Origin of the sequence: Arcobacter caeni (assembly GCF_003063245.1) — a bacterium.
Classification (GTDB): domain Bacteria; phylum Campylobacterota; class Campylobacteria; order Campylobacterales; family Arcobacteraceae; genus Aliarcobacter; species Aliarcobacter caeni.
The window spans coordinates 115,344-173,014 of record NZ_MUXE01000001.1 but is presented as its reverse complement, the minus strand read 5'-3'; the positions used below and the strand labels follow the sequence as shown (position 1 = coordinate 173,014).

Here is a 57,671-nt window from a genome sequence, read left to right as displayed (position 1 = left end):
GAATTGGAACGGTAAGTGGTATTAAAGATGAAAATGATAATTGGAATATTAAGGGGCATAAAAATAGAATATTAGAAGTAACTAAAGATGAATTACATTTATTTTCAAAACTTTTTGAAGAAAATGGAAATTATGAAGAATCAAGTTTACCATCTATTCACACAATAGAATTGGTTAAAGTTCTAAAAAAATTTACTGATTATAATATAAAGTTAAAAGATACATTATTTTATCCTACACCATCAACATTTTGGAATGAAGTTAATGCTCAAAATGACAACTTAATTGTAAGAAATACAGTATTTGTTAATACACCTTTAAATCTAATTTTTTCTGGACCACATTTTTATGTAGCTAATCCATTTTACCAAACACCCAAAAGAATTTGTGATACTCATAAAGCATATTCTATTATAGATTTAACTTGTATTTCTGATTTTTATTTACCAAGAACAAATTATACTTTAGTAGATAATACATTTATTGAAAAAGCTCCTATTGTAAATTTTGGAAATGAAAGAAAAAAAATTACTGATTTTTACAGATATATGCATAGAAGAAGATTGTCTCAATCAGGAGAAAGAACCACTATAGCTTCAATTATTCCTCCTGAATCTTCACATGTAAATACATCAGTTAGTATTACTTTTGAAAATATAAAGCATGTAATATCTCTCTTCTGTTCAATGAATTCATTAGTTATGGATTTTGTAGTAAAGAATTTAGGAAAAGGTGACTTATGGGCAGATGCAATTGAGAATTTTCCTTTAATAAATTTGAATAATAAATTGATTGGTAGGGCATTATCATTATCTTGTTTAACGATTTATTATGCTGAACTTTGGGAAGAACAATTTTGCGAAGAGTTTAAAAACGATAGTTGGAGCAAACCAAACGAGCCACGATTAAACCAAAATTTCTTTAAAAATTTAACTCCAAATTGGCAAAGAGATGTAGCCCTACGAACTGATTATGAAAGAAGACAAGCTTTAGTAGAGATAGATGTTTTAGTGGCTCAGGAACTTGGATTAACACTTGAAGAGTTAAAAACTATCTATCGTATTCAATTTCCAGTACTTAAACAAAATGAAAATGAAACATTTTATGATATAAATGGTCGTATAGTATTTACAGTTTCTAAAGGTCTAACAGGAGTTGGACTACCACGAAAAGCTGTTAAATCTGACACTCCATACAAAATAATCATAAATGGTGAAGTAGTAGAAGAAAAACCACTTGGTTGGGAAGATATTATTGATATGGAAGAAGGAGAAATCCACCGAACTATCATAGACGACACAACACCAGATGGACCAATGGAAAGAACTATAATCTATAAAGCCCCATTTGAAAAATGCAATAGAGAAAAAGACTATGAAATCGCTTGGGAGTATTTTAAAGGAAATAATAATGTTAACTAAAGAAAAAGCTCAGCAATATTTAAAAGATTCTTTACAAAATCAAAGTGTAGATTTTAAAGAAGATCAGTTTAAAGCAATTGATAGTGTTGTAAATCAAAGAAAAAAAGTTCTTGTTGTTCAGAAAACAGGATGGGGTAAAAGTATTGTTTATTTTATTGCTACAAAATACTTAAGAGAAGAGGGTTATGGATTAACAATTATAATATCTCCTCTTTTAGCGCTTATGCGAAATCAGATAGATTCTGCTAAAAAACTTGGACTTAATGTAGTAACTATTAATTCTTCAAATACTTATGATTGGAATATCATTAAATATCAAATTTTACAAAATAAGGTTGATGCTCTTTTGGTGTCTCCTGAAAGATTAGCTAACGAAAGCTTTATGCATGATGTAATAGAACCTATTGCAAGCAAAATAGGACTTTTTGTAATAGATGAAGCGCACTGTATTAGTGATTGGGGACATGACTTTAGACCTGATTATAAAAGAATTACAAGTATATTAAGACAAATACCTTCAAATACTCCTATCCTTGCAACAACAGCAACAGCGAATGATAGAGTAATCACAGATATTGAGAATCAAATAAATGGTCTTATAACGATTAGGGGGAATCTTAGAAGAGAAAGTTTATCACTTCATACTATTAGATTACCTGAACCTTCTCATAGATTAGCATGGTTAATTGAACATATCCCAACTTTTAACGGTTCTGGAATAGTGTATGTTTTAACACAAAGAGATGCAAGAGTTGTATCACAATGGCTAAATCAAAATGGTATAAATTCAAGTGCATATTACAGTGGAGTTGAAGATGATTCTTTTGCAAATGGCGATGAATATAGGGTATTTCTAGAAAATCAGCTTTTAGAAAATAAAATAAAAGTTTTAGTTGCAACTTCTGCCCTTGGTATGGGATTTGATAAAAGTGATTTAGGGTTTGTAGTCCATTATCAAGCACCTGGCTCTATTATTAGTTATTATCAACAAGTTGGTCGAGCAGGTCGTGGTATAGATGAAGCTTATGGGGTTTTGCTCAGTGGTCACGAAGATGATAATATACATGATTTCTTTAGAGGCTCATCTTTCCCTAAAGAAGAAAATATTAATATAGTTTTAAACCAACTGGAAAAAAGTAATGGATTATCAATAATTGAATTACAAAAAGAATTAAATATAACTCAAGGTGAAGTTGAAAAAACATTAAAATATCTTAATGTAGAATCGCCAGCCCCAGTTGTTAAAATTGGGAATAAATGGAATAGAACACCAAATAAGTATGTTTATAATAAAGAAAAAGTTCAAGCTATCTTGAATATAAGATTATCTGAGTGGGAAGAAATGCAAAAATATTTAGATACAAATGAGTGTCTTATGATGTTTTTACAAAAAGCTTTAAACGACCCATATCCTCAAGCTTGTGGTAAATGTGGAAATTGTGTTATGGCCTTAAGCGGGGAATTTTCTCATGAAAATGGTTTAAAAGCAGCAGATTTTCTTAAAAAAAGCGATATTGTATTTAGCCCTAAAAAACAAGTAAAGCCAGATGCTTTGTTAATATATGGAATTAGAGGTAATATAAAAGAAGAATTAAGGGCAGACGAAGGACGAATACTTTCACGATGGGAAGATTCAGGTTGGGGCAGAGTTGTAGCTAATAATAAACATTATGGTGAATTTTCCGATCAACTGGTTGATGCTTTTGTAGAAATGATTAAAAATTGGAATCCTATTCCTTCTCCTGCGTGGGTAACTTGTGTTCCTTCATTAAATCATATAACATTAGTGCCTAATTTTGCAAATAAAGTAGCTAAAAAACTTAATTTACCTTTTATTGAAGCTGTTAAAAAAATAAGACATAATCAGCCTCAAAAAATGATGAATAATTCATATCATCAAGCGAAGAATCTTGATGGAGTATTTGATATAATAGATAAAATACCTAGTGGGGCAGTATTATTGATTGATGATGTAATTGATTCTGGATGGACGGTTACAGTAATATCTGCATTATTAAAACGAAAGGGTTCTGGAAATATTTTTCCAGCCTCATTATCAACTACAGGAAAAATGTAATGAATGAAATAAGTTTAAATTCACAAGCAATTATTTTATTAACTGCCTATTTTAATAAAGATGATAAACCTCTTACAATAACTGAATATTCAAAATTTGCATCTTGGTTATTAGAAAATAATATGAAACCTTCATATCTTTTAGAATTTGATGTTCTTGATATTTTAAATAATTGGAATGACATAAAAATAACTAAAGAAAGATTAATCTCATTACTTAATAGAGGTAATGCAATGGCGATTAATCTTCATAAATGGCAAAATAGTGGTATATGGGTTATAACTAGAGCAGATTCTGAATATCCTAAAAAATTAAAAAGTAGATTAGGACATAAAGCTCCACCTATTCTTTATGGATCTGGAAATAAAAAGATATTAAATACACTAGGTGTAGCAATAATTGGTTCAAGAGATGCTTCTTCAAATGATTTAGAGTTCTCTTTTAAATTAGGAGAAAAATTGGCTTATAGTGGATACAGTGTTGTATCTGGTGGAGCTAGAGGAATTGATGAATCCTCAATGCTTGGTTCAATTAATGCTCAAGGGACAACTATAGGTGTTGTTGCTGATAGTTTAATGCAAAAAGTTTTATCAAAAAAATATAGAGATGCAATAATGTCTGATAATTTAGTTCTTATTAGTCCTTATTATCCTGAAGCTAGATTTAATGCTGGTAATGCAATGGGAAGAAATAAATATATATATACATTATCTGAGTCATCTATTGTTGTTCATTCTGGATTAAAAGGTGGAACTTGGGAAGGTGCAAAAGAGAACTTAAAAAACTCATGGGTTAATCTTTTCGTTAAAAAATGTGATGATAAAAATGCTGGAAATCAAAAATTAATTGATATGGGTGGTAATCAACTTATTGAAAATTTATTAACAATTAAATCTTTAGATTTTTTATTTAAGAAAGAAGAACAAGTAATAAATTTAGAAATTGTTAAAAAAGAAGATACACCTCTCGATAAAAGAATCTTAGATTTAATAGAAGATCAGAAACTTACAATCAAAGAAATCTCCGAATTACTTGAAGAAACTCAAAAAGATGTTAAAAAAATATTAGATTCATTATTAGAATTAGGTGATATTGAAAAACATAATAATAAACCTTTGAAATTTAGTAAAGTTGCAAAATTACCAGGACTTTTTGGAGATGAATAAATGACTTGTGAAGAGCTAACAGAACTCAGAGAAAACTACCAATTTGAAGCAAAATCAGCTCAAGGTCAAAATGGTAATGGTGAAATTCCAAAAGACCTTTGGGAAAGTTATAGTGCCATGGCGAATACTGATGGTGGTAAAATTTTACTTGGTGCAAAAGAGCTAAAAGATGGTAGTTTAGAGTTTTTAGGTATCAATGATATTGATAGAGTTCAAAAAGATTTTTGGACTACGATTAATAATCCTCAAAAAGTAAATAAAAATATACTAAATGATGCTGATTTACAAGTTATAAATTGTCAAGAAAAAGATTTAATTCTTATAAATATTCCACGAGTATCACGAACTATAAAACCAATATATATTGGTCAAAATCCTCTAACTGGAACATATCTAAGATACCATGATTCTGACATCAAAGCAGATGAAGATATAGTAAAACATTTTTTAGCAGATGCAGTAAATGAATCAAATGATACTTCTATAATAGAAGGATTTACTATGGAAGATATAGATATGGATAGCTTAAAAGCATATAGAAATATTTATAAATCAACAAAACTAAATCATCCATGGATAGAACTTGATGATAAAGAGTTTTTAATCCAACTTGGTGGATATAAAAAAGATAGAAAAGATAATATAGAGGGTTTAACACTTGCAGGACTTTTGATGTTTGGTAAATTTAGATCTATACTTGATGGAGTTCCTAATTATTTAGTGGATTATCAAGAACAAACAGAAAATCCTGAAGATAGATGGGTAGATAGAATTACAACAGATGGAACTTGGAGTGGTAATCTTTTTGAGTTTAGTCAAAAGGTTTATAGAAAACTAACATCTGAATTAAAAGTGCCATTTAAACTAAAAGATTCATTTCAAAGAATTGATGAGTCAAATATCCATGAAGCAATAAGAGAAGCTCTAATAAACACACTTATTCATGCAAATTATAATGGAAGAATTGGAATTCAAGTTGTAAAACATCCAAAAGGTTTTAGTTTTAGAAATCCAGGATTATTAAGAGTATCAAAAGAGGATGCTTTTAAAGGTGGACATAGTGACTGTAGAAACAAAACTTTACAAAAAATGTTTCAATATATTGGTATGGGAGAACAAGCAGGTTCAGGTTTTCCAAAGATGCTTAGAGCTTGGATGGAGCAACATTGGCAATATCCATATCTTGAAGAAAACACGCAATTAGAAACAACAATGCTTTTTATGCCTACCATCTCACTTTTTCCAAAAGAGATACAAGATTCTCTTGAAGAGTTATTTGATAAAGATTATGTAAATCTTGATAAAAATGAAAGATTAGCTTTAATATTAGCATTCGTAGAAAATGAAATCTCAAATATACGATTATCAGATATTGGGGCTATTCATCCAGCTGATACATCAAAAATACTTAGAAAACTCGTAGATAAACAATTACTTATTTCAGATGGTATTGGCAGAGGAATGAAGTATTATATCAACAAAGATTTTAATGCCACCGTTGGAAAACCGTTGGAAACCGTTGGAAAACCGTTGGAACAAGAAATAGTAATTTTGGATTATTTGAAAGAGAATAATAAAATCACAACTTCAGAAGTTAAGCGACTTCTTAATCTCAAAGATAGTAGATCTGTAGAGATTCTTAGAAAAATGGTTGATAAAAGATTGATTAATAAATTAGGAAGTGGCAAAAATACCTATTATGAGGAAAACAAATGATACCATCAGTATTAGCAAGTCAACTTATTACTGGAGTTAAAGACTTTTTAACTACAACATTTCCTAGTTCAACTCCAGCATTTTTTGATATGATGAAAAATTTTGTTGAAGAAGATAGTAAACTTTTTAAAGGTCCTTATATATCTGTTTCACTTCCTTTTAAAAAAGGTGTTGTTGAAGAAAATTTATTCCCAGATATTTTAGATGATGGATTTAAACCATACTATCATCAAGAGTTAGCTTTTCAAAGATTAGGAAATGATAATCCAAAATCAACATTAGTAGCGACTGGTACTGGTTCGGGTAAAACTGAATCTTTTATGTTTCCTATTTTGAATCATTGTTTTAAAACAAAAGATACTAAAGGTATCAAAGCAATTATTATCTATCCCATGAATGCTCTTGCAACTGACCAAGCAAAAAGATTTGCAAAAACTATATCAAAAACTCCAAATCTAAATGGTGTAAGAGTTGGTTTGTATATTGGTAGTAGTGATGATAATGCCCAAAAAAGTATGAGTGAAGAGTATGTTATTACAGATAAGCAAACACTGTGTGATAACCCTCCAGATATACTTCTTACAAACTATAAAATGCTTGATTTTATGCTTATGCGTCCAAGGGATCAAAAGATTTGGAAATACAATATTGATACTAATGTGTTAAAATTTATAGCAGTTGATGAGATACATACTTTTGATGGAGCTCAAGGGACAGATTTAGCTTCACTTTTAAGAAGAGTTAGAGCCAAACTAAAAGTAAAAAAAGATTCTATTGCTTGTATTGGTACATCGGCTACTTTAGGTGGAGATAGTACTGAGCCAATAAGAGTATATGCAAGTGATATATTTGATGAAAATTTTGATGAAAACTCAATTGTAAAAGAGTATAGAATAAATGCTGAAGAGTTTTTTGCTAATAATCATGATAATATTATTTTTTATCCTATGCCAAATCAAATAGAAGAATTAGATTATTCAAATTATAAAAATATGAATGATTATATTGCAACTCAATTCAAACTTTGGTTTAATGAAGAAGCTTTAAATGTTGAAGATATAGAGTTTAAAGTTGAATTAGGAAAAAAATTAAAAAATCTTTATTGTTTTAAACTTTTATTAAAAGCTCTTGATGGAAAGATAAAATCTCGTAGTGAAATAATAGATTCATTTGTAAGAAGTATGCCTATTAAATCAGGAGATAGATTTTTTGTTCTTATGATAAATTCATTATTGGCTTTAACTTCATGGGCTAAAAATGAAAAGACGGGGAAAGACTATCCACCATTTTTATTTGTAAAAGTACAATTATGGCTTAGAGAATTAGCAAGAATGGTTGCTACATTAGAAAGTGAACCTAAACTTACATATGATCATGATTTAAAATCAAAAGAAGATGTAAAACATTATCCAATATTACATTGTAGGGATTGTCATGCTACTGGATGGGGTGGAGTTAAAAAAAGTGGTGGTACAGGTGAACTTATAAATGATTTAGATTTATTTTATCAAGCATTCTTTGGTAATGACCCAAGAGTCAAATTTATTTTTCCTATTAGTCAGACTCCTCAAAATATTACGGGCAGTATATATTATATCAATCAGAATGGTTTTGAGATTGATGAAGATGAACAAAGTGGAATCAAAGTTTTTGAATCTAATAATATTGATAGTAAAGGTAAATCACATCATCATTGTCCATTTTGTAATGCAAAAAATGCTTTAACAATTTTAGGTTCAAGAGCTGCTAGCTTAACAAGTGTTTTAATTGGTCAAAATTTTTCAAGTTTCTATAATGATGATAAAAAACTTATCGCATTTTCTGATAGTGTTCAAGATGCAGCACAAAGAGCAGGTTTTTTTGGAGCAAGAAGTTATCAATTTACAATAAGAAGTGCAATCCAACAAGCTTTTGATCTAAATGCTAAAGAATCAATATCTCTAAATGACTTTGGAAAAACAGTTAGTAATTATTGGAAAAATAAATTTAATGATGATAAAGTATATATATCTACCTTAATCGCTCCAGATATGGAGTGGTTAAGGGAATATGATAATTTAACTAAAACTGATGAACTTAATAATCCCAAAGATCTAATTGATTTAATAGATAAAAGAATTGACTGGATGATACATAGTGAATATGGATATAAATCTCATATTGGAAGAACGCTTGAAAGAAGTGGTGCTTCTGTTATGTATGTGGATAATTATCAAGCTATTTTAGATTCTCTTTTAGTGAAATTAGAAAATGAAATAGAACTTCTAAGAGGAATAAACAAAAAAGATTTAGAAAAATTTATTTTAGGTTTTTTAATATATCTTAAAAATAATGGTGCGATTAAAAGTATACATTTAGAGCCATATATAACTACTGGTGGAGAAACTTACCAAATTAATCAGCTAAAACCTAGAAGATTATATATGGCAAAATTTAGTCCAAGTTCTAGAAATCCAAATCCTTTAACTGATGGTAATATAAAAGAGTTTGATAAAGTTTCTAATAAGTCAAAAAATACTTGGTGTGATAGATGGGTAGTATCAAATTTTTTAAATAATCTTATCTTAGTACCTGATACAAAAGAGATTTTTAGAATTGTCTTAGGTGAATTAGTTCGAGCAAAAATTCTTTTAGAATCAGAAGTAAAAGGTTCAAATATATGGATATTAAATCCTGATAATTTATATATAACAAGTAATACTGAAGAGTTAGAGTGTAATATTTGCAAACATAAATTAACAGTAAGTAATAAACAATATGATATTTCATTAGGGATGTCGTGTCTTAGAAAAGAGTGTCAAGGTAATTATTCTTCAAAAATATCAACGAACAGTTATTATAAACAACTTTATAAATTTGGAGATTTACAAAGAATAGTACCAAAAGAACATACAGGACTACTAGCAAGAAATGATAGGGAAAAAGTTGAAACAAATTTTATAAAAAGAGCTAAAAATGAACCATGGAAAACAAATCTTTTAAGTGCAACTCCAACTCTTGAAATGGGTATTGATATTGGAGATTTAAGTTCTGTTGTACTTTGTTCTGTTCCACCAAATGGAGCTAATTACTTACAAAGAATAGGTAGAGCAGGTAGAACTGATGGAAATGCGTTTAATGCAACAATTGCAACAGCAAATAGTCATGATTTATATTTTTATAGTGAACCAAATGAGATGATGCAAGGAAGTATAGATGCACCTGGTGTTTATATAGATGCTTCTGCTATTTTACAAAGACAATTTTTAGCATTTTGTATTGATAATTGGGTCAGCTCTGAAAATATAGAACAAAAAGATTTTCCTCATAAGTTACACCTTGTATTAACAAATATAAAAAATGCAAATGTTACAGCGTTTCCATACACATTATTTAAATATATTGAAACAAAGATTGATGCATTACTAGAAGATTTTTTTTGTTTATATGGAACAAAATTACATGGTTCATCTAAAGAAAAATTAATTGCTTTTGCTAAAAGAAATAGTGAAGAAAGTGGTTTAGTTATAATTATTTTAGAAAAACTTGAACAAATCAATCAAGAACAAATTAATATGAAAAATCAGTTGAGTGCATTAAAAAAGAAAATAAAAGAGTTTGAAAATGCAGAAGCAAAAAATCAAGATCACGATGAAAATCTTGCAAAGATAAAAAGTGAATATGAAGGACTTAGAAGAATATTATTAAATCTAAAAAGAAAATTAACTTTTGAATTTTTTGCAGATGAGGGATTACTTCCAAATTATGCTTTCCCTGAAAGTGGTGTAGTATTAAAATCTGTAATCTATCGAAAGAAAGACAGCGTTTCTGATGATAATGGTAAAAAATATGATATTTTCACTTATGAATATGAAAGAGCAGGAAGTAGTGCAATAAGTGAATTTGCTCCAAATAATAGTTTTTATGCAGGTGGAAGAAAAGTTAATATAGATCAAATAGATCCAAATACTATATCAGAAGTAGAAACTTGGAGATTTTGTGATAAATGTTCACATACTCAAAAAGTAGGTTCAGAAGAAATAGCTATTTGTCCAAAATGTGGAAGTGAACAATTCGCAGATGAAGGGCAAAAAAAAGAGATTTTAAGACTTACTCAAGTAATGGCTACTAGTGATGATAAAAGTAGTAGAATCAAGGATGATAGTGATTCTAGAGAGATAAAATTTTATAACAAACAATTATTAATTAATTTTGATAAAAAAAATATTGAAGATGCTTATGCAATAAAAAGTGATGATAGTGCATTTGGATTTGAATTTATAAAAAAAGTAAATTTTAAAGAGATAAATTTTGGAGAAACTACTTTAGTTGGTAATGATATATCAATTGCTGGAAAATCAGTTCCAAGATCTGGATTTGTAATATGTAAGCATTGTGGAAAAGTTCAATTTGGTAAACCAACGGATGATATTTTTAAAGGAGAGAATCACTCTTTTATATGTGAAATTGAAGATAGAAAAGATGCTAAAAACTATTTTGAATCATTGTATTTATTTAGGGAATTTGATTCTGAAGCAATAAGACTTCTTTTACCAATTACAAATCTTGATATTGATGATGAAAAATTACATTCACTTATAGCATCTATTCATATTGGATTAAAGCTTTATTTTAAAGGTTCTGTTGATCATTTAAAAGTTGGAATATATGATGAAGTAGATAATGTAAATGAAAGTTCAAAAAGATATTTAGTTCTTTATGATACAGTTCCTGGAGGAACTGGTTATCTAAAACAACTAATAATTGATAAAAATCCATTGTTTGAAGTGTTAGAACTTGCAAATACTAAAATAACTAGTTGTGATTGTGAAGATGGTTGTTATAAATGTTTATATGCGTATAAAAATAATTTTGATAGACCATTAATTTCTAAGAATAAAGCAAAATATATAATAGAAAATATTTTAAAAGAAAAAAATACTATTGAAAGAATAGAAAGTATAAGTGATATAAGTCAAGATGGACTTAGTGAAAGTATGCTTGAAGAGTTATTTTTAAGTAAAATAAAAAATGTTACTAGCACATTTAAAAAAGATATGGTAAGAGGCAGAAGTGGATATATTGTAGAATTTGATAATAAATATAAATATGATTTACTTCAACAAGTAAGCTTAGATTTAAAAGATAATGTATCAATATATTCAAAAGCTGATTTTGTTTTTTATCCAAAGAATCCTAAATTAAAGCCTATTGTTGTATTTACTGATGGTTTTGCCTATCATGAAAGAAGAGTAGATATAGATACTGCTCAAAGATTAGCAATTGCAAAAAGTGGTAAATTTATTGTTTGGTCTTTAACATGGGAAGATGTAAATAAATTTGATAAATCAAAACCAAATTATCTTTTTGAAAATTATTTGAATCATCAAGAATTAAATTTAACTATCACAGAAAAATATTTTAAAGAGTATAAACGATATTTAAATCAAACTAGTTTTGAATTATTGGTAGAGCTTTTTAAAGAAGAAGATTATTCAAATTTTGAGAAATTTTCATTGGGAATTATTGCTGGATATTTAAAAATTCCTTTAGAATTAAAAAGTTTTATTGATTTTATACCAAGTAGTTTAAAAGATAATTTTGACTCTGTTACAAAATATTTTGGACAAATTATTCAAAAAAATCAAGTTGCTTTATTATCAATAGCCAATTTTGAGGATTTAAAACAAAACAATTTAGAACAAACTATATTTATAATAAATATAAATGACAATCAAGAATTTGAATTTACATCATGGGCCGGAGTATTAAGAATTTATAATTTAATGCAATTTAGTAAAAATAGTTTATTTGTAACTAATAAAGGTCTTGAAAATGAACTATATGATGAGATAAATTTATTCCCAAATATCTCTAAAAATTTAAGTCATGAATGGGAAACTATATATGATGATGTAATTGATAATGAAGTTAAAAAATTTATAAAAGATTTAAGTATTATAAATCAAATGCCAATTCCAAATGTTGGAGAAGAACTAGTTAATAATGAAGGCATTACTGTTGCAGAAGCAGAACTTTTATGGGAAGAGTATTCTATAGCATTAGTTTTAGAAGAAACTGATTTAAATATAGATGGCATAAAAATATTTACACTTACTAAACTAAATGAATTAAAAAATGAATTATTAGAAAGGATTTCATAATGAAAGTTGCAATATCTTCGGATTTTTTTACATCTTTATCAAAATTACCTAAAACACAACTAAATGAAACAATAAAATTAGTTGAGAAATTTAAAAATGATCCTAAATCTCCTGGCTTAAACTATGAAAAATTAAATTTCACATCTAATATGTATTCTATTTTTTTAGAACAAAATTATAGATGTATTGTAATGAATCCTGATGATAGTAATGTATATATTTTACTTTGGGTTGATAATTGTGATGCTGCTTATGATTGGGCTAAAAAACATACTTGTAGTATAAATAGTGAAACAGGTAGTTTGCAAATTATTGAAACTCAAACAGTTATAGAAGAAGCTCTAGTTCAAAAAAATAGTGATGAACTCTTTTTTAATAAATTTACAAATAAAGAATTAAAAAGTTTAGGAGTAAATGAAAAATTATTAGATTATGTAAAACAAATCCGAAATGAAGAAGAATTAGATAATTTTAGAAAATATTTACCTGAAGAAGTTTATGAAGCACTATTTTATCTTTTAGCTGGTGATAATATAGAAGAAGTATATAATTATATTTATCCTCAATTATCTGAAAAAGTAGATACTAATGATTTTAATAAAGCACTTGAAAATGAGAGTTCTAAACGAAGATTTTATATTGTTGAAAATGATGATGAGTTTATGCAAATGCTTAATGCTCCACTTGAAAAATGGAGAGTATTTTTACATGCAAGTCAAAGAAAGTTAGTAGAAAAGAATTATAATGGAGCAGTAAAAGTTTTAGGTGGAGCAGGAACAGGTAAAACTGTTGTTGCAATGCATAGAGCTAAATATTTAGCAAAACAATCAAGTTTTTTTGAGAATAAAAAAGTTTTATTTACAACATTTACAAAAAATCTAGCTTTAGATATTCATGAAAATCTCAAAAAAATTTGTGATGAAAAAACTTTACAAAATATAGAAGTAGTAAATTTAGATTCATGGGTACATACTTTTTTATCAAAACATGGTTACAAAAATCAAATAGTTTATGATGATAAAACTAAAGAGTTATGGGATAAAGCCTTAATACTAAAAAATAGTAATTTAGATTTACCAGATTCATTTTTTAAAGAAGAATGGTCTCGAATAATTCAACCACAAGGCATAGTAACACTAGAAGAATATATAAAAACATCAAGAGCAGGAAGAGGAACTAAACTAAATAGAAATCAAAGAAAACTTATTTGGGAAGTTTTTGATGAATATAGGTATCTTTTAATTAGTAAAAATTACAAAGAAATTTCTGATGCAATAAATGATGTAATTAATATTCTTAATACATCTACGAATAATATAAAATATAGCTCAATTATTGTGGATGAAGCTCAAGATTTTGGGATGAGAGCTTTTAAACTTTTGAGGGCATTAGTTGATGAACATGAAAATGATTTATTTATTGTAGGTGATGCACATCAAAGAATATATGGACATAAAGTAGTGTTAGGACAATGTAGTATCAATGTTAAAGGTAGAAGTAAAAAACTAAAACTTAATTATAGAACTACAGATGAAATAAGAAAATGGGCTGTAGCTTTATTAGCTGGTGAAAAAATAGATGATTTAGATGAGGGTAATGATTCATCTAATGATTATAAATCATTATATAATGGTCCTAAACCAGAAATAAAAAGTTTTCAAGATTTTAATGATGAATTAAAATATATTCATGAATATATAAAAAATATAAAAAAAGTTGATACTGAATCAAAAATTTGTATAGTTCTAAGAACACAAAAATTAGTTGATACTTATTATGATTATTTTTCATCAAAAGATTTACAAACTTTAAAAATTTCAAGAAACAGTAAAGATGATCTATCAGATACAAATGTGAGAATTGCAACTATGCATAGAGTTAAGGGATTAGATTTTGATCATGTAATTATAGCAAGTATTAATAAAGGAATTGTACCTCTTGAAACTAGTGAAATATCAGATGAAGAATTAATAAATAAAGAATATTTACAAAAAGAAAAATCTTTAGTTTTTGTTGCAGCAACTAGAGCTAAGAAAAGTTTACTTGTAACATCTTATGGATTAAAGAGTGAGTTTTTATAAAAAAGAAATTTAAAAATATGATATTAGTTTGATAATGGACGAGTACTTATTCAATTACGATAAAAATTAATGGATAAAATATATATGAAAAAAACGATTTATATTGGTATTACAGGTAATAGAGATATTTCAAATAAACAATCTACATTTATAAAAAAGAATATTGAAGATTTTTTGAAAAAATCTTTGGAAAATAAAAATCTTGAAGAAATCATCATTTTAACACCACTTGCAGATGGGGTGGATAGGATTATTGCTGATGTAGTATTGGATAGTTTTTCTGATATGAAGATATTGGTTCCTTTACCATTTGGTGAAGAGATATATAAAAATACCTTTGGAAAAGGTTTAAAAATAAATAATATATCTCAAGTGGATTCAATAAAAGAGTATGAAAATTTATTAGAAAAAATAAAAAAACATAATAAATGTGATGATGTTTATATTAATCTAAAATTTGATAAAGAAAATTATTTAAATCAAAATATAGAAGAACAAAGAAAAATTAGAAATGAACAATATGCTTTGCTGGGTGAATATTTGATTGAAAAATCAGATATTTTAATTGCTGTTTATGATAAAAATAGAGAGATTAAAAAAGGTAGTACCCTTGAGATAGTTAACAAATTTGATAACAAAAAATTATCTAATCAGAAATTACATAAAATTATAATATAAGAGGAAATAAATTGATAAATTTTTTTATACTAATAGCTGTTTTAGTGCTTACAATAGGAATGATATATCTTTTGAATCTTAAGTTTAATATTCTAAAATATTTGATAAAAAGAAAAATTAGCTTTATTTTTCTTTCTTTATTAGCTGCTTTTTTGATATCTTTATTTGTCCAATTTTATGAAAATATTTATAGACTTGATAATTACTGGATTAATAAAAATGGTTATTTATTAGAAATAATTGAAGATAAAGAGATTATAAGTAAAGATGAAAAAGTTTTACAAAAATACTTGAAAGATTTTAAACCATCTCCTGAAGAAAATGAAAAATGGAACTGTTATAAAAATTTTGTCTCTAAAGATGTAAACTTTGAAATGTTTGATATTGTAATAAATAGTGTAAGAATTTTACAATTCTCAAGTATTGATAATACTTGTTACAAAAATACTTCAAAAGTTTTTATGGATATATCTTATATTTTAGTTATAGTTGGATTATCTTTTGCTATTTTTTCTTTGCTATATAAACGATTAAATTTAATTATAAGGAAAAAAAATCATTCAGTAGTCATTGGATTAAATAACAATAGTAGAGAACTAATAAGTAAACTAATTGCCAAAAAAGAGAATATTAAAATATATGATAATGACAACACTAATAAATATATAAATGAATTAGAAAATAGTGGTGAGATTATTATTACTGGTAAATTAGAATACACAATTGAAAGTAATAATTGTGAAATAATAAATGCTAAAGAGATATATATCATAAATGATAGTGATGTAGAATCTTTGAATAATTTAGCTTTGCTTTTAAGTAAATTTGACAATTATGAAATAAAAATAAAAAATAGAATAAAAATATATGTAAAATCTTTAAATAAATTAGTTTCAATTTCAACTAAATTTAAAAAATACGAAAATATAAGAATTAATAATAGAAAAAAGATATATGTAAAATTTTTAAATAAATTAGCTTTAATTTTGAGTAAATTTAAACATGAAGATCGTAAATCTAAAGATAAAACAAAAATATATATAGAGATAAAAAATAGAGAAAATAAAGCTCTTTTTGATAAAAAAGGTATATATAATTTAATATCAGATTATTATGAAATTTATCCATTTAGTATAAATGAAATAATAGTTCAAGAGATGTTTAAAGATAAAAAACTAATTTCAAATATTAAAAATAAAAATGGTAAATATGTTGAAAATCTAAAAATATTAATAGTTGGATTTAATGATTTAAGTGAAGAAATTTTATTCAATATTTTGAAATTAGGGCATTTTGATCTTAATAAAATTACAGAAGTTACGGTAATTGATGATAAGTATGAACTGTTAAACTGTAAATATAAGACAATTATTGAAAGAGGTAAAAAGCCTTATGAAAATAGTGATGAATCTCTTTGGAATATAGAATTCTTACCTTATAAAAGTTTATATGAAAATAGAGTGTTCAATAGAATAATTTTATGTGATAAAGAACTAAATAATGGTTTAGATATTTTAAACTATATGAACAATAACTATCATATTCAAATAAGAGAAAAAAATACTATTATCCAAGTATTTAATGAACATAAAAATATAAATAATACTATCAATAGAGATGAAAATAATTTTAAAAACTTTTCTACATTTGGTGATATTGAAACAACAGTTACTTTAGATAATATTAACAATAATAATTTATATAAAGTTGCAGAATATACAAATGATTTTAAAGAAACGGATGAATCTAAAAAATGGAAAAAAATTGATAACTTTACAAGAGAGTCTAATATAACTGAAAAACTACATATGAATATTAAACTAGATATATTTAATTTACATATTTGTAATTTTTTAAAAACTCAAAGTCAAAGTGATTTAGATGTTAAGTTACTAGAATCTTATTATAAAAATAATATTAAAATTTTAAAAAAACATCTAAATGAAGCTATTAAACTACCTTATTCTCTTGAAATATTAAGTAAATTATATAGCTGTTTTTTAGAAAAAAATTTTAATAAATATTCAGAATTAAAAAAGTTAGAAAAAGAAATAAAAGATCTTAAATCTGAAATTGAAAAGTTAGATGAAAAGTTAAGAGAAGTTAAGAAATCTGAACTTAAAGAGCTGGAAAAGAAATTAAAAGAACTAGAAATAGATGCAAAAAATAGTTTAAAAGATAAGAATTTTTATAATGAAGTAAACGAAAAATTAGTATTTAATCTTGAAAAAAGTAATAGTGATAATATGGAAGTTATAATGGCTATATCTTTAGCTAATTTTTATTTAAAAGTAAAAGATAATACTAATTATGTAGAATTTATCAATAATTTGGCTCAAATTGAACACACAAGATGGAATGCTTATCATATTTTAAATGGTTGGATTAGAAGAAAAATTACAGACAAAGATATGTTAAAAAAAGAGCATTATGATTTATGTGATTGGGAAACATTAAAAAAAGATGATCCAGGTGTTGTTAAATATGACTATAAAAATATTTATCAAATTCCTTTTGTTGCATATTGTTTGGGAAATAGTGGAAATTAAAGAAGAGAATAAAGATAATTTAAAAAATAGGAAAATGTAATGTCTAAAAATAAAACAATAAAGTTTTTTATAAGCTCAACATTTAAAGATTTTGAGGCTGAAAGAAATATTTTGCAAAAGTTTATTTTTCCAAAGTTAAAAGAATTGTGCAATAAAAATGGCTTTGGATTTCAACCTATTGATTTAAGATGGGGGATACAAGAAGAAGCAGGATTAGATCAGCAAACAATGAATATTTGTTTAAATGAAATAAAAAGAAGTAGCCATGAACCAAAACCTAATTTACTTATTCTTGTAGGACAAAGATATGGATGGATACCTCTTCCATATGAAATAAAGGAAGATGAGTTTAAAATAATTATTAATTCAAGTAAAATATTGGATGAAGACAAGAATTTAATAAATTGCTGGTATGAAGAAGATGAAAACTCAACAGAAAATATATATTATTTAAAAAATAAACACTATTTAACGAGAGAAGAATGGAATAAAATAGAAAAACAAATAAGAATATCTTTTCAAAAAGTTTTTGATAATCCAAAAGATGAAGAGATTTATAGAAAATATAATACTTCAGCTACAGAACAAGAAATGTATTTAGGACTTGATAAATTTCAAAAAGAAGTAGATAATTCTCATACATTCGCTTATTTTAGAAAAATAATAAATTACAATAATGAAGATGTAACTGACTATATAGATAAAGATTTAATTAAATTAAAAAAACTATGGAAAAAACTACGGAGAAATTCAAATATTCCAAAAGAAAATCAAGTCAGACAAAAAAATGTGCAATGGAATGAGATAAAACAATCAAAGAATGTTTCTTATAATGAATTAAATTTAGAAAGATCTACTTCTTATCTTAAAGAGTTCCATGACCAAATATTAGAGAAGTTTACAATATCAATTCAAAAAGAGATAAATAATTTTCAAGAGCAAACCCAACTTCAAATAGAACTAGAACAACAAGAGAATTTCCTAAAAGAAAAATCAGAAATAGTATTAGGAAGAGATAGAGAAGTAGAAAGAATATTAAACTTTATAAAAAATGATAATGAACAATTTTATTTACAATATGGAAAATCTGGTTCAGGTAAAACTTCTGTTATGGCAAAAGCTATTAGTAAAATAAATACAAAAGAATATGAAGTATATTATAGATTTATTGGTACGACTGAAAATTCAACTTATTCACGAATTTTATTTGAAAATATATTTTGGGAAATAGAAGCAAATTTACAAAATAAAAATGATCTTCCTAAACCAAATATAGAAATAGAAGAGAGAAAATTTAAAGAACAATTTAAATTACAACTTGAAAAATTGAACAACAAAAAAGTAGTTATATTTTTAGATGCATTAGATCAATTTGAAGATTATAATGATTTAACTATCTTTCTTGATCAACTTCAATCAAATATAAAAATAGTATTCTCTACTTTATACGATGAAAATAAAAAAGATAATAGTGATTATTCGGAATATTTTAATAGATTATCTTATTTAAAAAACAAGTATGAATTATTACCTTTAGGTACTACTACAAATAAAAAAATTTTAAAAAAATTATTAGAATCTCAAAATAGAAAATTAACTATAAAACAATGGAAAGAAATAAATTCAAATTTGCAAAATATTACACCTTTACATTTGCGATTAATATTTGAAATAGTTAAACATTGGAAATCTAAACAAAATAATTTACATTTAAAAGATACTGAAGAAAAACTTATTATCCAGTTTTTTGAATTTATAGTTAAACAATATCATCATGAAAAAGAACTCTTAGAATTATCATTTGGATATATAGCTGCTTCAAAAGATGGTTTAAGTGAAGAAGAACTTTTAGATTTATTTTCAAATGATAAAAAGTTTTTAGAATTATTTCAAAATCATAGATATCCAAGTCTAAATAAACTCCCAAATGCTATATGGTCAAGATTTTATTATTATGTTCAAAATATATTTACTGAAAAGTTAATAGATGGACAAATGTTAATAAAACCATATCACAGGATTATTGAAGAGGTTATAAAAGAGAATTTTTATAAAAAAAATGCAAAACAATTACATAAAGAACTTTCTGATTATTTTTATTTGAAACAAGATAAAAATAAAAATTGGAATCAAAGATATCATAATCTTCATATGTTAAGTGAATATCCTTATCAACTATTTCATTCAAAACAATTTAAAGAGTTAAAAGAAATATTGTTTGATTTAGAATTTGCAGGTTCTGTTTATGATAACAATAAACAAGATAGTTTTAGAGATATTATATCAAAAGCTACTCAACTTGATAATATTACAGAAGATGAAATATATCCTTGGGAGAGTTTTTATAGAGAGAAAGAACATTTGATTTTGAGAGTTAATGAAGAGTTCTGGAAACCACATCAATCTTTATTTCAATTAGCATATGAAGATGGCGAAAATTCTCCTTTAACTATCATATCAAATGATATTCTATCTAAAGATAAAATTAATTGGATATGGATTAAAAATGAAAATATTTTAAAACTTTTTGAAAGACAGGGATTATCAGCGTATAGTTATTTTGATGATGAAATTAAATTAATAAAAATATTAAATGATAAATATATAGTTGTAATATTTGATGTAAAAGTATGTGTCTTTAATAATAATCTTAAAATAATAAAAGAAGTTAATATATCTAATATTCAGAATATTTTTTTTATTAATGATGGTTTATTTATTTTTATAACTCTTGATAAATTTATAATATTTGATATTTTCAATAATAAACTTATTAAATTAGTATCATATTATCCATCAACTAAAACTATTATTTTATTTAACTATTTTAATTATGAGTTTAAATTTACATATGTTAATAACGAGTTTAAAAATATAATTGAATTTCATGAATTATTTATCAATAATAAAAAAATTCTTCTAGATTTGAATGAATCAGAAGAGAATGAAAAGGGATATATTAAAAAGAAAAGGATATCAGATTATACTAGTATAGAGATTCATTATTTAGATAAAAATTTTAAATTAATAAATAACGAACAAATTCATATTATAGAAGGACTAGAATTAGAAATAGAAGATGTTTTAATTATCAATGATAAATGTTTATTAGCTTATTCAAAAAAAGAAATTGTAATTGTTAATATCAGTTTTGTTACTAAAAAATTAAATGATAATAATGACATTGTTTTTGATAATAAAAATGTAAATAATAATTTTAAATTTTACGAAAAAAACAATAGTTTATTAAATTTGATTGGAGAATTTGAATTTATACTTAATAATGAAAAAAATATATTGATAGTTAAAGATAATTTATTAAATAAAGTATTTATAAAGAAATTTGCTAATGAAATTCTATTTGATATTTTATTAAATAAATATATTGCTATATATGAAAGAAACGTTTACACTAATTATAAGAAATTATATGTTTATGATTTTAAAGGAAAATTGATTTCTGAATCAAAGAATGATGATGAGTATATAGATTTAGATTTTTTCAAATTCTATATTTTAGATTTAAACACAATTGTGATTTATAAAGATAATGAATTCTATAAAATAGTATCCACACTAGATTTCTATTTTTTTAAACATGGTACAAAAAATGTCTATTTTAGTGAAGAAATAAATTTTATTTTTATTGAAGATAATGGATACATATTATTACAAAGTAGTTTATTTGATTATAATGATGAGGATATGCATAATCTTCATGTTTCATTCAAATACAATGAAAAAGAAAATCAACTTATTGGCTACTTAAAAGACAGAGGAAATTTCGTAATTATTGATCTATTAAGAAATAAAATTTCTAAAAATTATACTTTAAATTCTCATATTGAAGATTTGCTAATAATAAATAATTATGTAATTTATAAATCAGATATTTTTATATATTATTATAATTTTAAAACAAATACATTCAAATTAAAAATACCATTATTTTTAGCAGGAAATTATAATTTTGAGATTATTAACTTGAAAAAATATTCTGTAAAAAGGTTTGAATTTTTGACCAATACGATACGGAGTATAAATTATAAACTAGAATTCGGAATTTTTTTTAAAGATTTTATTAAGTAAAAATAAAAGATTATGTGAACAATATTTTTAGAAAACTAAAAATAGGTGTAAAAATATTTACATGTAGCTTGTCCGAATAAATTGCCTATAGTAGGATACTAATAAAATAATTTTCTAAAATATAAAGTGGATCTCTAATAAATTTGAAAAGCTGCCAAACTTGCCAAACTGCTAAATAGCATATTTTGTTGACAAGTCAATGTGCTACCAACAAATAACCAACAAACATAAAAAAAGGCAAGAGATAAAAATCTCTTGCCTTTACTATAGAATAGGGCTTATAGCTTATTCAGCTACTGATACTTCTACAGGTGTACCTTCCCAGATACCGTGTTTTGTACAGTAACCATGAGCCACTAGGTTTAATTTTGAACCAGTTGGAATAATTGTAAATGTTGTAGTATTATGAGCTTTTACATTTCCTAATGTTCCTGGAACATAAGAAGCTTTAGCTAATTGAACATCACCGTTATATAATGTTACAGATTCAATATAATGATCAAAATCATCTGGATGAGTATATTCGTTACCCATTTTAACAGTTACTTCAAATGGCTCACCTTTTTTTGCAGTTGCTGCACAGTGAATAAATGGACTATGTCTATCTATTAAATCTTTTTTTGCTTCTCTTTCAACAGTATCAATATCAACATATTTGTTAATTTTTGGCATTTTGTCTCCTAATTAAATTATTTAAAGGCGCATTATACAATAATTTCTTTAAAATAAAGAGGATAAAATATATCCTCTTTGAAAAGTTATTTGTAATTTTTTAAATATCGTGTAAATTTTGCACATCTTTGATATAATTGCGAATGAATAAAGAAGAATATTTTATAAAACAATTTTCAAATAATAAAATTATTGGTGATGATGGTGCTTTTATTGATGGATTTGTTTACTCAATGGATGCTTTTTTTGAGAATGTACATTTCAAAAAAGAGTGGATGAGTTTAAAACAAATTGCTTATAAATCAATGATAGTTAATATTTCAGATGCAATTGTAATGAATGCAATTCCCGCTTATGCGCTTTTAAGTGTTGCTATTCCCAAATCATATTCAAATAAAGATTTAAAAGAGTTGGCAAAAGGTTTTAAAAAAGCTGCTCGTAAATTTGACATTCAAATTATTGGTGGTGATACAATATCTAATGAAAAATTAGATATTTCAATAACAATTATTTCAAAAACTTCAAATCCAGTCTTGAGATCAGGAGTTAAAAAAAATAATCTTATTTGTCACACAGGAACTTTGGGTTCATCTAAAGAAGATTTGGAAAAACTTTTAAAAAATGAAGTTATTTCAAAAAAATCAAAATTTATAAAACCAAAACTAAATCCATACTTTTTTTATGAAATTGCACCTTTTATAACAGCTTCAATGGATATTTCTGATGGATTATTTTTTGAATTAGAAAAATTATCAAAATCTAGTAAAGTTGGTTTTGAATTTTTTAATGAAATATCTGAAAATATTGGAAGTTCAGGAGAAGAGTATGAAATTCTTTTTTCTTTTGATGAAAAGAATTTAGAAAAAATAAATAAAATAGCTTTAAAACATAAAGTAGATTTAAATATATTTGCAAAAGCAATAAAAGGCAAATATAGAACTACTTGTAAAAATCATCATTTTTAGTCAATCAGTGAAAAGAACAACTCGTTGTTCTCTTTAGGGTTTTGCTACTTTTAATAATTTTTTATAAATTATGTTAAAAAGTAGTTAAAAAATATCGGTTCCTTTAAATTAGGAATCTAATTTAAAGGAAAAATATTGGAACAATTACAAAGATATTTAAATCACTCAAAAATTGATGTGCTTTTTAAACAAAACAAAGATGACTTCGTGGTTACAGAAATCCCACTTTATGAATTTTCAGGTGAGGGTGAACATCTTATTTTAAAAATTAGAAAAAAAGATTTAGCAACTTGGGATGCAATAGAAATATTATCAAAGTTTCTAAATTGTAGTTCAAGAGATTTTGGATATGCAGGACTTAAAGATAAAAATGCAATGACAGTTCAATCAATTTCAGTTCATAGAAAATATGAAGAGCAATTAAAATCTTTTCAACATGAAAACCTAAAAATACTTGAAACTACTTATCATAATAACAAAATAAAAGTAGGCCATTTAAAAGGGAATAAGTTTTTTATAAGACTAAAAAGAGTTGGAGCAATTGAAAAAAGAAAAATTGAAGAAGCTTTAGGGTCAATTGTTACAAATGGAATCCCTAACTATTTTGGTTTTCAAAGATTTGGAATTGATGGAGATAATTACAAAAAAGGTAAAGATATTATTGATGGAAAATTAAAAGAAAAAAGAAGAAATTTAAAACAAATGTACATCAATGCATATCAAAGTTATCTTTTTAATTCATGGCTTTCAAAAAGAATAGAAATATCAAAATTAGTTGATGCTTTTGAACCAAAAGAGATTTATCAAAGATTAAATTTACCTCTTGATGTTGTAAAACAAATGAAAAAACAAAAACATCCTTTTAAACTTATAACTGGAGATTTACTTTCTCATTATCCTTTTGGGAAAATATTTACAATTGAAAATTTAGAAGAAGAATCTTTGAAATTCAATGAAAGAGATAGAGTTCCAACAGGACTTTTAAGTGGAAAAAGAGTTAAAAATTCAGTTGATTTAGCATATGAAATTGAAAAAGAATTTGAACAAAACACAGGAGAAGATGGAGCAAGAAGATTTGCTTGGATTTTTCCTGAAGAGCTTTCTTCTAACTATAAAGAAGATAAGAACTGGATGGAAATACAATTTTATTTACCAAAAGGTTCATATGCAACAGAAGTAATTGCTGAAATAATTCATTAATAATTAAATAAATATAAAATGTATTAAGTAAAACTAAGTTAAACTAATCTTAATATTTAAAATAAAGGAAGTTTTATGTCATACGAAGAATTAATTGCGCAATTATGTGAAGTTATAAAAGAGTCAGAGATGAATGCTCAATTAATTTATGATAATATCGAATCTATTGAAGAAATGATAAGTAATTCAGAACTACCATTATATAAAAAAGATAAAGCTATAAATAAAATTTCTGATATTTTTGGTTTACTACAACATCATGATTTACATAGACAGAAAATCGAAAGAGTTGTAAATTTTGTTTGTGAAAAAAATGACATAGATAAAAGCCAATATAATTTAGCTCCAAGTGCTAAAAACATTGACTCATGTGAGGAAACTCTTTCAGATGATGAATTAGAAGCTTTGATTAAACAAATGCAAGCATAAAAGTCTCTAAAGTTTCTCTAAAAGATAAAAGAAGATTTTCTTCTTTTATCTTTTCTTATTTATTTTAAGATTATTAAGATTTGTAAAAATTTTAAAAGTATCTATTTCTACTTCTTTCGCTTTTTTATTTAAAGTTTCATTTGATTCTTTATTTGAGTTTGAATCTACTAAATCTTGTAAGTTAGTATGGAATTTTTTATTTAACATATCTATATTATTTATTATTTCCATATCTACTTTTTTATCTGAATTTACATAATTTTCGCACCATTGTTTTAAACCTTGATTCTCTTGTATTTTAAATGATTTATAATCACCCAATTTTGCATATGCTGTATCTTTTGTATTTAGTATTTCTACTTTTAATAATGCTGTTTGATATACTAAATCTACATCAGAAACTTTATCTAGAGAATCTTCTAGGAAAGAAGCTTTTGCAGCAGCAGTTACTAAAGAGTTAGACATAGTAGCAATTGTATCTGCCATTTTAGAAATCTGATCTGCAACTTGTGCATTTTTTTGAGTTGCTTGATCTAATAAATTAATAGCATCATTAATTTGAACTATTCCTTTTTCTTGCTCTTTTGATGCGTTTGCTACTTCATTTATAGTTAAGATTGTATTTGAAATATTTTCATTTAATTCTTTATATCCATCAATCATATTATCAGATATATTTTTACCTTCTTTAGCTTTTTTACTAGCTAATTCAACTATGTGTTTAATCTCTTTTGCCGCATCCGCACTTCTATTTGCAAGGTTTCGCACTTCAGCTGCAACTACTGCAAATCCTTTTCCAGCTTCACCAGCTGTTGCTGCTTCTACGGCTGCATTTAGTGAAAGAATATTTGTTTGGAAAGCAATTTGATCAATAACTTCGATAGCTTCATTTATAGAGCTTACTTCTTTGTTAATTTCATCCATTGAATTAGCTGTTTGATTTGCTAAATCTTGTCCATTTTTTGCAGAGGTAGTAACATTTTGTGCTAGTTGTGACATTTTATTTGTTGCTAATGTATTTGTTTGAATAGTTGATGTTATCTCTTCTAAAGCAGCAGCAGTTTCTTCTAAAGATGCAGCTTGTTGATTCGAAGAAGCTGATAGATTATTTGATGCACTTGAAAGAGTTTGTGTATTTTCATTTAATGCATTTCCTGTGTTCATAACCATTGCTAAAATTTCAGAAGTATTATTTCCTACTAATTTAATTCCAGCTGTTAAAGAACCTAAGTTTCCATAAATTCCATCATCATTTATTTTGTAGTCAAATTTTGATTCAGAGTAATATCTTAATGTTTCATTGATTTTGTCTACAGTATTTTTTGTACTTAAAATCATAGAATTTAATCTGTTTTTTAAGTCTTCAACATGAGGATTAGATGCAATTGATTCAACTTTGTAAACAAAAAATCCGTTTGCTGTTTTTTCTAAAACATCACTTGCTTCTTCGATTACTTTCTCATCTTGTTTTAATCCAGCTCTAACTTTATCCATATAAGCATTAAATAAAGTTGCAACTTCTCCTATTTCGTCTTTAGATTCTACTGCTAAAGATATATTTGTGTCATTTGAATGTAATAAGTTTTCAAATCCATCTTTTAATTTTTGAATTGGATTTGTAGCTCTTCTTACGATAACAAGAATTAAACCAATAGTTATAAAGGCTAATATTATAGAGATAATTGAAATTTCTGTAATCAAACCTCTAATTTGTATGTCAGCTTCATCTAATGAAAAAGTTAAATCCATTACTCCAATTACATCACCTTCATTTTGATTACCATGACACATTAAACACTCTTGTGTTGCAATCATAGGTTTTATCATTCTTATGTTATGACCATTTTCATTGTTTGTTTGTAAAAGGAAAGGTTGCTTAGAATCAAAAGCATTAAGAACTTCTTTATTTGTTGTATATGGAATGTTTGATGGATATAATTCCATTAAAGGTTTTCCCTTTGCAACAGTTAAATTTTTAACACCTTTTATATGACTTGCATCTTCTTCTGATTTTGCTATTTGTACAGGGTCTCCTGTGTTCATTGCATTTCTTAGACTTTGAAATATTGCAGCATTTAACATCTCAAGATTATCTTTTGTTTTTTCAATAGAATCTTTTGTCACCTTTGATGTTGTAAAATATACAACTGTTATACTACTTAGCGACATTAAAATAAATAGAGCAAAAATTATCTTATTGCTTATTTTTTTTGTTATTAATTCAAGCATGACACCAGCCTTTTTGTTTAAGTGTATTTATTATATAATGAAATTTATATATTAAATATTAAATTCAACATTTTTGTGAGATAAAGAGCTAAATAATGATAGTCGGACTTGTAGGAAAGATAACAAAAAAAGAACCAACATTATTAAATGTAAATGTAAATGGAATTATTTATGAAATTTTTGTTTCATTAAATTGCAGTTCAAAAATTATTTCTGATGATGTAAAACTAGAAATTACTCATATAATTAGAGAAGATTCTCAATCTTTATATGGTTTTTTAGATGTAAATGAGAAAAAACTTTTTGATACAGTTATTAAAATAAATGGAGTAGGTCCAAAAGTAGCACTTGCAATTTGTTCTACTTTTACACCAACATCATTTGCACAAATTGTAAGTGAAAATGATGTAACTATGTTAAAAAGAGTTCCAGGATTAGGACCTAAGGGTGCAAGTAGAATACTTGTGGAACTTTCAGGATTTATTGTTGATTCTCATGACGGAAGTGATAACTCAGCACTTTCTTCATCATTTGAAGCAGCACTTGCTTTAGAATCTTTAGGATTTAAAAAAGATTTAGTTTCAAAAGTATTAAAAACTTGTGTGAGTGGAAATACAAGTGATTTAGTAAAAGAAGCATTAAAAAAATTACAAAAATAAAAATATATTTATAAAAAAGGAATCGGATGAAGATAGCTATAGTTTTTGGTGGAGTAAGTTTTGAACATGAAATTTCAATAGTAAGTTCAATTGCTATGAAAGATGTATTAAACAATGAATTAATTTATCTATTTCTAGATGCATCAAGAGATTTATATCATATTCCAACTGACATTATTAAATCAAAGTTGTTTAGTACAGGGGAATATAAGAAGTTTGATAAGGTTTTTTTACAAAAAGGTGGTTTTTATAAAAAAGGTGGACTTTTTTCAAAAGACCAAACAATACATTATGATGTAGTTTTAAATCTTTCTCATGGTGGAGATGGTGAAGATGGTGTTTTATCTTCTGTTTTAGAATTTTATAATATTCCTTTTGTGGCTCCAAGAACTGAAGCTTGTGTTGTGAGTTCAAATAAATTTTTAACAAAAGGTTATGCTTCAAGTGTTGGCGTTAATACTTTAGATTATAAATACTTTACAAAAGGTGATAAAGTTGTAGTTGATAGTTTTCCTGCAATTTTAAAACCTGTAAAATTAGGAAGTTCTATTGGGGTTTCAATTGTTAAATCACAAGAAGAGTTAGAATATGCTCTTGATGTTGCTTATGAATTTGATAATGCAGTAATAATTGAACCATTTATAAGTGGAGTAAAAGAGTATAATTTAGCTGGAACAAAAGTAAATGGAGAGTTTAGATTTTCTATTATTGAAGAACCACAAAAAGCTGAATTTTTAGATTTTGATAAAAAATATTTAGATTTTTCAAGAACTTCAAAAGCTCTAGAAGTAGATTTGGGAGAAAAATTAAATGAAGAAATAAAAGAGTCATTTAGAAGACTTTATAATACTTTATTTGAAGGCTCAATTATTAGATGTGATTTTTTTGTTGTAAATGATACAGTTTATTTAAATGAAATAAATTCAATTCCTGGATCAATGGCAAACTATTTATTTCAAGATTTCTCAAGATTATTTAATGAAGTAGCAAGTACACTTCCTTTAAAAAAATATATTCCAATTACTTATGAATATGTAAATAAAATACAAGCTACAAAAGGAAAATAAATTTTGGCAACAAAAAATTTGACTGTTGATAATAAAAATTTTGATATTTCTTATGAAATAGTAAACCCAACAGCTAAAAAAGATATAATTTTTTTGCATGGTTGGGGTTCAAATAAGGATATTATGAAAAATGTATTTTCACCTTATTTGAAAGATTTTAGACATATTTATATTGATTTACCAGGATTTGGAAAAAGTTTAAATAATTATGTTTTAACAACAAAAGAATATGCCAAGATAATAGATGAATTATTAAAACTATTATCATCTTCAAAAGATATAATAGCTGGACACTCTTATGGTGGCAAAGTGGCAACATTATTAAATCCAGCAAATTTAGTTTTATTAAGTAGTGCTGGAATTTTAGAAGAAAAATCTTTTGATGTAAAAGCAAAGATTTTCTTTGCAAAAATCTTTAATGCTTTAGGATTAAAATCTGTTACAAAAGCATTTAGAAGTAAAGATGTAAATACAATGAGTGAAAATATGTACACAACTTTTAAAAATGTTGTAAATGAAGATTTTTCATCTTATTTTACAAATTTTACAAATAATGCTTTGATTTTTTGGGGAGAAAAAGATACCGCAACTTCTTTAAAATCTGGCAAAAAAATGGCATCATTATTAAAAAAATCAACTTTTACATCTTATGATGGTGATCATTTCTTCTTTGCAAAAAATGCAAAAAATATAAGTGAGAGAATTGAAAATGGAATACTTTAATATTATTACGCACATTATTTTAATAATGAGTTTAGGTTGGTATTTAATTACTAATCTTCAATGGTATAACTATAAATTAGAAAGAGTTGTATTTAAACATCATAAATGGCAATGGCATATTACATATTTTTTATCACCAATAATTCTTTTTTATATTATTCCAGAACCTTATTATGCTGTTTATTTTTATATCATATATATAACAAGTTTTCTTTTATGGAATAAAAAGCTTGATAAACCTCTTGTTTTAACTGCAAGAGTAAAAAGATTTTTATCAATATTACTTTTTATAACATTTGCAATGACGGCACTTTGTTTAACAAACCCAAATTGTACAAATATGTTTATTTTTATTCCATTGATTCTGGTTTATGTAATTTCTTCAATTATGGAAAAAATATTTTTTATCTCTTTTAAACATAAAGCAAAACAGAGATACCAAAGTATCTCAGGACTTAGAACAGTCGCAATTACAGCATCATTTGGAAAAACATCAATTAAAAACTATTTGTATCATGTTTTAAAAAAGAAATATAAAACCTACAAAACACCAAGAAGTGTAAATACAATTGCTGGAATTGTACTTGATGTAAATAAAGATATTCCACTTGATACACAAATTTATATTGCAGAAGCAGGTGCTAGAGTAAAAGGTGATATTGAAGAAATAGCAATGTTTTTAGAACCTCAGATTTGTGTTATTGGAAGTGTTGGTGAACAACATATTGAGTATTTTAAAACTTTAGATAATATTATTCATACTAAAATGGAAATTTTAAAATCTCCGAAAATGAGAATGGGATTTGTTCATGAATCAGTTCCAATTAAACCATATTCAACTATTACAAAATATCCAAATAATTTGCATATTACAAAAAGTAATTTAGATGGAATTTGGTTTGATGTTGAAGTTGCTGGAAATATTGAACATTTTCATGCGCCAATTTTAGGAAGTTTTAATGCTATAAATTTGACAGCCGTTATTTTAGTATCTCATTATTTAGGTATGAGTATAAATGAAATAAAAATGGCGTTATGTACTCTTCCTCAAGTTGAACATAGACTTCAAAAAATTGAAGCAGGTGGCAAAATTATAATTGATGACTCATTTAATGGAAATCTAACAGGTATGCTTGAGGCTGTAAATATTTGCTCAACTCATACAGGAAGAAAAGTAATCATTACTCCTGGGCTTGTAGAATCAACTGATGAAGCAAATATTCTTTTAGCAAAAGAGATAAATAAAACTTTTGATTTTGTAATATTAACAGGAAGTTTAAATACGCATTTATTTAGTACAAATATAGATAAAGAAAAAGTATATATTTTAAAAGATAAAACACTAATGGAAGCAACATTAGCAAAAACAACAAGAGCTGGTGATTTGATTTTATTTGCAAATGACGCTCCAAACTTTATATAAATTTTAGGAAAATAAAATGGAACATCTATATGCACCATGGCGATATGATTATATTAGTGAGGAAAAAATTGAAGGTTGTGTTTTTTGTCATATTTCAAAAAATATTGAAGATGCAAAAATGCAAGTTTTATTTTCAGATGAATATTGTTTCGTAGTTATGAATAAATTTCCATATTCTCCTGGACATATGATGGTTGTTCCTTTTTTTCATACTTCAAGTATTGAAGATTTAGAAGATAATATTTGGATGCAAATGAGTATTCGAGTAAGACAAGGTGTAAAATTACTAAAAGAAGTTATGCCTTGTGAGGGTGTTAATATTGGTATGAATCTAGGAAAAGCAGCAGGTGCAGGAATTGAACAACATGTCCATTATCATATGCTGCCACGATGGATTGGAGATACAAATTTTATATCAACTTTAGGTGGAACAAGAGTTTATCCTGCTTCTTTTGATGAAATTTTTAACAAATTAAAAGATAATGCTTCAAAATATTTTATATAATATTTTACAGTATTCAGCAAAAAAAAACTCTCTTAACTTCCAACTTTAATAATAAGTATTTTTAAATTTTAAATAGTAATCCACTTAAAAAAGATAAAAAATATATGCAGTAAATCTAATAGGTGAAATATTCATCAAACAAATCATAATCAAAAAAGATTGCTACTGTCAAAAGAGTATTAATCCAGATTATGAAGATATAAAAGTAAAAAATCCAGTTATAATAAGTTAGGTTACAGGAGTATTTAATAAGTTTAATTTGCTTTGAAATGCAGGTAAATTAGCTAAATAAGTGCTATTTCTATATATTATTACATTTTTTAAGTCGTTCTAGACTAATCTTAATCAAAACTTACCTAGTGGTCAAAATCAAGATATCTATCCTTTAAAAAAGGAAATAAATTTATATATTTTTATCCAAGAAGCCCATAATACTTGACATTCTAATACAAAAAAGTTATAATCCGCGTCCACTAAATGTGGTTAGGGTGCATTTATGCGCATCTAACGAGTTCTTTAAAGGAAAAAAATGGAAAAAATTAGATTAAAGCTTAAGGCTTATGATCATAGAGTTTTAGATAGAAGTGTTGCTTCAATTGTTGAAGCCGTTAAAAGAACTGGTGCTGATTTAAGAGGTCCTATTCCTCTTCCTACAAAAATCAGAAGATATACAGTTATTAAAGGTCCTCACGTAAATAAGGATTCTAGAGAGCAATTTGAAATCAGAATTCATTCAAGAATTATTGATATTATAGCTGCAACTCCAGATACTGTAGATTCGTTAATGAAACTTGACTTAGCTCCTGAAGTTGATGTTGAAGTTAGATCTATGGGTCAAGAATAAGAAGAAAGGGTAATATAGATGGAATTTATAGTTCAAAAAATCGGTATGAGTAGAACAGTTTCTGTTCCAAGTACTCCTGTTACACTTTTAAAAGTTCTTGATACTAAAGTGTGTGAAGTGACTGACGGTGTAGCAATTGTATCGTATAGCAATGGTAAAAAATTTAACAAAGCTATCGAAGGTATACAAAAAAAATATAACTTATCTAAAGAGTTTAACAGATTTGCAACAATGACTGTAGCAAATGCTGAAGCTGGTGATTTAGATGTTTCTGGATTAGCTGAAGCACAACGGTTAAAAACAACTTTTAAAACAAAAGGTAGAGGGTTTACTGGAGCTGTTAAAAGATGGAATTTTGCTGGTGGTAGAGCATCACACGGTCACAGAATGGGTAGAAGAGTTGGTTCAATCGGTAACTGCGAATGGCCAGGTAGAGTTCAGCCAGGTAAAAAAATGCCAGGGCAATACGGAAATACAAATGTATCTGTTAAAAATGATGTTATTTCATTTGACGCTGAAACTGGAATTTTAGTTCTTAAAGGTTCAGTATCTGGTCCAAACGGAGCATTAGGAAAAGTAAAGGTTGCTAAATGAGCAAAGCAATAGTATTAAATGAAAAATTTGAAAGTAATGGTGAAGTAGTTTTACCAGCTAGTTATGAAGAAATAAACAAACATAATTTATATTTGTATGTTAAATCATATTTAGCAGCATTAAGATCAAATACAGCAAGAGCAAAAACAAGAGCAGAAGTAAGCGGTGGTGGTAAAAAACCTAAAGCTCAAAAAGGTTCTGGTGCGGCTAGATGGGGTTCAAAAAGATCACCATTATTCGTTGGTGGGGGGCAAGCATTTGGACCTACTAAAAGAAACTATAACCAAAAAGTTAACAAAAAACAAAAAGCATTAGCATTAAAATATGCTATCAATGCTCAAGCAAATAATAGTACTTTATTTGTTGTTGATTCAATTAAACTTGTATCAGGAAAAACTAAAGAAGCAGTTGCAGTTTTAAGTAAAATAAACAAAAGAGATACATTAATTGTATGTGATTCAATTGATGAAAAAACTTATTTAGCGTTTAGAAACATTAAAAACTGTTATATGGTTGAAAAGCAAGAAGTTAACGCTTATTTAATTGCTGCATACCACTCAGTACTTATTGAAAAATCAGTACTTGATGCATTAACAAAAGAGGCTTAAGATGGCAGATATTACAGATATTAAAGCAATATTATATACAGAAAAAACAATTGAGCTTCAAGAAAATGGTGTAATCGTTGTTCAAACTAGTCCTAGAATGACTAAAAACGGTTTAAAAGAAGTATTTAAAGAGTATTTTGGAGTAACACCTTCAAAAGTGAATTCTTTAAGACAAAATGGTAAAGTAAAAAGATTTAAAGGGAAAATAGGTAAAAGACCTGATTTCAAAAAATTCTATGTAACATTACCAGAGGGCGCAGCAATTGCGAACCTTTCAGCTTAAGGGGATTATAAATGGCAATTAAAAAATTTAGACCAATAACTCCTGCAAGAAGATTTATGTCTGTTATGGATACTTCTGACATTACTTCTAAACCAACAGTTAGATCTTTACTTGTAAGAGTAAAAGCAGCAGCTGGTAGAAATAATAACGGTAGAATTACATCAAGACACAAAGAAGCAGGTGCTAAGAAATTATATAGAATTATAGATTTCAAAAGAGATAAATTCGGTGTTGAAGGTACAATTTCAACTGTTGAATACGATCCATACAGAAACTGTAGAATTTGTTTAGTTACTTATTTAGATGGGGATAAAAGATATATTATTCAACCTTCTGGATTAAAAGTTGGAGATAAAGTACAAGCTGCTGAAGCTGGACTTGACATCTTACCTGGTAATGCAATGAGATTATTAAGTATTCCTGTTGGAACAATGGTTCATAATATTGAAATGAAACCAGGAAAAGGCGGTCAAATCGCTAGATCTGCTGGTGGATATGCTCAAATTATGGGTAGAGAAGACAAGTATGTAATCATGAGATTACCATCTGGTGAAATGAGAAAAATTCTTGGTGTTTGTATAGCTACAATTGGTGTAGTTGGAAACGAAGATTTCTCTAACATGGTTATTGGAAAAGCGGGTAGAAGTAGACACCTTGGTATTAGACCACAAACAAGAGGATCTGCAATGAATCCAATTGATCACCCACACGGTGGTGGTGAAGGTAAAACTAATTCTGGTAGACATCCTGTTACTCCATGGGGTATGCCAACTAAAGGTTATAAAACTAGAAAGAAAAAAGCTAGTGACAAACTAATCATTTCAAAAAGAAAGAAGTAAGGGTTTAAGATGGCAAGATCGATAAAAAAAGGTCCATTCGTAGACGCACACCTGATTAAAAAAGTTATCAAAGCTAATGAAGCTAATGATAAAAAACCAATCAAAACTTGGTCAAGAAGATCTACTGTATTACCAGATATGATTGGATTAACTTTCAATGTGCACAATGGAAGAAACTTCGTTCCAGTTAATGTTACTGAGAACCACGTTGGATATAAATTAGGTGAATTTGCACCAACTAGAACATTTAAGGGCCATAAAGGTTCTGTTCAAAGAAAGGCATAAGAATGGCTAAAGCAATATTAAAATTTATTAGACTTTCTCCAATTAAAGCTAGATTAATTGCAAGAGAAGTTCAAGGAATGAATGCAGAGTATGCAATCGCATCTTTACAATTTACTCCAAATAAAGCTGCTGGAATTATTTCTAAAGTTATTGCATCTGCTGTAGCAAATGCAGGTTTAGATCCAGTTGATGCAGTAGTTGTATCAGCTAGAGTTGATAAAGGTCCAGTTCTTAAGAGATTTACTCCAAGAGCAAGAGGAAGTGCTTCTCCAAAACACAAACCTACTGCACATATTATGATTGAAGTAGCTGCTGCAACTAAAGGAGACAAGTAATGGGTCAAAAAGTTAATCCAATAGGTTTAAGATTAGGTATTAATAGAAATTGGGAATCAAGATGGTTTCCTAAATTCGAAACAATGCCAGCAAATGTTGCAGAAGATGACAAAATCAGAAAGTATGTTAAAAAAGAATTATACTATGCTGGAATTGCTCAAACTATCGTTGAAAGAACTGCAAAAAAAGTTAGAGTTACAGTAGTTGCTGCTAGACCTGGTATTATTATTGGGAAAAAAGGTGCAGATGTTGAAAAACTAAAAGATGCCCTTTCAAAATTAGTTGGTAAAGAAATTGCTGTAAATATTAAAGAAGAGAGAAAACCTCAAACTTCTGCTCAATTATCTGCTGAAAATGTTGCTCAACAATTAGAAAGAAGAGTTGCATTCAGAAGAGCTATGAAAAGAGTTATGCAAAACGCTTTAAAAGGTGGAGCAAAAGGTATTAAAGTATCTGTTTCTGGTAGACTTGGTGGAGCTGAAATGGCTAGAACTGAATGGTATTTAGAAGGAAGAGTTCCTTTACATACTTTAAGAGCTAGAATTGATTATGGTTTTGCTGAAGGTCATACAACTTATGGTTGTATTGGTATCAAAGTTTGGATTTTTAAAGGTGAAGTATTAGCTAAAGGTATTCCAACTGAAAAAGCTGAAGACACTTCTTCTAAACCTAAAAGAAGACCAACTAAGAAAAGAGGTAAATAATTATGTTAATGCCTAAAAGAACGAAATTTAGAAAAATGATGAAAGGCCGAAATAGAGGTATGGCTCATAGAGGAAACTCTTTAGCATACGGAGATATCGGTATCAAAGCTGTAGAGCACGGAAGAATTGACTCAAGACAAATCGAAGCGTCAAGAATTGCGATGACTAGAAAAGTAAAAAGACAAGCGAAAGTTTGGATTATGGTATTCCCTGATAAACCACTTACTGCAAAACCATTAGAAACAAGAATGGGAAAAGGTAAAGGGTCTGTTGATAAATGGGTTATGAACATTAAGCCAGGAAGAATTTGTTTTGAGATGGCCGGTGTATCTGATGAATTAGCTAGAGAAGCTTTAACATTAGCTCAACACAAGCTACCATTTAAAACTAAAATTGTAACAAGAGATAGCGAAAATGAACTATACTGATTTAAAAGACAAAAACTTGAATGAACTTCAAGTATTATTAAAAGAGAAAAAGGTGCTTCTTTTTGAATTAAAAGCTAAGCTAAAAACAATGCAGTTAACAAACACAGCTGAATTAAGAGTTGCTAAAAAAGACATCGCTAAAATTCAAACGGCTATGACTGCTGCAAAAGCTAACTAAGGATCTAAGTATGACACATAAAAGAGAGATTCAAGGTGTAGTGGTAAAAAGATCAGGTGATAAAACTGCTTCTGTACTAGTTACAAGATCAGTTATGCATCCAAAATATCACAAAACTGTAAAAAGATTTAAAAAATATTTAGTTCATGACGAAAGAAATGAATTAAATGTTGGAGATAGTGTTATCGCTGTTGAGTGTAGACCATTGTCAAAAACTAAATCTTTTAGATTAAAGACAATTGTAGCTACAGGAGTTAAATAATGATTCAAAGTTTTACAAGATTAAATGTAGCTGACAATACAGGTGCTAAAGAGATTATGTGTATCAAAGTTTTAGGTGGTTCTAAAAGAAGATATGCAACTGTTGGTGATGTAATTGTGGCTTCTGTTAAAAAAGCTCTTCCAACTGGAAAGATTAAAAAAGGTCAAGTTGTTAAAGCTGTTGTTGTTAGAACTCATAAAGAAGTTCAAAGAGAAAATGGTTCATTAATTAGATTTGATGATAATGCTGCGGTTATTCTTGATGCAAAAAGAGAGCCAGTTGGAACAAGAATCTTTGGACCAGTTGCTAGAGAAGTTAGATATTCAGGTTTCATGAAAATCGTTTCACTTGCACCGGAGGTATTATAATATGGCAATTAAATTAAAAATCAAAAAAGGTGATACTGTAAAAATTATCGCTGGAGATGACAAGGGTAAAACTGGAGAAGTTTTAAGAGTATTACCTTCAAAAAATAAAGTAATCGTAAAAGATTGTAAAGTTGCTAAAAAAACTGTTAAACCTGATCAAGAAAAAAATCCTGATGGTGGATTTATTAACAAAGAAATGCCAATTGACATTTCTAATGTAGCAAAAGTAGAAGGTGAGTAAGATGGCAGCAAGATTATTTGAAAAATATAAATCAGAAATCAAACCAGTATTAGAAACAGAATTTGTAAAAAATAAAACTTTAACTGCAAAATTAGAAAAAGTTGTTATTTCTGTTGGTGCTGGTGAAGCGATGAAAGATTCTAAATTAATCCAAAATATTGAAGATACAATTTCTTTAATAGCTGGTCAAAGAGCTGTTAAAGTTATTGCTAAGAAATCAGTAGCTGGTTTTAAAGTTAGAGAAGGTATGCCAGTTGGTGTAAAAGTTACTTTAAGAGGTGAACAAATGTATCATTTCTTAGATAAATTATGTAACGTTGCATTACCAAGAGTTAAAGACTTTAGAGGTCTTAACAAAAATGGTTTTGATGGTAGAGGAAACTTCAACTTTGGTTTAGATGAGCAATTAATGTTCCCAGAAGTTGTATATGATAACATTATTAAAACACACGGTATGAATATTTCAATTACTACAAGTTCTTCTAATGATGCTGAAGCATTTAGATTACTAGAATTAGTAGGAATTCCATTTACAAAAGGAAGAGCGTAATGGCAAAGAAATCAATGATTGCTAAACAACAAAGAACACCTAAGTTTGCAGTACGTGCATACACAAGATGTTCTGTTTGTGGAAGACCTCATTCTGTATATAAAGATTTTGGTTTATGTAGAATTTGTTTAAGAAAAATGGCTAACGAAGGTTTATTACCTGGTGTTAGAAAAGCTAGTTGGTAGGAGAATTTAAGCTATGATGAATGATATAATCGCAGATGCTTTAACTAGAATTAGAAATGCTGCAATGAGAAAATTAGAAGTTGCAACATTATTACACTCAAATACTGTAGTAGGTGTTTTAAATGTTTTATTACAAAAAGAGTATATTACTGGATTCAAAGTTATCGATGGACAAAACAATAAGAAAACAATTCAAGTTGAATTGAAATATGATGATAATGAGAAATCAGTAATCAACGAAATTAAAAGAGTTTCTAAACCAGGAAGAAGAGTTTATAAAAATGCTTCTGAAATTAAAAACTTCAAAAATGGATACGGTACAATTATCGTTTCTACTAACAAAGGTGTACTTGCTAACGATGAAGCACATGCAGCTAATGTTGGTGGCGAACTACTTTGTACTGTATGGTAGGAGAGTTTAATGTCTAGAATTGGAAAAAAACCTATCGCAATCCCAGCTGGGATTGAAGTAACAGCTAATGGTTCTTTAATTAGTGTTAAAAAAGGAAACAACGTTTCTACTGTTGAAACACATGGAAGAGTTGGTATCGAAATTGCTGATGGACAAATTGTTTTAACTAGAAATGGTGAAACAAAAGAGTCTTCTGCATTTTGGGGAACTTATAGAGCTTTAACTGCTAATGCTATAAATGGTCTTAATATTGGATTTACAAAATCTTTAGAGATTAATGGTGTTGGTTATAGAGCTGCTGTAAAAGGTGAAGTTTTAGAACTACAATTAGGTTATTCTCACCCGATTAACTATGAAATCCCTGCGGGATTAGAAGTTACTGTTGAAAAAAACATAATTAACGTAAAAGGTGCTGACAAACAACAAGTTGGTCAAGCTGCTGCAATTATTAGAGGCTATAGAAAACCAGAACCGTACAAAGGTAAAGGTGTTAAATATACTGATGAGAAAATCATCAGAAAAGCCGGAAAAACTTCTAAGAAGTAAGGTGTAACTATGAGTAGAATAAAAGATTTAGCTAAAAAAAATGCTTTAAGAATCAAAAGAAAAAAAAGAGTTAGAGGTTCAATTTTTGGTACAGCTGAAAAGCCAAGAGTATCAATTTTCAAATCTAACAAATATGTTAGTGCACAAGCTATCAATGATGTTGAAGGTATTACTTTAGCAGCAGTTAGCTCAAAAGCTATGGGTTTAAATGTGAATAAAGAAAATGCAGTAAAAGTAGCAGCACAACTTGCTGAGAACTTAAAAACAGCTGGGATTGAAACAGTAGTTTATGACAGAAATGGTTATCTTTATCATGGTGTTGTAGCAGCATTTGCTGACGCATTAAGAGAAAACGGTATCAAATTATAAGGGTTAATGATGGCAGTAAATAGAGAAGACTTTCAAGAAGCAATCGTTAAAATCGGAAGAGTAACAAAAGTTGTAAAGGGTGGTAGAAGATTCAGATTTACAGCTTTAGTTGTTGTTGGCGATAAAAACGGTACAGTAGGATTTGGAACTGGTAAAGCAAAAGAAGTTCCTGATGCAATTAAAAAAGCATTAGATGACGCTTTCAAAAGCTTAGTTACTGTTTCTATTAAAGGAACTACAATCGCACATGATATTGAACATAAATATAATGCAAGTAAAATATTATTAAAACCAGCATCTGAGGGTACTGGACTAATCGCTGGTGGAGCTGCAAGACCTGTTCTTGAGCTTTCAGGGGTTAAAGATATTATTGCAAAATCTTTAGGTTCTAATAATCCAAACAACCTTGTACAAGCTACTGTTGAAGCATTAGCTAGAATTAAAGGATAGAATAATGGAATTAAATAACTTACAACCTGCAGCTGGTAGTACAAAAAATACTAAAAGATTAGGTAGAGGTCAAGGAAGTGGTACAGGTAAAACTGCAGGAAAAGGTAATAAAGGTCAAAAAGCTAGATCTGGTTACAAAATGAAAAGAGGATTTGAAGGTGGTCAACAACCACTTTACAAAAGACTTCCTAAAGTTGGATTCTTTTCAAGAGTAGCAAAACCTTATTCTATTAATGTAGATAAAGTATCTCAAATCGCAACACTTGATGTAATTACACTTGATTCTATTAAATCTGTGTATAAATTATCAAGATCAGTTGAAAAAGTTAAATTAATTGGATCAACTGCTAAAGATTTAGTAGCTAAGATTAAAGACGAAAATATTACAACTACTGGAAAATAGCCATGAGTAAAGATCTAATAAATAAGATTCTTATTACATTAGGCTTTATTTTCCTTTACAGGTTATTGGCATACGTGCCAGTACCTGGAGTTAATTTAGACGTAGTTAAAGAATTTTTCGACTCAAATGCAAACAATGCATTAGGTCTTGTTAATATGTTTAGTGGTAATGCTGTTTCAAGACTAAGTATTATATCACTAGGAATTATGCCTTACATTACTGCTTCAATTATTATGGAGCTTCTAGCCGCAACTTTCCCAGCACTTGGTAAAATGAAAAAAGAGAGAGATGGGATGCAAAAATATATGCAAATCATCAGATATACTACAATTGTTATAACATTAATTCAATCTATTGGTGTTTCAGTTGGTCTTAATTCATTAACTGGTCATAATGGTCAAGGTGCTATTTCAATCGATATGAATACCTTTATTGCAGTTTCTGCAATTTCAATGTTAACTGGTACTATGCTTTTAATGTGGATTGGTGAACAAATCACACAAAAAGGTATTGGAAATGGTATTTCATTAATTATTTTTGCTGGTATTGTCTCTGCAATTCCTCATGCAATTGGTGGAACTATTGAACTAGTTAATAATGGACAAATGAATTTCTTAGTTGTAATTGCTATTTTAATTATAATAGTTGCTACTGTTGGAGCAATTATCTATGTTGAATTAGGAGAAAGAAGAGTTCCTGTTTCATATTCTAGAAAAGTAATGATGGAAAATCAGAAAAAAAGAGTTATGAATTATATTCCTATTAAAGTGAATTTAAGTGGAGTTATTCCAGCAATTTTTGCAAGTGCTATTTTGATGTTTCCAGCAACTGTGTTACAAGGTTCTCAAAACAAGTATTTGGTAATGGTTGCTGATTATTTAAGTCCACATTCATATACTTTTAATGTATTTATGTTCTTATTTGTAGTTTTCTTTGCATTCTTTTATGCATCAATTACATTTAATGCAAAAGATATTTCTGAAAACTTAAAAAAACAAGGTGGATTTATTCCAGGTGTAAGACCAGGAGCAAGTACGGCTGAATTTTTAAATGAAGTAGCTAGTAGATTAACTTTTTGGGGTGCGATTTACATGGGATTAATTTCAACTTTACCTTGGCTTATTGTAAAAGCTATGGGTGTGCCTTTCTATTTTGGAGGGGTTGCTGTACTAATTGTTGTACAAGTTGCTATTGATACTATGAGAAAAATTGAAGCTCAACAATATATGAATAAATATCAAACTTTAAGTGCGGTTGGATTATAAAAATGGCAATCCCATTAAGAAAACCAAATGAAATAGAAAAACTTCGAACTGCAAATATTGTAGTAGCAAAAACTTTAAACTTTTTAAGTCAAACAGTGAAAGCTGGTATGACTTTAAAAGAAGTTGATACAATGGGTGAAAAGTTCCTACGGAATTTAGGAGCTAGACCTTCATTTAAGGGCTTGTATGGTTTTCCTGCTGCTATTTGTACTTCACTAAATGAAGTAATTATCCATGGAATTCCTACAGATATTATCTTAAAAGAAGGTGATATTTTAGGTCTTGATATTGGTACTGAAATTGATGGTTGGTATGGTGATTCAGCTATTACTATGCCTATTGGAAAAGTTTCAAAAGCTGATGAAGAATTAATTGCTTGTTCAAAAGATGCTTTATATTATGCTATTGACATTATTCAAGAAGGTATGAGATTTAAAGAATTATCTAAAGCTATTGAGGATTTTATTGTATCAAGAGGTTATCAACCACTAGTTAGATTTTGTGGACATGGTATCGGAAGAAAACCACATGAAGAGCCAGAAATTCCTAATTACTTAGAAAATGGAAATGCAAAATCTGGTCCAAAAATCAAAAATGGAATGGTATTTTGTATAGAGCCAATGATTTGTGCTAAAAACAGAAACCCTGTTATTTTAGAAAATGGTTGGGACGTTGTGTCTGCTGATGGGCTAAGAGGTAGTCATTACGAACACACAGTTGCTGTAATAGATGGAAAAGCAGTTATTTTAAGTAATTCGGAAGATTAAGGAGAAAATGTGGCAAAAGATGATGTAATAGTAGTAGATGGAAAAGTAATTGAAGCTTTACCAAATGCTATGTTTAGAGTTGAATTAGATAATGGACATGTAGTTTTATGTCATATCTCAGGAAAAATGAGAATGCACTATATTAAAATTTTACCTAATGACACTGTAAAAGTAGAAATAACACCTTATTCATTAGATAAAGGTAGAATTACTCACAGATATAAATAGTTCTATTTATATCAAAATTAAATAAGGAATTTTTTTCCTTATTTTTTCTTCAAAAAAATTAAAATCCCAAATATAAAAAACTATGAAGCCAAAAACTATAATACTTCGCACACTTTAAAAAAGTTATATTATAAAATTAAGCTCCATAACTTTGCATACTAATTTATTCTATCTTTTGTTAGAACAATCTCTTTTTCTATTAAATTCTTTTGTTCTAGTAACAATTCTAAATGTTTTTTTAATACCTCTTTATTTTTATACGATTCTATAATAAATTCAAAAAGCTTAGGTCTATTTTTTTTCCAATTATGTAATGTTGTTTTATTTACTTCTAAATCGAATTCTAGTTTTCTTAAACTAGGTACAGTCATTTTTTTTTCCAATCCCAAACTTTTTTGTATTTTATAAAATATTGGAACAAAAGTCAAGTATAATTTATATTTTATATAAAATATTGGAACAAATATTTGTTCAAGAAAGATTTATGTACAATTTCATATGACAAAATTAGTAAAAAATCGTGTATTGAATCAGTTAAATTATTTAAAATCATTTGGTTATGAATATCATGAATCTTTGGATTTCTTTTCAAATAATATTAAAAATGCAAAGTTACCTAATAATATCAATGACTTAAGTATTAGTGTTAGTCATTGTTACTTATGTGAGCTATCTAAATGTAGAAAAAATATATTGTTTGGATATGGTAATACTAATTCAGATATTATGTTTATTAGTGATGAGCCAAGTAATAGCGAAGATGAGTTAGGTTCTTTTTATGTTGGGAAAAGTGGAGAGTTGCTTATAAAAATGATTGAAAATGTACTTAATATAACTAAAGAAGATGTTTATTACACTACTTTGGTTAAATGTAAAAGTACAAATGGTTTGAATAATTCTAATATTGAAACTTGTCATGATTATTTACTAAAACAAATTGAGTTGATTAAACCCAAATTGATTGTTGCACTTGGAGAAAAAACTTATTCGTACTTATTAAAAAATGGAGATAATTTTTCTCAAAGTAGAGGGAAAGAGTTGGTTTTTAATGGAATTTCATTAATAGCAACATTTTCACCAACTTTTTTATTAAGGAATCCATCTTCTAAAAAAGATGCATATTATGATATGTTAAAAATAAAAAATTACATGGAGAGTTTAAATTGAAGCAAATAATTGCCATTATGGTACTTGTATTTCTATTTTTTGGTTGTACTCAAAGACAAACAGTAGAATTAAAACTACCAAATAAACAAAAGAATATTGCAAAACCTGCAAAAGCAGCACCTATTAAAGAGGATAAGATTACTGTTGTTCAAGAATTAGAACCAATAGATATAATTGAATCAGATAGTAAAGGTAAGGTTATAAAAGAAGAGCCCGTTGAGTATGAAGTAGCTCCTATAATTGAGGGTGATAAAATAGAAAATCAAAAAATTTCTACACCTAAAGGTTCTTCTGAAAATGAAATAGAAAATAAAATTGAAATTGATACTACTAAGGTTAAAATGAAAGTTGCTTTCCTTTATCCATCAAATTTAGTTTCAAAATATGCTAAATCATCGATAAATACCGTTTCAGGGTATTTATCGCACCAAAATTCAGATTATGAATTAGTTGTAATTGATACAGAAAATGAAAGTTCTAGTAGAATTGATTCAGCATTTCAAGAAGTAAAAAAATCAAATATTAAAAATGTAATTGCTTTATTTACACCAAATGCTATTGGAACTTTAAATAATGTAGTTTCAGGTGATTTAAAAGTTTATTTACCTCTTATTGAGAAAAAAGAAGTCTCTTCTAGTAATAATAGTTTAATTTTTGGCTCTATTTCTTATGATGAACAAGTAAAAAAATTGATAAATTATTCAAGTGGGAATAATGTTATGTTTTATCAGGATTCATATTTAAGCTTAAAATTAAAAAAATCTTACGAATCAGTAGTTTCTGATACAAGATTAAAAAAAGAGATTAGTAAGCATGAAAATAATTTTAAAGGAATAGTAACAGGTTCAGGATTAGCTAACTCAACACTATTTTTAAATACTGATATTGTAAAAAGTTCATTGATTTTATCACAATTAAGATCTTATGATGTTTATCCAAAAGCAATTCTTTCTACGCAGCTTAGTTATGACCCTTTATTAATGACATTAACACAAGATAAAGATAGAGATAAATTAATTGTGGCTAATTCAATTGATGTTGTTGATAAAGAGTTAAGAGATGAGATTGCAACTTCTGGTGGAAATATAGTTTATGAATGGGTTGATTATTCAACCTTAGTTGGAATAAATTATTTATACTATGGAAAAAACTCAAGTTTAGTTCCTACAAAAATAGAAAATAATCAAGCAATATATAATCCTAGATTATTTAGAAGTACAGAATTTGGCTTTTCAGAAATTAAGTAAAAATTAGATAAAATCGCGAATATTTATGTGAATGGAGATTAGAATTTGAGAACTCATTATTGTGCAGATGTAACTGAAGCTAAAATAGGTGATACGGTAACTGTTGCTGGTTGGGTAAACAGTAGACGAGATCACGGTGGAATTATATTTATAGATTTAAGAGATAAAAGTGGATTAGTTCAATTAGTTGCTGATCCAAGTGATAGTAAAGATGCTTTAGCAATTGCAGAAACTGTAAGAGATGAATTTGTTTTAATTGCAACTGGTATTATAAGAGAAAGAGGTGAGGGACTTGAAAATCCTAATCTTAAAACTGGTAAAATCGAAATTGTATTAAAAAATTTAGTTATTGAAAATAGATCTAAACCAATGCCTTTTGATATTAATGATGAAAAAGTTAATGATGAGATTAAATTAAGAAATAGATTTTTAGAATTAAGATCAACAAAATCGTTTAATATTTTTCAATTAAGAAGTAAAGCAGCTATTCAAGTGCGAAATACTTTAGATGAATTAGGTTTTTTAGATGTTGAAACTCCAATTTTAACAAAATCTACACCTGAGGGAGCTAGAGATTATTTAGTGCCATCAAGAGTTCATCCAGGTGAATTTTATGCGCTTCCTCAATCTCCACAGTTATTTAAACAACTTTTAATGGTTGCAGGATTTGATAAATATTTTCAAATTGCAAAATGCTTTAGAGATGAAGATTTAAGAGCTGATAGACAACCTGAATTTACTCAAATAGATGTTGAAATGTCTTTTTGTACTCAAGATGATGTTATTGCAGTTGCTGAAAGACTAATCTATGATGTATTTACAAAATGTGGTAAAACAGTTCCTAAAACATTTAAAAGAATGAAATATTCAGATGCTATGGAAACATACGGTTCTGATAAACCTGATTTAAGAATTGATATGCCACTTGTTGATGTTATTGATATTTTTGCTAACTCTACAAATGAAATTTTCGCTGATATTGCAAAAGACAAAAAGAACAATAGAATCAAAGCTTTAAAATGTAAAAACGGAGATAACATTTTCTCTAAGAGACAAATGAAAGGTTTTGAAGAGTATGTTACAAAGTTTGGAGCTAAAGGTCTTGGATACTTTCAAATGAAAGAAGATGGATTAAAAGGTCCATTAACTAAATTCTTCTCAGAATCTGATTTAGAAGAAATCGTAAAGTTGACTTCTCTAGAAGTTGGTGATGTTGTATTCTTTGGAGCAGGTGCAAAGAAAGTAGTTTGGGATTATATGGGAAGATTTAGATTATTCCTAGCAAATGAAATGAATATTGTTCCAGCTGATGCTTTAGAGTTTTTATGGGTTGTTGATTTCCCAATGTTTGAAGTTGAAGATGGAAGAACAAAAGCACTTCACCATCCATTTACTATGCCTAAATCACTTGAAGACACATCTGATTTAGAAGCTATTGAATCAATTGCATATGATATTGTTTTAAATGGTACAGAGCTTGGTGGTGGAAGTATTAGAATTCATAAAGAAGAGATTCAATCAAAAGTATTTGAACTTATGGGAATAGGAAAAGAGGAAGCAAAAGAGAAATTTGGTTTCTTACTTGATGCACTTCAATATGGAGCTCCATCACATGGTGGATTTGCAATGGGACTTGATAGAATGATTATGTTATTAGCTGGAACTGATTCAATCAGAGATGTAATAGCATTCCCTAAAACTCAAAAAGCTCAATGTTTATTAACTCAAGCACCATCAAGTGTTGATGAAGAGCAATTAAAAGAGTTAGGTATTAGATTAAGAAAAACAGTTTCTGAACTTTAGTAATTGTTTAGTTTAAATTAGAGGAAATAATATATTGTTTAGAGTCATTCTTTTGTTGTTATTTCCTCTTTTTCTTTTTTCAAAAAATCTAGTTGTTACATATTTCCCTTTGGAAACTCATCTTGTGAATAAAATTGCACAAAAAGAGGTGAGAGCAAGGGAAATTACAAGTAGATATTTGGATACTTATAAAGAACTTCCTATTTCTGAACTTTCTAAATTAGCAAATACAAAAATATTTTTCCATTTTGGCCTAGATGTTGAAAAACAATATGCCGAAGCTTTATTAAAATATAATCCTAAATTAATAGTAGTTGATATTTCTTCTAATATAAATAAAATAAAAAACAATCCTTATGTTTGGACTGATCCCCTTAATTTGAGAGCTGTTGCAAAAAATATTTATGATACTTTTGTAGAATATGATAAAAGTAAAGAGAGTTATTATAAAGAAAATTATGAAAAATTTCTTGATGAAATAGATCAAACTTTTTTAACAATTAAACAAAAACTAAATAGTTGTGAAGTTCAAAATATCTATGTTTTTGATGATTATTGGGAATATTTTGCAAAAAGATTTGGAATAGTAACTACTTTTAGAGAAAAAAAGAATTTAAATGTTACAGAAATTTCACAATTAAATGAATATACCAAAGATAAAAATATTACAAAATTATTATTTTCAAAAGATGATAAACAAGATTTTATTACTTCTCTTACAAAAAATTTAAATATTAAGGCCATAGAAGATAATATTTTCAATGATTTTTGGCAATTAAATATCTTAGATTTCACACAGCACCTCACAGAATAAATACATAAAAAAATTATATTTCCTAAAAAATATTGTAAATTATAAAGATGAATTGAGAATATTAAGCTCTTCATTAGATATGTTAGCATTATTGGAAAAACAAAAGAAAACTTTTAAATTTAACTAAATGACTTAGAAATCTCAAAAGTTGCCATAGTAGGGGTTAAAATATATTTAGGCACAATACGAAAAAACTAATATATTTTAAAGAAGAAAAATGAGTAATATTAATAAACCAAACAAATTTTTACCTACAACAAAAGAAGAGATGAATCAAAGAGGTTGGGACGAACTAGATGTTGTTTTAATCACAGGTGATGCATATATAGATTCCCCTTTTATGGGAATTGCAGTTGTTGGACGAATCCTTGAAGATATGGGTCTTCGTGTGGGAATCATAGGTCAGCCAGATGTAAATAGTGATGTTGATGTAAGTAGAATGGGTGAACCAAAACTTTTTTGGGGGGTTAGTGGTGGAAGTATTGATTCTATGGTTTCAAATTACACAGCCACAAAAAGATACAGAAGTACAGATGATTATACACCAGGTGGAAAAAACGATAAACGACCTGATAGGGCAACTTTAGTTTATACAAATCTAATCAGAAGATATTTTAAAAATACTGTTCCTATCGTTCTTGGAGGAATTGAAGCTAGTTTGAGAAGGCTTACTCATTATGATTATTGGAGTGATAAATTACGAAAACCAATATTATTTGATACAAAAGCCGATTATATGGTTTATGGTATGGGTGAACAAGCTATTATTGATTTAGGAAATTATCTTAAAGATGGTAAGGATCCTCGAACTATAAGAGGGCTTTGTTATATTTCAAAAGAACCAGTTGATGAGTATATTCAAATACCTTCACATAAAGAGTGTTTGGATGAAAAAGAAAAATACATAGATTTATTCAAAACTTTTTATGATAATAATGACCCTATTTATTCAAAAGGTCTTTGTCAAGAAGTAGATGGAAGATATTTAATTCAAAATCCACCAAGTAGACATATGGAAGAAAATGAGATGGATAAAATCGCATCTTACCCATATCAAAGAGATGCTCATCCATATAATACAAAAGATGGAAAAGTTAAATGTCTTGAAACAATAAAATTTTCTATTATGACACATCATGGATGTTGGGGTGAATGTAACTTTTGCGCAATTGCCGCTCATCAAGGACGAACTATTAGAACAAGAAGCGAAGAGAATATTCTAAAAGAAGCAAAACATTTTACAACATTAAAAGATTTCAAAGGAATCATTTCAGATGTTGGTGGACCAACTGCAAATATGTACGGTTATGAATGTGTAAAAAAAGAGACTTTAGGAACTTGTATCGAAAACAAAAGATGTGTAGATGCACATAGACTTTGCCGTACTATGAAGGTTGACCATAGCAGAAATATTCAATTACTAAAAGATATAAGAGCAATTCCAGGGATTAAAAAAGCATTCGTAGCCTCAGGAGTTAGATATGATTTAATCACAGCTGATAAAAAACATGGATATGAGTATTTAAAAGAAATGGTGGATCATCATATTTCAGGTCAAATGAAAGTTGCTCCCGAACATACAAATGATGAAGTTTTACATCATATGGGAAAGCCAGGGAAACAAACACTTATTGATTTTAAAGCTATGTATGACAAACTAAATAAAGAATCAGGGAAAAAGCAGTTCTTGACATATTATTTGATTGCAGCACATCCTGGATGTGAAGAAAAACATATGCATGAGTTAAAACAGTTTACAACCCATGAATTAAAAATGAATCCAGAACAAGCGCAGGTTTTCACGCCAACTCCAGGAACTTATTCAGCAGTTATGTATTACACAGAACTTGATCCATTTACAAAAGAGAAAATCTTTGTTGAAAAAGACCAAAGAAGAAAAGAAAAACAAAAAGAGATAGTTGTTGCAAAAAAACAATTTTCTTGTAAAAGTAAAAAAAGCGGCAGTTCAGGAATGCAAGGTTAGATTATTTTTTAATAATCATAAGTTAAAAAAAAGGGTAACTATTAAAAATAGTTGCCCTTTTTATTTTTCTAAAAAAAGAGTTATTTAAGTGCCAATAACATATCAGTTGTAACTTCTGAAACATCTTTTGTTCCATCAAGTTCTACAAATACACCCATTTTTGTATAAAAATCAATAAGTGGTGATGTTTGCTCATGATATGCATTTAATCTGCTTATTACAGTTTGGGCATTGTCATCTTTTCTGATGATTAATTCACCATCACAATAGTCACAATTAGCTTCTTTTTTAGATGGATTAAACTCTACATGAAAAGATGCTCCACATTTAGAACAAACTCTTCTTCCTGTAATTCTCCCCACGATTAATTCATCAGGAACATTTAATGAAATTACTTTATCAAGTGAAATTTTCATATTTGACATTAGTTCATTTAAAGCCTCTGCTTGAGCTAAAGTTCTAGGAAATCCATCAAGAATAAAACCATCTTTACAGTCAGCCTCAGCTAATCTATCTTTAATAATACCAATGATAGTTGAATCAGGAACTAATTTCCCCTCATCCATGAATTTTTTTGCTTCCATTCCCATATCTGTTTTATCAACAATCGCAGCTCTTAAAATATCACCTGTTGAGATTTGTGGAATATTATATTTCTCAATTAGAAATTTTGCTTGTGTCCCTTTTCCAGCACCTGGTGCACCAAATAGCATTAAATTCATACTTGTTTCCTTAGTTTTTTCTTATTGTATAGAAAAAGGTTTTAATAATAGATAAGCTTTTAATAGTACATAAAGAATTTAAATGATTTTTGATACAATTATGCCTTATAAATTCAAAGGGCATAGATGAAAAAGTTATTTTTAATTATTGGAGCACCTGGAAGCGGCAAAACTACGGATGCAGAATTAATCGCTGCAAAACACAATAATATCACTCATTATTCAACTGGAGATATGTTTAGAGCTGAGGTTTCAAGCGGAAGCCAAAGAGGTGAAATAATCAATACTTATATTAGTGCTGGAAATATTGTACCAATTGATATTGCAATTGAGACGATTTTAGGAGCTATTAAAAATGCATCAACAGATATTGTAATCATTGATGGATATCCCAGAAGTATTGAACAAATGGTTGAATTAGATAAATACTTGATAAATGAAAATGAAGTTAAACTCGTAAATGTTATTGAAGTTGAAGTATCAGAAGAAGTTGCACGAGATAGAGTTTTAGGGCGTTCTCGTGGTGCTGATGATAATGTTGAAGTATTTAATAACAGAATGAAAGTTTATCTTGAGCCTTTAAAAAAAATCCAAGAGTTTTATACAGCTAAAAATTTACTAAAAAAAATAAATGGCGAAAGAACTATCGAAAAAATAGTAATTGAAATGGATAAATATATCCAATTAAAAATTTAAATTATGTTAGAAAAAAAACCAAATTTTTATAGTGTAATTATAGGAACAGAACTTTTAAATGGGCGTCGTAAAGATGCCCATTTTACATTTTTAAACCAACAACTTTTAAGTCGTGGTTGGGAACACAAAGCCTCTTTTGTAATAGCTGATGATACAAATCTTATGGAAAATATTTTTAATCTAATTAAAGGCGACCCAAATTCAGTAATGTTCTGTTTTGGCGGAATCGGTGCAACTCCTGATGATTATACAAGAGAGGTAGCAGGAAAAGTTTTTCGTGATGGAAAAATGGAGTTTCACAAAGAGGCAAAAAATAAAATCATAAATCAGTTTGCGCAGGAAGCTTACCCGCATAGAATAAATATGGCATATTTGCCAATAAATGCAAAACTTCTCACAAATGTAGTAAATAATGTAGCAGGATTTTACCTAGAAGATAGATTTTTCTTCACCCCAGGTTTTCCATCAATGAGCCAAGCTATGGTTGTCGAGGCTTTGGATAAGTTATATCCAAAATCAAATATAGAAAAATATCGAAAAGTAATGACAATAAATGCAAGTGAAAATGACTTGATAGATACCATGAAAAAAATCCCTGAGCATTTAGACTTTTCATCATTGCCAAAGATTTTAGGAGATAAAAGAAAAGTAGTAATTTCTTTGGCTGGATACGATAAGGATGAGGTAAATAAATATTTTGAGATGTTTGTTGATTATTGTGTGGAGTTTGGGAAAGAGTTTGTTTTTGAGGATGTGAGTATAAATTTATAAATAAATAATAAAATATTTTAAATATTTACTTTTATATAAAGAAATAAGTAATAGAATCACTAATATTTTATTAATAGGAAATTTCTTGGATAAATTTTTAGAAAAATTTGCTGATAGATTTATTGGATTTTTTACTCGTTCTGTCGCTCCTTCTTCAATCTTTTTTGTATTACTTTTTTTTAACGATAAACTTTTTAATTGTAATTTTTCATTATTTAGTAAAATCAAGATACAAAGCACGAAATAAAAAATTGTATATAAATTATTTACTCAAAGAAAATAAACCAAATAAACAACAAATAAAAATAAAATCAATAAAGGAAGAAGTAGATGAATGAAATTATTATAAATATCAATGAAGCAAATAAGGCACAAAAATATCAAAATGAAAATGAACTTTTTCAAATTGATGCTTTTAAAAGAGTATCTGAAATATTAAAAGAGCATAAAGTTGGCAGAGATACGAATGATATAACTGATTGTAGATTCCATGATACTATTTTTATTGATGGTGATAGAGGTGTTGGAAAAACTGCTTTTATGGTAAATATTGAAAATTATTATAAAAATATTGCAAAGATTGAAAAACCTAATTATATTTTTTTAAAACCTGTTGACCCGACACTTTTGGAACATACAGAAAAGTTTTTGGGTGTTATTTTTGGGAAAATTGTAGAGATGGTATCTAAACGACTAAAAAATAATTGTCTAGATGAAGATGATTATTATTTAGATAGTAATTGTGATAGAAAATATAAAAATGAGAAACCTGCAAAAAATTGTATAGATGAATATTATAAAGCACTAGAAAATTTATCTAAATCACTTAGTTCTGTATCTTCTCTTGAAAATAAACAAGATGTTGGTATTGAAGAGATTGCTTCATATAAATCAAGTCAAAAACTTGAACAATATGCACATGAGTTTTTTCAAATAGTAAGTACAATGTTTGGAGTAAATGCAATTGTAATGCTTATAGATGATGTTGATATGGCATTTGATAAAGGTTTTGATGTTCTTGAAGTTGTGAGAAAGTATCTAGCTTCACCTTTTCTTATTCCTATTGTTGCTGGAGATATGAAACTTTATAGAGAAATAGTTGAAACAAGATTTAAAGAAAAAATACAATTTTTTAAAGATGTAAAATATCTAAAAGATTTAAACAGTGATTTAAAAAATAGTGATGAATATAAAGAAAAAATAAAACTTGTTGATAATCTTGTCGAACAGTATTTACATAAAGTTTTTCCAAGTGAATATCACATCAAATTAAAGGATATTTTTGCAATTTTAAAATTAAATACAGTAAAAATAGAAATTAAAGGTAATCAGATACCTTATGAAGATTTAAAAGATTTTGAGATTAGAGTTATAAATTGGGGTATAAATCAAAAAGAGTTTACTCACCAAGTATTTACAAATAATACTAGAGATTTTGTGCAATATCTGTATCATAAAAAAGTAATATTTGAGAAGATATTTGATAAAGACTATAATAAAAACTCTTACGAAGAAAAGAATGAAAAAAAATCTTATACAATAATTACTAATAGATTTGATGACTTGATTAAAAAAAAGATTATTGACAATCCTGCTGAACATCAAAAAACTTTAAAACTAACTGCAGATTTTTATAGATATGCAAATGATACAGATAAAAAAAGACTATCTTTGCTTTTAGATAATGATGTTGAAGCATTTATATTTAGCAAAGACAATAATCTTGGTTATTCAATACATAAAGCATTAAAGGGAAATTTCTTTTTGAATGAGAAATATCCATATAATAAGATAGATAAAGAAATTGTGAGAGATAAATTATATTTACCTAAAAAAGAATTTTTGAAGGAGCTTGAAGATAAAACTAGTAATGAATATTTAGCTTTATATTTAATGCTTCACGATAATTATTATTCAAACACAACGAATAAAATTTTAATGATAACTGGAAAGTTTGTGGAAGCAATGATTTGTATAATTGACAAAACTATAACCGTAGAAGATAGAAAAGAAAAAATTAACGTACTAAATTATGGAATACCATTTTTAGCTGGAATTAATAAAAATAAATATCTTGATGGAGTGAGTAAAGATGAATATGAAGAAGAAAAAGACAAGAATAGTACTCTTTCTAATAATGATTATTCAAATTTTATAAATTCTTTTAATGAAATTATGGATTTAAAATTTACATCTGTTTTCTTGTATGAGATGTTGAAAAAATATATTAACAATCTTAATATATTTAAAGTCGCAAATTATTCAAAAAGCTATGAATCAATAGAGGCTCAACCTAATCCAATTATAATGCTTTCTCCATTATATGATTATGTGCAAAGAGTGAGTTATATATTTTTAAATTCAATAGCAAGTTTTGAATCAAGAGAAAATATTTCAACAGAAAATATTGCCGTGGATGGAAGAATAGAAAATATAAAAACTCATTCAAAAGTCTTTATAAATAATATTCAAAAATTAAAAGAAGGCACACTAACTAATTTTATTTATCAGAAATTAAATGAAATAGTTTTTAAAGAAAAATTAGATGAAATATTGAAGAAAATAATAAGTGATAATACACCAAAAACTACTATAAAGAAAGAAAAAGAAAATAAATATAAGTCAAGTATTAAAAAATTAAATAATCTTTATAATACTCCTTATAGTAAATATTTCAAAAATGATTCATATCAAGAGGGTATTAAAGCAGAAAATTGCTATAAAGATTATTTACAAAAAATTATGGATATATTTAATCAACAAAATTTAGAAAATAAAAAAATATCTCAAGAATTACTTTCAGATGAAAATAGAAAATATCATAAAGTGTTTAGTTTAATTTTAGAAGATATGAACGAAATTAATCTTAGGTTTAGTGATGATGAATTAGTAAAAAATTATCAGAACTTAATTTTTAATGCTTAAAAATAACCTAAAAGACATCTCAAATATCGTACTTCTTAGAAGTGACAAAATACTATATGATTTATTAAATATAGATTCATATGAAAAACTAGATAAAAATCTATCTTACGAACATGGTATGAGGGATTTTTATTCAAATAGTTTTCGAAAGGGAGCTATTGAAAATAGTATGAATCATACTTTATCTCATAGTGATTCAAAATTTTTTACACTTGATTATGAGTTTGATTTTTTAGATGAGTTATTTGATAATTATCTAAAATTTGATGGAAACCATATCTATGCAAAAAGTGAGCTTTTGGATAAATATAGTTCAGTTATTAGTAAAATTCATCCTTTTAATATAATAGGACATAAGTTAGCCAAACTATATAATCAAAATCACTTTTCATTTACAAATATCAAAGAGTTTACAAAATACATCACACCACTTGCTCTTAGTGTAAATAGAGACTATAAAGAATATGCAGAAAATCATTTGCATCTTGGTGGAGCAAATGATGTAGCACTAAATTTCATGGCATTACTTTCTCTTCCTACAAATAATAAATTTTATAATATGAAATATACAAACGAACTTCCTCGAATAAATGAATTTTCATATATAAACAATGGAAACTTATCTTTTGGAAATCTAATAGATATATCAAAATATTGTGTAAGTGTGATAAATGATTTTGTATTAAAAAAAGGTGTTAGAACAGATATAAAAAGAGATTTGGATAATTTATTTAAATATGAAAAATTATCAATGATAGATATTGATTTTGCTTCATTTACAATGATTGAAAAACTATCTGATAATCGTATGAATCTAAAAGATGAATTTTTAAAAGAGATAATTACTTATAAAAAAGATGGATATACTACAAAACAGTGGTTTTTATATAATATCTTGCTTTTTAAAACCCATGAAACTTGTAGAAATAGAGATATAAGAAAAGTGATAAAAATATTTTTACATATTATTAATATTTTGCGCTCTTATATGGTAATGTCTCAAAATATTGGACTTAGTCATTTTTCTGAATTTTTTGGCTCAAGTTTGCGAAAACAAGAAAAAAATAGACACAATAATATCGCTTCAAATATTATCTCAAATGGTACTTCAAAAGTTGAAGCAAAAATATCACCTGATGCACTTTTGAGAAATGATAAAGAATTTATCTCATATAAATTAGCTTTTGATAAAGAGATAATAAAAAAAGAATCTACTTTTATAAATAAAACCCATGAAAAATATTTTTTAAACACAAACCATTCAAAAAGAAATTATCATTTTTGTGTTCATTTTGTTAGAAAAAAAGATGAAACAAAAAAATCAAATGATACAAACTATTGTTTAGCAAGATTTAATAAGTTAAGAACTGACCTTAAAAAAGAAGCTAGGAATATAAACAATTTTTTATATCAAGAATCACATATCATAAATAAATTTGATTTTTATAGTAAGTTTTATTCTAATATTACAAGAGTATTAGAACATAAAAAAGATTTAGAAAATGATTATATAGATCTAACAAAACTAATAACAACCATAGATGTAGCAGGAGATGAAAACAGAACTCCTCCAGAAGTTTTTGCTCCTATTATCAAGTATTTAAGAAGAGATGTAAAAAAGCTTGATGATTTTAAATCTGATTATCTGAAATACCAAAAAGATGGACACGACTTTGTAGAAAATTATAAACTAAGACTTTCAGTTCATGCAGGAGAAGATTTTAATCATATTGTTACAGGTATGAGAAAAGTACATGAAACAGTTAAGTTTTATGGAATGAGTGATAAAGATAGACTAGGTCATGCACTTGCAATTGGATTAAATCCAAAAGAGTGGTGTGAGCTAAACGGAGATATTTTTGTCACTAAACAAGAACATCTTGATAATCTTGTTTGGTTATATCATCAAAGTATAGAAGTATTAGCTTATTATAAAAATACTGATAAATTAAGAGATAAATACGCACGAGTTATAAAAGAACTTTATAAAGATATTTATTTATCAAAAAATGATGATTTAAGTTGTGAAATAGAAGATATGTATAAGGCTTGGAAACTAAGAGAATTTTGTCCTATTGTAATGTTCTCAGAAGATGAAATGCTAAATAAAGCAGATGAATATCTAAAAATTGCAGATTTTGATAATGAAAAACTATGTAAAGAAGAGTATAAAAAAGCAATAGATATTTATAAAAAATATCATACTTGTGCAAGTGTAAGAAAAAAAGGTGATGAGGTTATAAAAATAGAATATGAAAATATAAATAGAAATTTATATAAATATTTTATTACAGATGAAGATTTAGAGCTTATTGAAGCCGTACAAGATAGGCTTATTCAAAAGTTTTGTGAAAAAGGAATCATTATCGAGACAAATCCATCTTCGAATGTTTATATAGCTCATATTCACGCCTTTGATAAACATCCAATATTTAGATGGAATCCTATTGAATGTGATGATTTAGATTTAAATGCAGATAATCCAAAATTCAACAAATATAAGATTAGAACATCAAGAATGAAAGTTTGTGTAAATACAGATGACCCAGCTATTATGCCAACGACACTTCGAAATGAGTTTGATTTATTGGAAAGAACTGCTTTTG

The 57,671-nt window shown here is 27.1% G+C and carries 53 protein-coding genes (2 of these 53 cut by a window edge); 49 read left to right on the top strand and 4 right to left on the bottom strand.

Annotation, left to right across the window (positions count from 1 at the left end):
• From B0174_RS00840 to B0174_RS00800, 9 genes are all read left to right on the top strand, one after another.
• Window positions 1–1,421: the end of an Eco57I restriction-modification methylase domain-containing protein gene (locus tag B0174_RS00840; RefSeq protein ID WP_108557738.1), read on the top strand. The gene continues 3,454 nt to the left of window position 1, outside the view; the window shows 1,421 of its 4,875 coding nt (coding positions 3,455–4,875); the start codon falls outside the window, past its left edge; its stop codon occupies window positions 1,419–1,421.
• Entirely contained in the window at window positions 1,411–3,498 is a 2,088-nt protein-coding gene (locus B0174_RS00835) for a RecQ family ATP-dependent DNA helicase (protein WP_108557737.1), read from the top strand. The genes B0174_RS00840 and B0174_RS00835 overlap by 11 nt, the downstream gene beginning before the upstream one ends.
• Window positions 3,498–4,664 (top strand): DNA-processing protein DprA, encoded by a 1,167-nt coding sequence (locus B0174_RS00830; RefSeq protein ID WP_165790371.1) that lies wholly within the window; start codon window positions 3,498–3,500, stop codon window positions 4,662–4,664. Before B0174_RS00835 ends, B0174_RS00830 begins: the two co-directional genes overlap by 1 nt.
• Window positions 4,665–6,380, top strand: a complete 1,716-nt coding sequence (locus tag B0174_RS00825; RefSeq protein WP_108557735.1) for an RNA-binding domain-containing protein — start codon at window positions 4,665–4,667, stop codon at window positions 6,378–6,380. It abuts the gene before it with no gap.
• Window positions 6,377–12,523 (top strand): DEAD/DEAH box helicase, encoded by a 6,147-nt coding sequence (locus B0174_RS00820; protein ID WP_108557734.1) that lies wholly within the window; start codon window positions 6,377–6,379, stop codon window positions 12,521–12,523. The genes B0174_RS00825 and B0174_RS00820 overlap by 4 nt, the downstream gene beginning before the upstream one ends.
• Window positions 12,523–14,604, top strand: a complete 2,082-nt coding sequence (locus tag B0174_RS00815; protein WP_108557733.1) for a UvrD-helicase domain-containing protein — start codon at window positions 12,523–12,525, stop codon at window positions 14,602–14,604. The genes B0174_RS00820 and B0174_RS00815 overlap by 1 nt, the downstream gene beginning before the upstream one ends.
• A gap of 84 nt (window positions 14,605–14,688) precedes the next feature.
• On the top strand, window positions 14,689–15,282 hold the full coding sequence (locus tag B0174_RS00810) for a hypothetical protein (protein ID WP_108557732.1): 594 nt from the start codon (window positions 14,689–14,691) through the stop codon (window positions 15,280–15,282).
• Between the two features lie 11 nt (window positions 15,283–15,293).
• The gene (locus B0174_RS00805; RefSeq protein ID WP_108557731.1) at window positions 15,294–17,831 is read left to right on the top strand and encodes a transcriptional regulator; all 2,538 of its coding nucleotides are present in this window, start codon (window positions 15,294–15,296) and stop codon (window positions 17,829–17,831) included.
• Window positions 17,832–17,870: 39 nt separating this feature from the next.
• Window positions 17,871–21,920, top strand: a complete 4,050-nt coding sequence (locus B0174_RS00800; RefSeq protein WP_108557730.1) for an ATP-binding protein — start codon at window positions 17,871–17,873, stop codon at window positions 21,918–21,920.
• Window positions 21,921–22,205: 285 nt separating this feature from the next.
• Here B0174_RS00800 and B0174_RS00795 read toward each other — a convergent pair whose 3' ends face one another.
• Window positions 22,206–22,592, bottom strand: a complete 387-nt coding sequence (locus tag B0174_RS00795; RefSeq protein WP_108557729.1) for a class II SORL domain-containing protein — start codon at window positions 22,590–22,592, stop codon at window positions 22,206–22,208.
• A 143-nt stretch (window positions 22,593–22,735) separates the two neighbouring features.
• Here B0174_RS00795 and B0174_RS00790 point away from each other — a divergent pair, with 143 nt between their 5' ends.
• The 3 genes from B0174_RS00790 (at window position 22,736) to B0174_RS00780 (ending at window position 25,186) form a co-directional block, all read left to right on the top strand.
• Window positions 22,736–23,557 (top strand): thiamine-phosphate kinase, encoded by an 822-nt coding sequence (locus B0174_RS00790; RefSeq protein WP_108557728.1) that lies wholly within the window; start codon window positions 22,736–22,738, stop codon window positions 23,555–23,557.
• Window positions 23,558–23,692: 135 nt separating this feature from the next.
• Window positions 23,693–24,757 carry a tRNA pseudouridine(13) synthase TruD gene (truD, locus tag B0174_RS00785; RefSeq protein ID WP_108557727.1) on the top strand — a complete coding sequence of 355 codons (1,065 nt, stop codon included), beginning with the start codon at window positions 23,693–23,695 and terminating at the stop codon, window positions 24,755–24,757.
• Between the two features lie 75 nt (window positions 24,758–24,832).
• Window positions 24,833–25,186 carry a hypothetical protein gene (locus B0174_RS00780; RefSeq protein ID WP_108557726.1) on the top strand — a complete coding sequence of 118 codons (354 nt, stop codon included), beginning with the start codon at window positions 24,833–24,835 and terminating at the stop codon, window positions 25,184–25,186.
• Between the two features lie 45 nt (window positions 25,187–25,231).
• On the opposite strand, the gene B0174_RS00775 is transcribed toward B0174_RS00780, so the two are convergent.
• Window positions 25,232–27,415: a methyl-accepting chemotaxis protein gene (locus tag B0174_RS00775; protein ID WP_108557725.1), complete on the bottom strand. Its 2,184-nt coding sequence runs from the start codon at window positions 27,413–27,415 to the stop codon at window positions 25,232–25,234.
• 95 nt (window positions 27,416–27,510) lie between these two features.
• Here B0174_RS00775 and ruvA point away from each other — a divergent pair, with 95 nt between their 5' ends.
• The 28 genes from ruvA to infA all read left to right on the top strand — a co-directional run bounded on the left by ruvA (window position 27,511) and on the right by infA (window position 42,936).
• Window positions 27,511–28,074, top strand: coding sequence for a Holliday junction branch migration protein RuvA (gene ruvA, locus B0174_RS00770; protein WP_108557724.1), 564 nt, complete (start codon window positions 27,511–27,513; stop codon window positions 28,072–28,074).
• Between the two features lie 26 nt (window positions 28,075–28,100).
• On the top strand, window positions 28,101–29,141 hold the full coding sequence (locus B0174_RS00765) for a D-alanine--D-alanine ligase (protein ID WP_108557723.1): 1,041 nt from the start codon (window positions 28,101–28,103) through the stop codon (window positions 29,139–29,141).
• Window positions 29,142–29,144: 3 nt separating this feature from the next.
• Window positions 29,145–29,864: an alpha/beta fold hydrolase gene (locus B0174_RS00760; RefSeq protein WP_108557722.1), complete on the top strand. Its 720-nt coding sequence runs from the start codon at window positions 29,145–29,147 to the stop codon at window positions 29,862–29,864.
• Window positions 29,851–31,287 (top strand): Mur ligase family protein, encoded by a 1,437-nt coding sequence (locus B0174_RS00755; protein WP_108557835.1) that lies wholly within the window; start codon window positions 29,851–29,853, stop codon window positions 31,285–31,287. The genes B0174_RS00760 and B0174_RS00755 overlap by 14 nt, the downstream gene beginning before the upstream one ends.
• Window positions 31,288–31,303: 16 nt before the next feature.
• A complete protein-coding gene (locus tag B0174_RS00750; RefSeq protein WP_108557721.1) occupies window positions 31,304–31,792 on the top strand; it encodes an HIT family protein in 489 nt (162 codons plus the stop codon).
• A 529-nt stretch (window positions 31,793–32,321) separates the two neighbouring features.
• Window positions 32,322–32,636 carry a 30S ribosomal protein S10 gene (rpsJ, locus tag B0174_RS00745; protein ID WP_108557720.1) on the top strand — a complete coding sequence of 105 codons (315 nt, stop codon included), beginning with the start codon at window positions 32,322–32,324 and terminating at the stop codon, window positions 32,634–32,636.
• A gap of 18 nt (window positions 32,637–32,654) precedes the next feature.
• Window positions 32,655–33,230: a 50S ribosomal protein L3 gene (gene rplC, locus B0174_RS00740; RefSeq protein WP_108557719.1), complete on the top strand. Its 576-nt coding sequence runs from the start codon at window positions 32,655–32,657 to the stop codon at window positions 33,228–33,230.
• Window positions 33,227–33,838, top strand: a complete 612-nt coding sequence (gene rplD / locus B0174_RS00735; protein ID WP_108557718.1) for a 50S ribosomal protein L4 — start codon at window positions 33,227–33,229, stop codon at window positions 33,836–33,838. Before rplC ends, rplD begins: the two co-directional genes overlap by 4 nt.
• Before the next feature lies 1 nt (window position 33,839).
• Window positions 33,840–34,121, top strand: coding sequence for a 50S ribosomal protein L23 (locus B0174_RS00730; protein ID WP_108557717.1), 282 nt, complete (start codon window positions 33,840–33,842; stop codon window positions 34,119–34,121).
• 11 nt (window positions 34,122–34,132) lie between these two features.
• A complete protein-coding gene (rplB, locus tag B0174_RS00725; protein WP_108557716.1) occupies window positions 34,133–34,960 on the top strand; it encodes a 50S ribosomal protein L2 in 828 nt (275 codons plus the stop codon).
• Window positions 34,961–34,969: 9 nt separating this feature from the next.
• Complete coding sequence (gene rpsS, locus B0174_RS00720; protein WP_108557715.1) at window positions 34,970–35,245, top strand: 30S ribosomal protein S19; 276 nt, start codon at window positions 34,970–34,972, stop codon at window positions 35,243–35,245.
• Between the two features lie 2 nt (window positions 35,246–35,247).
• The gene (gene rplV / locus B0174_RS00715) at window positions 35,248–35,580 is read left to right on the top strand and encodes a 50S ribosomal protein L22 (protein WP_108557714.1); all 333 of its coding nucleotides are present in this window, start codon (window positions 35,248–35,250) and stop codon (window positions 35,578–35,580) included.
• Entirely contained in the window at window positions 35,580–36,284 is a 705-nt protein-coding gene (gene rpsC, locus B0174_RS00710) for a 30S ribosomal protein S3 (RefSeq protein ID WP_108557713.1), read from the top strand. Before rplV ends, rpsC begins: the two co-directional genes overlap by 1 nt.
• A 2-nt stretch (window positions 36,285–36,286) precedes the next feature.
• Window positions 36,287–36,712 carry a 50S ribosomal protein L16 gene (gene rplP, locus B0174_RS00705; RefSeq protein WP_108557712.1) on the top strand — a complete coding sequence of 142 codons (426 nt, stop codon included), beginning with the start codon at window positions 36,287–36,289 and terminating at the stop codon, window positions 36,710–36,712.
• On the top strand, window positions 36,699–36,890 hold the full coding sequence (gene rpmC / locus B0174_RS00700) for a 50S ribosomal protein L29 (protein WP_108557711.1): 192 nt from the start codon (window positions 36,699–36,701) through the stop codon (window positions 36,888–36,890). The genes rplP and rpmC overlap by 14 nt, the downstream gene beginning before the upstream one ends.
• Before the next feature lie 10 nt (window positions 36,891–36,900).
• Entirely contained in the window at window positions 36,901–37,152 is a 252-nt protein-coding gene (gene rpsQ / locus B0174_RS00695) for a 30S ribosomal protein S17 (protein ID WP_108557710.1), read from the top strand.
• On the top strand, window positions 37,152–37,520 hold the full coding sequence (rplN, locus tag B0174_RS00690) for a 50S ribosomal protein L14 (RefSeq protein WP_004510830.1): 369 nt from the start codon (window positions 37,152–37,154) through the stop codon (window positions 37,518–37,520). The genes rpsQ and rplN overlap by 1 nt, the downstream gene beginning before the upstream one ends.
• A 1-nt stretch (window position 37,521) precedes the next feature.
• The gene (gene rplX, locus B0174_RS00685) at window positions 37,522–37,761 is read left to right on the top strand and encodes a 50S ribosomal protein L24 (protein ID WP_108557709.1); all 240 of its coding nucleotides are present in this window, start codon (window positions 37,522–37,524) and stop codon (window positions 37,759–37,761) included.
• Between the two features lies 1 nt (window position 37,762).
• On the top strand, window positions 37,763–38,311 hold the full coding sequence (gene rplE, locus B0174_RS00680; RefSeq protein ID WP_108557708.1) for a 50S ribosomal protein L5: 549 nt from the start codon (window positions 37,763–37,765) through the stop codon (window positions 38,309–38,311).
• Complete coding sequence (locus B0174_RS00675; protein ID WP_105912160.1) at window positions 38,311–38,496, top strand: type Z 30S ribosomal protein S14; 186 nt, start codon at window positions 38,311–38,313, stop codon at window positions 38,494–38,496. The genes rplE and B0174_RS00675 overlap by 1 nt, the downstream gene beginning before the upstream one ends.
• A 13-nt stretch (window positions 38,497–38,509) precedes the next feature.
• The gene (gene rpsH, locus B0174_RS00670; RefSeq protein WP_108557707.1) at window positions 38,510–38,908 is read left to right on the top strand and encodes a 30S ribosomal protein S8; all 399 of its coding nucleotides are present in this window, start codon (window positions 38,510–38,512) and stop codon (window positions 38,906–38,908) included.
• 9 nt (window positions 38,909–38,917) lie between these two features.
• Window positions 38,918–39,454, top strand: coding sequence for a 50S ribosomal protein L6 (gene rplF, locus B0174_RS00665; RefSeq protein ID WP_108557706.1), 537 nt, complete (start codon window positions 38,918–38,920; stop codon window positions 39,452–39,454).
• A gap of 9 nt (window positions 39,455–39,463) precedes the next feature.
• Window positions 39,464–39,823 (top strand): 50S ribosomal protein L18, encoded by a 360-nt coding sequence (gene rplR, locus B0174_RS00660; RefSeq protein WP_108557705.1) that lies wholly within the window; start codon window positions 39,464–39,466, stop codon window positions 39,821–39,823.
• A 9-nt stretch (window positions 39,824–39,832) separates the two neighbouring features.
• The gene (gene rpsE, locus B0174_RS00655; protein ID WP_108557704.1) at window positions 39,833–40,273 is read left to right on the top strand and encodes a 30S ribosomal protein S5; all 441 of its coding nucleotides are present in this window, start codon (window positions 39,833–39,835) and stop codon (window positions 40,271–40,273) included.
• A 4-nt stretch (window positions 40,274–40,277) separates the two neighbouring features.
• Complete coding sequence (gene rplO, locus B0174_RS00650; protein WP_108557703.1) at window positions 40,278–40,676, top strand: 50S ribosomal protein L15; 399 nt, start codon at window positions 40,278–40,280, stop codon at window positions 40,674–40,676.
• Window positions 40,677–40,678: 2 nt separating this feature from the next.
• Window positions 40,679–41,941 carry a preprotein translocase subunit SecY gene (secY, locus tag B0174_RS00645; protein ID WP_108557702.1) on the top strand — a complete coding sequence of 421 codons (1,263 nt, stop codon included), beginning with the start codon at window positions 40,679–40,681 and terminating at the stop codon, window positions 41,939–41,941.
• Between the two features lie 2 nt (window positions 41,942–41,943).
• Complete coding sequence (gene map / locus B0174_RS00640; RefSeq protein ID WP_108557701.1) at window positions 41,944–42,708, top strand: type I methionyl aminopeptidase; 765 nt, start codon at window positions 41,944–41,946, stop codon at window positions 42,706–42,708.
• A gap of 9 nt (window positions 42,709–42,717) precedes the next feature.
• On the top strand, window positions 42,718–42,936 hold the full coding sequence (infA, locus tag B0174_RS00635) for a translation initiation factor IF-1 (protein WP_004510841.1): 219 nt from the start codon (window positions 42,718–42,720) through the stop codon (window positions 42,934–42,936).
• 158 nt (window positions 42,937–43,094) lie between these two features.
• Here infA and B0174_RS00630 read toward each other — a convergent pair whose 3' ends face one another.
• A complete protein-coding gene (locus tag B0174_RS00630) occupies window positions 43,095–43,307 on the bottom strand; it encodes a hypothetical protein (protein ID WP_108557700.1) in 213 nt (70 codons plus the stop codon).
• A gap of 127 nt (window positions 43,308–43,434) precedes the next feature.
• Between B0174_RS00630 and B0174_RS00625 the strand changes: the two genes are divergently transcribed.
• The 5 genes from B0174_RS00625 (at window position 43,435) to B0174_RS00605 (ending at window position 49,951) form a co-directional block, all read left to right on the top strand.
• Window positions 43,435–44,103 carry a uracil-DNA glycosylase gene (locus B0174_RS00625; protein ID WP_108557699.1) on the top strand — a complete coding sequence of 223 codons (669 nt, stop codon included), beginning with the start codon at window positions 43,435–43,437 and terminating at the stop codon, window positions 44,101–44,103.
• Window positions 44,100–45,350: a hypothetical protein gene (locus tag B0174_RS00620; protein ID WP_108557698.1), complete on the top strand. Its 1,251-nt coding sequence runs from the start codon at window positions 44,100–44,102 to the stop codon at window positions 45,348–45,350. The genes B0174_RS00625 and B0174_RS00620 overlap by 4 nt, the downstream gene beginning before the upstream one ends.
• Window positions 45,351–45,395: 45 nt before the next feature.
• The gene (gene aspS, locus B0174_RS00615) at window positions 45,396–47,153 is read left to right on the top strand and encodes an aspartate--tRNA ligase (protein WP_108557697.1); all 1,758 of its coding nucleotides are present in this window, start codon (window positions 45,396–45,398) and stop codon (window positions 47,151–47,153) included.
• Between the two features lie 34 nt (window positions 47,154–47,187).
• Window positions 47,188–47,967 carry a metal ABC transporter solute-binding protein, Zn/Mn family gene (locus tag B0174_RS00610; RefSeq protein ID WP_322873852.1) on the top strand — a complete coding sequence of 260 codons (780 nt, stop codon included), beginning with the start codon at window positions 47,188–47,190 and terminating at the stop codon, window positions 47,965–47,967.
• Between the two features lie 217 nt (window positions 47,968–48,184).
• A complete protein-coding gene (locus tag B0174_RS00605) occupies window positions 48,185–49,951 on the top strand; it encodes a YgiQ family radical SAM protein (protein ID WP_205663479.1) in 1,767 nt (588 codons plus the stop codon).
• Between the two features lie 80 nt (window positions 49,952–50,031).
• Here the strand turns inward: B0174_RS00605 and B0174_RS00600 are convergent, their stop codons facing one another.
• The gene (locus B0174_RS00600; protein WP_108557695.1) at window positions 50,032–50,673 is read right to left on the bottom strand and encodes an adenylate kinase; all 642 of its coding nucleotides are present in this window, start codon (window positions 50,671–50,673) and stop codon (window positions 50,032–50,034) included.
• A gap of 126 nt (window positions 50,674–50,799) precedes the next feature.
• Here B0174_RS00600 and B0174_RS00595 point away from each other — a divergent pair, with 126 nt between their 5' ends.
• The 4 genes from B0174_RS00595 to B0174_RS00575 form a co-directional block, all read left to right on the top strand.
• On the top strand, window positions 50,800–51,369 hold the full coding sequence (locus tag B0174_RS00595) for an adenylate kinase (protein WP_108557694.1): 570 nt from the start codon (window positions 50,800–50,802) through the stop codon (window positions 51,367–51,369).
• A gap of 3 nt (window positions 51,370–51,372) precedes the next feature.
• Complete coding sequence (locus tag B0174_RS00590; protein WP_108557693.1) at window positions 51,373–52,140, top strand: competence/damage-inducible protein A; 768 nt, start codon at window positions 51,373–51,375, stop codon at window positions 52,138–52,140.
• A 330-nt stretch (window positions 52,141–52,470) separates the two neighbouring features.
• The gene (locus B0174_RS00580; RefSeq protein WP_108557691.1) at window positions 52,471–55,065 is read left to right on the top strand and encodes a hypothetical protein; all 2,595 of its coding nucleotides are present in this window, start codon (window positions 52,471–52,473) and stop codon (window positions 55,063–55,065) included.
• Window positions 55,058–57,671 carry the 5' portion of an amidohydrolase family protein gene (locus B0174_RS00575; RefSeq protein ID WP_108557690.1) on the top strand. The gene runs 113 nt beyond the window's last position, so 2,614 of the gene's 2,727 nt are visible here — the first part of the coding sequence; its start codon is at window positions 55,058–55,060; the stop codon falls past the right edge of the window. Before B0174_RS00580 ends, B0174_RS00575 begins: the two co-directional genes overlap by 8 nt.

Bases quoted from the DNA above. Each gene is read 5' to 3' on its own strand.
- B0174_RS00755 (WP_108557835.1), top strand. From the start codon at position 29,851: ATGGAATACTTTAATATTATTACGCACATTATTTTAATAATGAGTTTA.
- B0174_RS00765 (WP_108557723.1), top strand. From the start codon at position 28,101: ATGAAGATAGCTATAGTTTTTGGTGGAGTAAGTTTTGAACATGAAATT.
- B0174_RS00730 (WP_108557717.1), top strand. From the start codon at position 33,840: ATGGCAGATATTACAGATATTAAAGCAATATTATATACAGAAAAAACA.
- B0174_RS00630 (WP_108557700.1), bottom strand. From the start codon at position 43,307: ATGACTGTACCTAGTTTAAGAAAACTAGAATTCGATTTAGAAGTAAAT.
- B0174_RS00675 (WP_105912160.1), top strand. From the start codon at position 38,311: ATGGCAAAGAAATCAATGATTGCTAAACAACAAAGAACACCTAAGTTT.
- map (WP_108557701.1), top strand. From the start codon at position 41,944: ATGGCAATCCCATTAAGAAAACCAAATGAAATAGAAAAACTTCGAACT.
- rplX (WP_108557709.1), top strand. From the start codon at position 37,522: ATGGCAATTAAATTAAAAATCAAAAAAGGTGATACTGTAAAAATTATC.
- secY (WP_108557702.1), top strand. From the start codon at position 40,679: ATGAGTAAAGATCTAATAAATAAGATTCTTATTACATTAGGCTTTATT.
- rplC (WP_108557719.1), top strand. From the start codon at position 32,655: ATGGAATTTATAGTTCAAAAAATCGGTATGAGTAGAACAGTTTCTGTT.
- B0174_RS00780 (WP_108557726.1), top strand. From the start codon at position 24,833: ATGTCATACGAAGAATTAATTGCGCAATTATGTGAAGTTATAAAAGAG.
- B0174_RS00790 (WP_108557728.1), top strand. From the start codon at position 22,736: ATGAATAAAGAAGAATATTTTATAAAACAATTTTCAAATAATAAAATT.
- rplB (WP_108557716.1), top strand. From the start codon at position 34,133: ATGGCAATTAAAAAATTTAGACCAATAACTCCTGCAAGAAGATTTATG.
- B0174_RS00595 (WP_108557694.1), top strand. From the start codon at position 50,800: ATGAAAAAGTTATTTTTAATTATTGGAGCACCTGGAAGCGGCAAAACT.
- B0174_RS00825 (WP_108557735.1), top strand. From the start codon at position 4,665: ATGACTTGTGAAGAGCTAACAGAACTCAGAGAAAACTACCAATTTGAA.
- ruvA (WP_108557724.1), top strand. From the start codon at position 27,511: ATGATAGTCGGACTTGTAGGAAAGATAACAAAAAAAGAACCAACATTA.
- rplN (WP_004510830.1), top strand. From the start codon at position 37,152: ATGATTCAAAGTTTTACAAGATTAAATGTAGCTGACAATACAGGTGCT.
- B0174_RS00795 (WP_108557729.1), bottom strand. From the start codon at position 22,592: ATGCCAAAAATTAACAAATATGTTGATATTGATACTGTTGAAAGAGAA.
- rplR (WP_108557705.1), top strand. From the start codon at position 39,464: ATGAGTAGAATAAAAGATTTAGCTAAAAAAAATGCTTTAAGAATCAAA.
- rpmC (WP_108557711.1), top strand. From the start codon at position 36,699: ATGAACTATACTGATTTAAAAGACAAAAACTTGAATGAACTTCAAGTA.
- B0174_RS00835 (WP_108557737.1), top strand. From the start codon at position 1,411: ATGTTAACTAAAGAAAAAGCTCAGCAATATTTAAAAGATTCTTTACAA.
- rpsJ (WP_108557720.1), top strand. From the start codon at position 32,322: ATGGAAAAAATTAGATTAAAGCTTAAGGCTTATGATCATAGAGTTTTA.
- rpsS (WP_108557715.1), top strand. From the start codon at position 34,970: ATGGCAAGATCGATAAAAAAAGGTCCATTCGTAGACGCACACCTGATT.
- rpsE (WP_108557704.1), top strand. From the start codon at position 39,833: ATGGCAGTAAATAGAGAAGACTTTCAAGAAGCAATCGTTAAAATCGGA.
- B0174_RS00625 (WP_108557699.1), top strand. From the start codon at position 43,435: ATGACAAAATTAGTAAAAAATCGTGTATTGAATCAGTTAAATTATTTA.
- rplO (WP_108557703.1), top strand. From the start codon at position 40,278: ATGGAATTAAATAACTTACAACCTGCAGCTGGTAGTACAAAAAATACT.
- B0174_RS00830 (WP_165790371.1), top strand. From the start codon at position 3,498: ATGAATGAAATAAGTTTAAATTCACAAGCAATTATTTTATTAACTGCC.
- rplE (WP_108557708.1), top strand. From the start codon at position 37,763: ATGGCAGCAAGATTATTTGAAAAATATAAATCAGAAATCAAACCAGTA.
- rplF (WP_108557706.1), top strand. From the start codon at position 38,918: ATGTCTAGAATTGGAAAAAAACCTATCGCAATCCCAGCTGGGATTGAA.
- rplD (WP_108557718.1), top strand. From the start codon at position 33,227: ATGAGCAAAGCAATAGTATTAAATGAAAAATTTGAAAGTAATGGTGAA.
- B0174_RS00600 (WP_108557695.1), bottom strand. From the start codon at position 50,673: ATGAATTTAATGCTATTTGGTGCACCAGGTGCTGGAAAAGGGACACAA.
- B0174_RS00775 (WP_108557725.1), bottom strand. From the start codon at position 27,415: ATGCTTGAATTAATAACAAAAAAAATAAGCAATAAGATAATTTTTGCT.
- rplV (WP_108557714.1), top strand. From the start codon at position 35,248: ATGGCTAAAGCAATATTAAAATTTATTAGACTTTCTCCAATTAAAGCT.
- rpsC (WP_108557713.1), top strand. From the start codon at position 35,580: ATGGGTCAAAAAGTTAATCCAATAGGTTTAAGATTAGGTATTAATAGA.
- B0174_RS00815 (WP_108557733.1), top strand. From the start codon at position 12,523: ATGAAAGTTGCAATATCTTCGGATTTTTTTACATCTTTATCAAAATTA.
- B0174_RS00800 (WP_108557730.1), top strand. From the start codon at position 17,871: ATGTCTAAAAATAAAACAATAAAGTTTTTTATAAGCTCAACATTTAAA.
- B0174_RS00580 (WP_108557691.1), top strand. From the start codon at position 52,471: ATGAATGAAATTATTATAAATATCAATGAAGCAAATAAGGCACAAAAA.
- B0174_RS00820 (WP_108557734.1), top strand. From the start codon at position 6,377: ATGATACCATCAGTATTAGCAAGTCAACTTATTACTGGAGTTAAAGAC.
- B0174_RS00605 (WP_205663479.1), top strand. From the start codon at position 48,185: ATGAGTAATATTAATAAACCAAACAAATTTTTACCTACAACAAAAGAA.
- B0174_RS00590 (WP_108557693.1), top strand. From the start codon at position 51,373: ATGTTAGAAAAAAAACCAAATTTTTATAGTGTAATTATAGGAACAGAA.
- rplP (WP_108557712.1), top strand. From the start codon at position 36,287: ATGTTAATGCCTAAAAGAACGAAATTTAGAAAAATGATGAAAGGCCGA.
- rpsH (WP_108557707.1), top strand. From the start codon at position 38,510: ATGATGAATGATATAATCGCAGATGCTTTAACTAGAATTAGAAATGCT.
- B0174_RS00810 (WP_108557732.1), top strand. From the start codon at position 14,689: ATGAAAAAAACGATTTATATTGGTATTACAGGTAATAGAGATATTTCA.
- rpsQ (WP_108557710.1), top strand. From the start codon at position 36,901: ATGACACATAAAAGAGAGATTCAAGGTGTAGTGGTAAAAAGATCAGGT.
- B0174_RS00750 (WP_108557721.1), top strand. From the start codon at position 31,304: ATGGAACATCTATATGCACCATGGCGATATGATTATATTAGTGAGGAA.